At 66.5% G+C, this 53,243-nt stretch carries 38 protein-coding genes and 1 pseudogene; 21 read left to right on the top strand and 18 right to left on the bottom strand.

Going from position 1 to position 53,243, the window contains the following annotated elements; genetic code table 11:
* Window positions 1-1,099: 1,099 nt before the first annotated feature.
* The 9 genes from nrdH (at window position 1,100) to O3656_RS07330 (ending at window position 12,246) form a co-directional block, all read left to right on the top strand.
* Window positions 1,100-1,348 (top strand): glutaredoxin-like protein NrdH, encoded by a 249-nt coding sequence (gene nrdH, locus O3656_RS07370; protein ID WP_009058684.1) that lies wholly within the window; start codon window positions 1,100-1,102, stop codon window positions 1,346-1,348.
* A 496-nt stretch (window positions 1,349-1,844) separates the two neighbouring features.
* Window positions 1,845-2,261 (top strand): class Ib ribonucleoside-diphosphate reductase assembly flavoprotein NrdI, encoded by a 417-nt coding sequence (gene nrdI / locus O3656_RS07365; RefSeq protein ID WP_500063324.1) that lies wholly within the window; start codon window positions 1,845-1,847, stop codon window positions 2,259-2,261.
* Window positions 2,231-4,387: a class 1b ribonucleoside-diphosphate reductase subunit alpha gene (gene nrdE, locus O3656_RS07360; protein ID WP_500063323.1), complete on the top strand. Its 2,157-nt coding sequence runs from the start codon at window positions 2,231-2,233 to the stop codon at window positions 4,385-4,387. Before nrdI ends, nrdE begins: the two co-directional genes overlap by 31 nt.
* A gap of 196 nt (window positions 4,388-4,583) precedes the next feature.
* Window positions 4,584-5,108, top strand: coding sequence for a hypothetical protein (locus tag O3656_RS07355; protein WP_500063322.1), 525 nt, complete (start codon window positions 4,584-4,586; stop codon window positions 5,106-5,108).
* A gap of 158 nt (window positions 5,109-5,266) precedes the next feature.
* Window positions 5,267-5,725 carry a hypothetical protein gene (locus O3656_RS07350; protein WP_500063321.1) on the top strand — a complete coding sequence of 153 codons (459 nt, stop codon included), beginning with the start codon at window positions 5,267-5,269 and terminating at the stop codon, window positions 5,723-5,725.
* A gap of 114 nt (window positions 5,726-5,839) precedes the next feature.
* A complete protein-coding gene (locus tag O3656_RS07345) occupies window positions 5,840-6,472 on the top strand; it encodes a hypothetical protein (RefSeq protein WP_500063320.1) in 633 nt (210 codons plus the stop codon).
* Between the two features lie 101 nt (window positions 6,473-6,573).
* Window positions 6,574-8,340: a P-loop domain-containing protein gene (locus O3656_RS07340; RefSeq protein WP_500063319.1), complete on the top strand. Its 1,767-nt coding sequence runs from the start codon at window positions 6,574-6,576 to the stop codon at window positions 8,338-8,340.
* Window positions 8,341-8,917: 577 nt separating this feature from the next.
* Entirely contained in the window at window positions 8,918-9,682 is a 765-nt protein-coding gene (locus tag O3656_RS07335; protein WP_500063318.1) for an ABC transporter ATP-binding protein, read from the top strand.
* Window positions 9,683-9,711: 29 nt separating this feature from the next.
* A complete protein-coding gene (locus O3656_RS07330; protein ID WP_500063317.1) occupies window positions 9,712-12,246 on the top strand; it encodes an FtsX-like permease family protein in 2,535 nt (844 codons plus the stop codon).
* 1,549 nt (window positions 12,247-13,795) lie between these two features.
* On the opposite strand, the gene O3656_RS07325 is transcribed toward O3656_RS07330, so the two are convergent.
* Window positions 13,796-15,535: an L-serine ammonia-lyase, iron-sulfur-dependent, subunit alpha gene (locus O3656_RS07325; RefSeq protein WP_500063316.1), complete on the bottom strand. Its 1,740-nt coding sequence runs from the start codon at window positions 15,533-15,535 to the stop codon at window positions 13,796-13,798.
* Window positions 15,536-16,555: 1,020 nt separating this feature from the next.
* Between O3656_RS07325 and O3656_RS07320 the strand changes: the two genes are divergently transcribed.
* From O3656_RS07320 to O3656_RS07300, 5 genes are all read left to right on the top strand, one after another.
* On the top strand, window positions 16,556-19,624 hold the full coding sequence (locus O3656_RS07320; protein ID WP_500063315.1) for a prealbumin-like fold domain-containing protein: 3,069 nt from the start codon (window positions 16,556-16,558) through the stop codon (window positions 19,622-19,624).
* A gap of 82 nt (window positions 19,625-19,706) precedes the next feature.
* Window positions 19,707-21,317 (top strand): SpaH/EbpB family LPXTG-anchored major pilin, encoded by a 1,611-nt coding sequence (locus O3656_RS07315; protein ID WP_500063314.1) that lies wholly within the window; start codon window positions 19,707-19,709, stop codon window positions 21,315-21,317.
* 139 nt (window positions 21,318-21,456) lie between these two features.
* On the top strand, window positions 21,457-22,659 hold the full coding sequence (locus tag O3656_RS07310) for a class C sortase (RefSeq protein ID WP_500063313.1): 1,203 nt from the start codon (window positions 21,457-21,459) through the stop codon (window positions 22,657-22,659).
* 304 nt (window positions 22,660-22,963) lie between these two features.
* Window positions 22,964-23,707, top strand: a complete 744-nt coding sequence (gene mtnN, locus O3656_RS07305; RefSeq protein ID WP_500063312.1) for a 5'-methylthioadenosine/S-adenosylhomocysteine nucleosidase — start codon at window positions 22,964-22,966, stop codon at window positions 23,705-23,707.
* Between the two features lie 157 nt (window positions 23,708-23,864).
* Window positions 23,865-24,377 (top strand): low molecular weight protein-tyrosine-phosphatase, encoded by a 513-nt coding sequence (locus O3656_RS07300; RefSeq protein ID WP_500063311.1) that lies wholly within the window; start codon window positions 23,865-23,867, stop codon window positions 24,375-24,377.
* A gap of 207 nt (window positions 24,378-24,584) precedes the next feature.
* Here O3656_RS07300 and O3656_RS07295 read toward each other — a convergent pair whose 3' ends face one another.
* A complete protein-coding gene (locus O3656_RS07295) occupies window positions 24,585-25,523 on the bottom strand; it encodes an endonuclease domain-containing protein (RefSeq protein ID WP_500063310.1) in 939 nt (312 codons plus the stop codon).
* Between the two features lie 622 nt (window positions 25,524-26,145).
* On the opposite strand from O3656_RS07295, the gene O3656_RS07290 reads away from it, so the two are divergent.
* On the top strand, window positions 26,146-26,922 hold the full coding sequence (locus tag O3656_RS07290; protein WP_500063309.1) for a hypothetical protein: 777 nt from the start codon (window positions 26,146-26,148) through the stop codon (window positions 26,920-26,922).
* Window positions 26,923-27,268: 346 nt separating this feature from the next.
* On the opposite strand, the gene O3656_RS07285 is transcribed toward O3656_RS07290, so the two are convergent.
* From O3656_RS07285 to O3656_RS07250, 8 genes are all read right to left on the bottom strand, one after another.
* On the bottom strand, window positions 27,269-28,624 hold the full coding sequence (locus O3656_RS07285; protein WP_500063308.1) for a cytochrome c biogenesis protein/redoxin: 1,356 nt from the start codon (window positions 28,622-28,624) through the stop codon (window positions 27,269-27,271).
* Window positions 28,625-28,892: 268 nt separating this feature from the next.
* On the bottom strand, window positions 28,893-29,579 hold the full coding sequence (locus O3656_RS07280; protein ID WP_500063307.1) for an AAA family ATPase: 687 nt from the start codon (window positions 29,577-29,579) through the stop codon (window positions 28,893-28,895).
* Window positions 29,576-30,109 carry a phosphoribosyltransferase gene (locus O3656_RS07275; protein WP_500063306.1) on the bottom strand — a complete coding sequence of 178 codons (534 nt, stop codon included), beginning with the start codon at window positions 30,107-30,109 and terminating at the stop codon, window positions 29,576-29,578. Before O3656_RS07275 ends, O3656_RS07280 begins: the two co-directional genes overlap by 4 nt.
* Before the next feature lie 408 nt (window positions 30,110-30,517).
* Window positions 30,518-31,024, bottom strand: a complete 507-nt coding sequence (locus O3656_RS07270; RefSeq protein ID WP_500063305.1) for a SprT-like domain-containing protein — start codon at window positions 31,022-31,024, stop codon at window positions 30,518-30,520.
* A 97-nt stretch (window positions 31,025-31,121) separates the two neighbouring features.
* On the bottom strand, window positions 31,122-36,380 hold the full coding sequence (locus O3656_RS07265; protein WP_500063304.1) for a DUF3418 domain-containing protein: 5,259 nt from the start codon (window positions 36,378-36,380) through the stop codon (window positions 31,122-31,124).
* 321 nt (window positions 36,381-36,701) lie between these two features.
* Window positions 36,702-37,667 (bottom strand): ADP-ribosylglycohydrolase family protein, encoded by a 966-nt coding sequence (locus O3656_RS07260; protein ID WP_500063303.1) that lies wholly within the window; start codon window positions 37,665-37,667, stop codon window positions 36,702-36,704.
* A gap of 157 nt (window positions 37,668-37,824) precedes the next feature.
* Entirely contained in the window at window positions 37,825-38,967 is a 1,143-nt protein-coding gene (locus O3656_RS07255; RefSeq protein WP_500063302.1) for a VIT1/CCC1 transporter family protein, read from the bottom strand.
* Window positions 38,968-38,972: 5 nt separating this feature from the next.
* Window positions 38,973-39,269 (bottom strand): YtxH domain-containing protein, encoded by a 297-nt coding sequence (locus tag O3656_RS07250; RefSeq protein ID WP_500063301.1) that lies wholly within the window; start codon window positions 39,267-39,269, stop codon window positions 38,973-38,975.
* A gap of 248 nt (window positions 39,270-39,517) precedes the next feature.
* On the opposite strand from O3656_RS07250, the gene O3656_RS07245 reads away from it, so the two are divergent.
* Window positions 39,518-40,360 (top strand): alpha/beta hydrolase, encoded by an 843-nt coding sequence (locus O3656_RS07245; protein ID WP_500063300.1) that lies wholly within the window; start codon window positions 39,518-39,520, stop codon window positions 40,358-40,360.
* A 1,016-nt stretch (window positions 40,361-41,376) separates the two neighbouring features.
* Here the strand turns inward: O3656_RS07245 and O3656_RS07240 are convergent.
* A complete protein-coding gene (locus O3656_RS07240) occupies window positions 41,377-42,474 on the bottom strand; it encodes a PfkB family carbohydrate kinase (RefSeq protein ID WP_500063299.1) in 1,098 nt (365 codons plus the stop codon).
* A 118-nt stretch (window positions 42,475-42,592) separates the two neighbouring features.
* Between O3656_RS07240 and O3656_RS07235 the strand changes: the two genes are divergently transcribed.
* The 4 genes from O3656_RS07235 to O3656_RS07220 all read left to right on the top strand — a co-directional run bounded on the left by O3656_RS07235 (window position 42,593) and on the right by O3656_RS07220 (window position 46,687).
* Window positions 42,593-43,291 carry a trimeric intracellular cation channel family protein gene (locus O3656_RS07235; RefSeq protein ID WP_500063326.1) on the top strand — a complete coding sequence of 233 codons (699 nt, stop codon included), beginning with the start codon at window positions 42,593-42,595 and terminating at the stop codon, window positions 43,289-43,291.
* 9 nt (window positions 43,292-43,300) lie between these two features.
* Complete coding sequence (locus O3656_RS07230) at window positions 43,301-44,803, top strand: amino acid permease (protein ID WP_500063298.1); 1,503 nt, start codon at window positions 43,301-43,303, stop codon at window positions 44,801-44,803.
* Between the two features lie 117 nt (window positions 44,804-44,920).
* Complete coding sequence (locus tag O3656_RS07225; protein ID WP_500063297.1) at window positions 44,921-45,658, top strand: HNH endonuclease family protein; 738 nt, start codon at window positions 44,921-44,923, stop codon at window positions 45,656-45,658.
* 174 nt (window positions 45,659-45,832) lie between these two features.
* Complete coding sequence (locus O3656_RS07220; RefSeq protein WP_500063296.1) at window positions 45,833-46,687, top strand: VanZ family protein; 855 nt, start codon at window positions 45,833-45,835, stop codon at window positions 46,685-46,687.
* On the opposite strand, the gene O3656_RS07215 is transcribed toward O3656_RS07220, so the two are convergent.
* From O3656_RS07215 to O3656_RS07190, 6 genes are all read right to left on the bottom strand, one after another.
* On the bottom strand, window positions 46,674-47,057 hold the full coding sequence (locus O3656_RS07215; protein WP_500063325.1) for a type II toxin-antitoxin system death-on-curing family toxin: 384 nt from the start codon (window positions 47,055-47,057) through the stop codon (window positions 46,674-46,676). The genes O3656_RS07220 and O3656_RS07215 overlap by 14 nt on opposite strands.
* A gap of 4 nt (window positions 47,058-47,061) precedes the next feature.
* Window positions 47,062-47,265 (bottom strand): type II toxin-antitoxin system VapB family antitoxin, encoded by a 204-nt coding sequence (locus tag O3656_RS07210; RefSeq protein WP_500063295.1) that lies wholly within the window; start codon window positions 47,263-47,265, stop codon window positions 47,062-47,064.
* Window positions 47,266-47,333: 68 nt separating this feature from the next.
* The gene (locus O3656_RS07205; protein WP_500063294.1) at window positions 47,334-47,975 is read right to left on the bottom strand and encodes a response regulator transcription factor; all 642 of its coding nucleotides are present in this window, start codon (window positions 47,973-47,975) and stop codon (window positions 47,334-47,336) included.
* 180 nt (window positions 47,976-48,155) lie between these two features.
* Window positions 48,156-49,259 (bottom strand): sensor histidine kinase, encoded by a 1,104-nt coding sequence (locus O3656_RS07200; protein WP_500063293.1) that lies wholly within the window; start codon window positions 49,257-49,259, stop codon window positions 48,156-48,158.
* A 9-nt stretch (window positions 49,260-49,268) separates the two neighbouring features.
* Window positions 49,269-50,057, bottom strand: coding sequence for an ABC transporter permease (locus tag O3656_RS07195; protein WP_016460823.1), 789 nt, complete (start codon window positions 50,055-50,057; stop codon window positions 49,269-49,271).
* Between the two features lie 116 nt (window positions 50,058-50,173).
* Window positions 50,174-50,896 (bottom strand): ABC transporter ATP-binding protein, encoded by a 723-nt coding sequence (locus O3656_RS07190; RefSeq protein ID WP_500063292.1) that lies wholly within the window; start codon window positions 50,894-50,896, stop codon window positions 50,174-50,176.
* A gap of 1,459 nt (window positions 50,897-52,355) precedes the next feature.
* On the opposite strand from O3656_RS07190, the pseudogene O3656_RS07185 reads away from it, so the two are divergent.
* Window positions 52,356-52,505, top strand: a pseudogene (locus O3656_RS07185) (ISL3 family transposase); the annotation flags it as partial.
* A 301-nt stretch (window positions 52,506-52,806) separates the two neighbouring features.
* On the opposite strand, the gene O3656_RS07180 reads toward O3656_RS07185, so the two are convergent.
* Window positions 52,807-53,243 (bottom strand): SHOCT domain-containing protein (locus tag O3656_RS07180; protein ID WP_500063291.1); only part of this gene is annotated, 437 nt, incomplete at its 5' end.

Here is a 53,243-nt window from a genome sequence, read left to right as displayed (position 1 = left end):
CCGGGTGGGCCGCTGGGGTCGCGTGCTGGGAGAGTTTTGTACCGGTGGAGGCGTCGTGGCATGGTGCTAGGGGTCGTTGCGAGTCGACTGTGGGAACCAAGGGGCCTGCAGCCAGGGCTGTAGGCCGCATGGGTGCATCCGTTTCGGTGGTACTCGGCATAACTGGTCGCTGTCCAGCAATTTCGCATGCAATTCCCCGCTAATATCATGCTGGTTTGTATCAGTTCGTGATGTTGCGTCACTTGTATTTTGGAATTTCATGCGAAATTGGGGGAGGGGCACGTTACTGGGGTGAGGTGGCGTGCTGGGCGCGCACCGGCAAAGAGGGCGGGGGTGTGTGTTGGCAAAGGGGATGAGGGCGTGCATTGGCAAAGGGGATGAGGGTGCGCACCAGCAGCGAGAACGGGCGTGCATCGGCCCATATCTCGTGCACTGGTCCATATCGAGGGAGTGTCCCTCCTGGATCTAGGGCGCATATGGGCACCTCTATAAGGGTCCGCATCTAGGGCCCACGCGGGCCCTAGATGTAGGGACCATTGGCCATTGGAGGCGACTTCTTGATGTCCTGTTCGTCTCCCCGCGACCGCCTTTCCGCAGGATTCCGGTCATTTCCCCGAAAACTTCACCAACCCCTACATGTAGGGTCACTTAGTCGCCAATGACCCCTAGATGTGCGGGCGCGACACGCCCAAGACCCCCACTGGCGAGTGTGACGCTCGACATCTTTTAGCTGGTTGGCAGGCGGTTATGCACAGGGTGGTGATGCGCCCGTCCACAGGGTGCACAGGTGGTTGTGTGGGTGTTGGAGACCCCTAGATGTGCCCATAGGTTAGCGACAAACCCCAGTGTTTGCGCGCATCTGCGACCGCCCGTGAATGCGGCGCGACAAACCCTGTCAGCCATACGGAGATCCTGACCGCTCGCTCCGTCCACAGGCCCCTCAGGCATCGTCCACAGTCAGGGCGTCGCACACAACATCTAGGGGTCGCTTGCGTGGGTGGCCCCAAGGTGTAGTGTTGTCGTGTTCGCGGCGAACGAGCCGCTAGAAAGTCAACATAGGATGCCAACGTCCGGCCTTGAGCCGCAAGGAGACACGAACATGTCGATCACCGTTTACTCCAAGCCCCGCTGCCCCCAGTGCGACGCGACCTACCGCGCCCTCGACAAGCAGGGCGTCTCCTACGAGAAGATCGACGTCACCCAGGACGCGGAGTCCCTCGCCTTCATTAAGGGCCTCGGCTACCAGCAGGCCCCAGTCGTCGTCGCCGGCGAGGATCACTGGTCCGGCTTCCGCCCTGACCGCATCAAGGCCGTCGCCGCCGCAGCCCCCCTCGCGCTGCAGGCCTGAGTTTGGCCGATAAGCCCCGGCCGTGAGGCCGGGGCTTTCGTATATCCGGGTGGGGACGAGGCCGGGGCGACTCCCTCGGCAAAGGCTGAGAATTGCTCGGATGGGCGAGAGGTGAGGCCGCCATAAGATCAGGGAAAATTGCTGATCGCCGGTCTGGGGTACGCACCGCCAACCGGCACGCGGGTGGGGACGAGGCCGGGGTGACTCCCTCGGCAAAGGCTGAGAATTGCTCGGATGGGCGAGAGGTGAGGCCGCCACAAGATCGGGGAAAATTGCTGATCGCCGGTCTTGGGTGCGCGCCGCCAACCGGCCCACGCCACACCACAAACCGGCCCACAGTCAAGCAGCCCACACGCCCGCAGCACACGAGCATGCGCACGCGCAGGTCAGGCCGCGTCGATCATCCCACATGGGACACGCGTGCCAGGGGAGCCCGCCCGGGCCTCGTCAGTGAGACACTAGAGATTCAGCATCCCGCCAAGCAGGAAGGATCACCATGGGCAGCGTCGTCTACTTCTCGTCGGCGACGGGCAACACCCGCCGTTTTGTTGAAAAGCTCGGCCTCCCGGCGGCGCGAATCCCGTTGCTCCCCAAGGATGAACCCCTGCGCGTGACCGACGAGTACGTGCTCATCGTGCCCACCTACGGCGGCGGAAATATCAAGGGAGCTGTGCCCAAGCAGGTCATCAGGTTCCTCAATGACCCCGACAATCGGGCCCTGTGCAGGGGCGTCATCTCGTCGGGAAACACTAACTTCGGCAAGGCCTACTGCATCGCGGGCGACATCATCGCGGCCAAGCTGGGGGTCCCCCACATGTATAAGTTCGAGCTCCTCGGTACGCCCGAGGACGTCTCCAGAGTTCGCGAAGGACTGGAACAGTTTTGGCAGAAAACTACACCGACACAGGCGTAGAGGAAGCTCCCTCCCCGGAGCTGGACTACCACGCGCTGAACGCGCAGCTTAACCTGTACGACGCGAACGGACATATTCAGTTCGACGCGGACCGTAAGGCTGCTCGCCAGTACTTCTTGCAGCACGTCAACCAGAACACGGTGTTCTTCCACGACCTGGAAGAGAAGCTGAAGTACCTGGTGGACGAGGGCTACTACGAGAAGCACGTCCTGGATCAGTACGACTTCGCGGACATCAAGGAGCTGTACAAGCAGGCCTACGCCCACAAGTTCCGCTTCCCGACGTTCCTGGGCGCGTTCAAGTACTACACGTCGTACACGCTCAAGACCTTCGACGGTAAGCGCTACCTGGAGCGCTTCGAGGATCGCGTCGCCATGGTCTCCCTGTACCTGGCGCGCGGCGACATCGAGCTGGCGCGCAGCTTCGTCGACGAGATCATGAGCGGCCGCTTCCAGCCGGCCACGCCGACCTTCCTGAACGCGGGTAAGGCGGCGCGCGGCGAGCTGGTCTCCTGCTTCCTGCTGCGCATCGAGGACAACATGGAGTCGATCGCGCGCGGCATCAACTCGGCCCTGCAGCTGTCCAAGCGCGGCGGCGGCGTCGCCCTGCAGCTGACGAACCTGCGCGAGGCGGGCGCCCCGATCAAGAAGATCCAGAACCAGTCCAGCGGCGTCGTGCCCGTCATGAAGCTGCTCGAGGATTCCTTCTCCTACGCGAACCAGCTGGGCGCGCGTCAGGGCGCGGGTGCCGTGTATCTGCATGCGCACCACCCGGACATCATGCAGTTCCTGGACACCAAGCGTGAGAACGCGGACGAGAAGATCCGCATTAAGACGCTGTCCCTGGGCGTCGTCATCCCGGACATTACGTTCGAGCTGGCACGCAAGAACGAGGACATGTACCTGTTCAGCCCCTACGACGTGGAGCGCGTGTACGGCGTGCCCTTCTCCGAGATTTCGGTGACGGAGAAGTACCACGAGATGGTGGATGATGGCCGTATCCACAAGAAGAAGATCAACGCGCGTCGCTTCTTCCAGACGATCGCGGAGATCCAGTTCGAGTCCGGCTACCCCTACATCGTCTTCGAGGACACGGTGAACAAGGCGAACCCGATCAAGGGTCGCATCACCATGTCGAACCTGTGCTCGGAGATCCTGCAGGTGTCCGAGGCCTCGACCTACAACGACGACCTGTCGTACTCGCATGTCGGTAAGGACATCTCCTGCAACCTGGGTTCGCTCAACATCGCGAAGACCATGGATTCCCCGAACTTCTCCAAGACGATCGAGATGGCGATCCGCGGTCTGACGGCCGTCTCCGACCTGTCGGATATCGGCTCGGTGCCGTCGATTGCTCGCGGCAACGCGATGAGCCACGCGATCGGCCTGGGCCAGATGAACCTGCACGGGTACCTGGCGCGCGAGCACGTGCACTACGGGTCCGAGGAGGCGCTGGACTTCACGAATATGTACTTCATGACGGTCCTGTTCGAGGCCATCAAGGCCTCGTGCACGATCGCGCGCGAGCGCGGGGAGACCTTCGAGGGCTTCGAGGACTCCGCGTACGCGTCGGGCGAGTTCTTCCGCAAGTACATTGACGAGGAGTGGGCGCCCACCACGGATAAGTGCCGTGAGCTGCTCGCCGCCTCGTCGATTAAGGTCCCGACCCAGGCGGACTGGGAGGCCCTGGCCGCCGATGTCGCGAAGTACGGCATGTACAACCAGAACCTGCAGGCGGTGCCTCCGACGGGTTCCATCTCGTACATCAATAACTCGACGTCGTCGATTCACCCGATCGTGTCCCGCGTGGAGATCCGCAAGGAAGGCAAGATCGGCCGCGTCTACTACCCGGCGCCGTACATGACGAACGAGAACCTTCAGTACTACCAGGACGCGTACGAGATCGGCCCCGAGAAGATCATCGACACCTACGCGGTGGCCACCCAGCACGTGGATCAGGGCCTGTCGCTCACGCTGTTCTACCCGGACACGGTGACGACGCGCGACCTGAACAAGTCCTACATTTACGCGTGGAGGAAGGGCATTAAGACCCTGTACTACATGCGCCTGCGCCAGATGGCCCTCGAGGGGACCGAGGTCGAAGGCTGCGTGTCCTGCATGCTGTGACGTCACGCCCGTATGTCGGGTGGTGCGGGGGTCGGGAAACCGGCCCCCGCACCGTTTTATGGGGGACGAGGCCGGGGCTGAGTTCCCGGGGGATACGGGCGCTGTGGCGGGTGTGAGCCTCGCCGTTTTTTCGGATTTTGGGAAGGCGCTCGTATGATGTGGGGGTATATCTCCTCACATCTTCTCGGAGTAAGCGATGAGTGATCTGACGAACCCCTACGGCGTCGGTGGCGCGAGCCAAGGCGGCTATGGCCAGCAGGACGCGTACGGTGCTCAGTCGGCATACGGGTCCCAGGCCTCGTATGGGGGACAGCCCCCGTACGGCGCGGGGCAGCCTCCGTACGGTGGAGGGCCGGGCATGCCGGGCTACGGTCAGCCGCAGGGGTACGGTCAGCCCGTGTATGGGAGCTTCGCGTACAGCTTGAACCCCGCCGTTGAGCGTGTGCGGTCGAACGCGTCGATGGTTCGCATCATGGCGTTCATCAGCTTCGCCACCCTCGGGCCGATTCTCTCGATTGGAGCGTGGGTCTGGGGTGGCATGCTCGTGTCCGAGGCGCAGGGACTCAATGCCCCCATGGACGTGATGAATGAGGTGAGTGGCGCTCGAAAGACCGCGATGATCTGCAGCATCGTTGAGATTGTTGGCCTCGTGCTTCTGATCATCCTCGTCATCGTCCTCCCCAATCTGCTGCTCTTCATCGCGGGCGATTCGGGCTACTGATCCGTGTGCGCGATGGAGGCGGGCGTCCTTGGTTGAGTGCTCGCCGTTGCAGGGACGAGCTGTGGCGCGATTCTCTTCCGTCCCGATGGTTATTGACTCAGTCATGCGTGCGCTAGGATGAGCCGCGTAACTAATACCTATTCCATTCGGAGTATCCCATGAGTGATCCCAACAACCAGTACCCCGCCTTCGACCAGTCCCCCTACGGCCAGGCCTCCTACGGTCAGGCCTCCTACGGTCAGGCCCCGCAGGGTGCGTACGGCCAGGCGCAGCCCGGCTACGGCCAGGCCCCCCAGGTCGCGTACGGCCAGGCGTACATGTTGAACCCGGCCCTGGAGAAGATCCGCTCGAACGCCTCGAACGTTCGTCTCTTCTCCTTCCTGAGCTTCGTCCTCGGCGGTATTTTTCTGTCCGGCGGCATGTGGTTCTGGGCGAACAACATGATGTCTGAGGCTCAGAGCCTCGGTGCGCCGCTCGATATTACGACGGATCTGGCGAGTGCACGTAACACCGCGAAGATCTGCTCGATCATCCACATCGTCCTCATCGTGGTGGTCGTGGCGTTCTACGCCATCGCCATCATTTCTGTCATCGCGGCCGGTGGCTCACGCTACTGAGTACTTCGCGTGTGGGGTCCGGATCGCCTCTCGATCCGGACCCCATACGTGTTTGTGCGAGCATCCTGTTAGGATGCCTGTTGTATTGACCGGAAAGAAAAATTGGAGCGTTCCGTGAGCGATCCCCTGAACCCTACCCCTGCGGATTCCGCCACCCAGCCTTATGCTGCCCCTTCGCCGTACGCGCCCGAGGGTACCGGCAGCGCGTCGTACGCTGCGTCGGCCCAGGACCAGCAGCCTCAGTATGGCCAGCCCGGAGCAGACCAGTACGCGCAGTACGGCCAGCCCGGAGCAGACCAGTACGCGCAGTACGGCCAGGGACCCCAGGCCTCGTACGGCCAGCCCCAGCAGGCCTATGGCCAGTCGGCCTATGGCCAGTCGGCCTATGGCCAGTCGGCCTATGGCCAGCCGGCATACGGCCAGCCGGCATACGGCCAGCCGGCATACGGTCAGCCCGTGTACGGCCAGCCGATGTACACCTCGCCCGCATCCACGCAGTTCGACAGTTTGCGTACCCAAGCGATCATCGCGATCGTTCTGTCAGTTATCAGCTGGTTCATCTTTTGGCTCCTCCTGTCGATCCCGTCGGTGATCTGGTCCTTCATCATCGACTCCAACGCCAAGAATCAGGGCGCGCCGCAGAGCATCCTGAGCTTGACGAAGGCCGCGAAGGTCGTCTCGATCGTCATGGTGTCCATCCAGGCCTTCTTCATCATTCTCTGGGTTATCGTCGCTCTCCTCGACTGACGCCACCGTGAGAGTCACTCGACAGTGCTGACTCCTCACACACCGGAGCCTGTAGGAACGGTGATGCCGTTCCCGCAGGCTCCACCTGTATTCTTGAGGGTATGACTCCCCGATACGAAGCACCCTCGCGCTCGACGTCCGGAACCGACGCTGACCTCCTCGACCAGCTGCGATACGCGGACGGACGCCCCTACGGCTTCTACAAGAACGCCCTCGGTGCCTGGGATTACGGGGACTTCACCCTCGCGATCGATCACGTGCAGGCCGACCCCTACGCCCCGCCCTCGTCCCTGCGCGCCTACGCGACCCCCGAGGCGATGGGACTGCCCGAGGCCGCCCTGGCCTCGTCCGACGCGCGCCTGGCCGCCGCGGACTTTATTGCCCGCTCCTTCGACGAGGCCATCCGCGCCCGGGGAGCGCGCGACGTGTCGATCGCCCGCGCCGGCGCCCTCATCCTCCAGCGCTCCTACGCCACCGTCCTGCCCGACCGCGTCGAGGTCCGCTTCCAGGTCAAGCTCCCCGCGCGCGGACGCACGATCCTCGGCAAGAGCGCCGCCCGCCTCTTCGACGTGGACGTGCCCAACATCGTCATGGACTGCTTCGACTTCGTGTCCGAGGACCCGGACACGACCCGCAAGCGCTCCCGCCTCCTCGCCCACGTCGCCGCCTACGAGGACTACCGCGCCCTCCAGGGGATCCTCGAGGAGCGCGGGTGGGTGTCCTTCGTCGCCGACGACGCCCTGCTGGCGCGCCGCTCCGGCATCTCCGAAACGCCGCTGACCGGCGACGGCGTCGTCGCCTTTTCCGCCCCCGAGTCCCTGCGCGCCACCGTCACCCTGCCCCACGCCGGCGAGGTGAGTGGCATGGCGATCCCCCCGGGCCTGACCCTCATCGTCGGCGGCGGCTACCACGGCAAATCCACGCTCCTTGAGGCCATCGCCCAGGGCGTCTACGCGCACATCCCCGGCGACGGCCGCGAGCTCGTCGCCACCGACCCCACCGCCACGAAAGTGCGCGCCGCCGACGGCAGGGCCGTCACCGGCGTCGACATCTCGCCGTTCATCACCCACCTGCCCGGCGGTGCCGACACCACGTCGTTTTCCACCGAGAACGCGTCTGGCTCCACCTCGCAGGCCGCCTCCATCATCGAATCCCTCGAGCTGGGCGCGCGCACGCTCCTCATCGACGAGGACACCTCCGCCACCAACCTCCTCATCCGCGACACCCGCATGCGCGACCTCGTCGCCGCCGAGAAGGAACCCATCACGCCCCTCGTCGACCGCGTCACCTCCCTCACCGAGGCCGGGGTCTCCCTCATCATGGTCGTCGGCGGCTCCGGCGCCTTTCTCGACGCCGCCGACCGAGTCCTCATGATGGACAACTACCGCTGCCTCGACGTCACCTCCCGCGCGCGCGAGGTCGTTGCCGACCTGCCGCGCCCCCGCACCGACGTGCCCACTAGCTGGGAGGCGGCACCCCGCGTGCCAGCCGCGAAGGCCCGCGTGGACCGCCCGCGCACCAAGGCCTCGGGCACTTCCGTGCTGACCGTCGACCGATCGACCATCGACATTTCCGACGTCGCCGGAGTCGTCGACCCCGGGCAGGCCGAGGCCATCGCCTGGTGCGTGCGCGGCGTCCTCGAGGAGATGGCCGGCAAACAGTCCATGCCCGACCTCATGGCCAAGCTCGGCCGACGCCTCGCCTCCGAAGGCCTGGACGCCGTCTGCAAGTTCGGCGCCCGCCCCTACCCGGCGTTCCTGGCGCGCCCGCGCCTCATCGACGTGGGTGCCGCCATCAACCGCTACCGCGGCCTGTCCCTGCGCGAGGTTGTTGCGGGCGAGGCTGCCGGCGAGGTTTCCGAGTCGTAGTCGCTTCAGACCCCACGGGTGTTCCGGGCGCCGGAGGGCCCGGCCGCCCGCGAGGCTAGGCGACCTCACTTCGTTCGGCGCCGCGCCTCGAAGCCCGCCCGTGCCCTCCGGTCCCTCCGGCACCCTCCACACCAGTGGGGCCGGGTCGCTGTTGTCTGGTTCGATGTGTCGTCTCGAAGCCCGGCCAGGCCCTGCCGCCACCCACGGGCACCGCAGCCAGGCCAACGTGGCTATCGTGCACCCAGCAATTTCGCATGCAATTCCCCTGTGACTATTTCAGGATTTGAATTGGCATCGTTGGAATTGCAACGATTCCGAAGGTTGTTGAAAGTTCATGCAATCGAATTGCATGCGAAGTTTCTGGTAGGTGTCTCCGGCGTCACTCAGGGTACTGCAGCCGGGTCCAGAAATCCCCGCAGGCACATCACCGGGAATTACGACGGTCGGGCTCCGAGGAGGACCGCGGTCCCCGAGGAACGGCGCGGAGCGACCCCCGAGACGACCCCGGGTGGTCTCGGGGATGAATCAGGGGAAACCTCCGTAGCGGTGACGCACGCCGCAGGCGCACGATGGATGCATGAACACGAACACAACAATCGCGCAGGCCCCCGCGGCCGCACCGGCCCCGGCCTCGTCCATCGTCCGACTCCAGGGCGTCTCCAAAATCTACGGAAGCGGCGACGCGCAGGTGCGCGCCCTCGACGACGTGAGCGTCGGCTTCGGTGCCGGCGAATTCACCGCCATCATGGGCCCCTCCGGATCCGGCAAGTCCACGATGATGCACATCCTCGCCGGCCTCGACGCCCCCACCTCCGGGCACGTCTTCGTCGAAGACACCGACATCACCGCCCTCAAAGACACCGCGCTGACGAAGCTGCGCCGAGACCGCATCGGCTTCGTGTTCCAGTCCTTCAACCTGGTGCCCACCCTGGACGCGCGCGCCAACATCCTCCTGCCCATGCGCCTGGCCGGGGCCACCCCCGAGAAGGACTGGTTCGACCTCATCGTCACCTCCCTGGGCATCGCGGACCGACTGAGTCACCGCCCCTCCGAGATGTCCGGCGGCCAGCAGCAGCGCGTCGCCGTCGCCCGCGCCCTCATGAGCCGCCCCGCCGTCATCGTCGCGGACGAGCCCACCGGCAACCTCGACTCCCACTCGACCACCGAGGTCATGGACCTGCTGCGCCGCGCCGTCGACGAACTTGGCCAGAGCGTCATCATGGTCACCCACGACACCGCCACCGCCGCCTACGCGGACCGTGTCCTCGTGTGCCGAGACGGACGCATCGTCTCCGACCTGCGCGACGTCACCGCCGACTCCCTCACCGCGGCGCTGCGCTGAACGCGCGCCCACACCCCAAGGCTCATCTCATGTCTGCAACAAACTCCCTCCTGAGCGCCAACCTGCGCTCCCACGGCCGCCGCTACATTTCCACAGGCCTGGCCGTCGCCATCTCCACGGCCTTCATCGTCATCACCCTCATCGTCATGACGGCGATGACCTCGGGCCTGACCTCTAGCGTCTACAGCCAGTACCGAGGCGGCACGATCGTCGTCTCCCAAAACGACGACGCGCCCGAAGGCGCCATTGAGAACGCCGAAAAGGCCCTGAGCGCAACCAGCGGCGTCACCGCCATCAAGCACATGGCCCAGTGGCCCGCCGACGCCCAAACCGACGCGACGCGCGCCGGCCTCTACGTGTCGCCGATGGCCCCCAAGCCCTTCGCCGGCCTCGACCTGAGCGCCGGAACCGCCCCGACCGCCGACGACCAGATCACCATCCCGGAGCACACGGCCTTGACCCTCTCGCTGAAGGTCGGCGATACCGTCCGCGTGCGCGCCGGATTCACCGAGGGCGACTACCGCACCCTCACCGTCGTCGGCACCACCCGCTCGAACACCATCAGCATGGGCGTGCCCGCCAGCTACGTGACCGACGGCGGCTTCTCCGCGATCTTCGGGACGACCGCCTCCGGGAAGTTCATCGTCGCCACCAGCGCAGCGGATACGGACAGCAACGCAAACCCTCCCAGCGCCACCCAGGACGAGTGGGTGGCAACAGCGAACTCCGCGTTGAGTGGCGTCTCGGGCGTGAGCGTGACCAGCGTGCACCAGGCGATCCAGGACGATCTCAACCAGGCGCGCCTGGGAGCATCCGTGACGATGGGCATCATGCTGATCTTCCCGGCGATCGCGGCGCTCGTGGCCTCTATCGTCGTCTCCTCGACATTCCGCGTCGTTCTCACGCAGCGCACCCGCGAACTGGCGCTGCTGCGCACGCTGGGAGCGACCAGGCGACAGGTCCGCTCGCTCGTGACCCGCGAGGCCCTCGCGATCGGAGCGATCTCGTCCGCGATTGGCGTCGCGCTCGGCTGGCTGATTGGCGCGCTCGCGGAGGCAGGAACCGGCCTGGCCTCTAGCGTCGTTGCGGCGCTGGCGGGGGCCTCCGTCTGGCAGCTCGCGCTCACGTGGCTCGGTGCCACTCTGTTCACGACCCTGGTCGGCGTCTTCCCGGCCCGCGCCGCCTCCCGCGTCGCCCCCGTCGCCGCCCTCGCCCCCGTGAACGAGGCCGGGGCCGCCGCCCGCAAGAAGCACACCGTCCGCTTCATCATCGGCGCGCTCATCGCGGTGGCCGGATGCGGGGCTGTGGCCCTCGCATGGCGCTCGGATAGCGGCGGCACGAAATTCCTCGGGGCATTCGGCGGGTCGCTCCTGGCGCTCCTCGGCGCGCTGCTCGTCGCCTCGGTGCTGCTGCCGGCCCTCACTCGCGCGTTTGGCTCGGCCTTCCCGGGCACCCTGTCCGCCATGGCCCGCGAGAACACGATGCGCAACCCCGGCCGCACCTCCGCGACCGGCACCGCGATCATCATCGGCGTGACCCTCGTCGTCACCATCATCGTCGGTGCCGCCTCCGTGCGCACCACCCTCACCAACGCCGTGAACGACGCGCGCCCCTTCGACCTCATGGCGGTGTCCACAGATGGGGCGATCACCGACGACCAGCAGGCCGCCATCGCGGCCACCGACGGCGTCGCCGCCACCGTCGCCCAGTACGCCGCCCCCGGTACCCTGACGACCACCTCGGGCGCGCCCGCCTACGCTTCCGGTGAGGGAACCGGGGCGGAGGACGAGGCCCAGGCCTCGTCGGTCATGATCACCGGAGAACCCGACTACACGGGTGTCACGCACTCGACCGTCACCCAGCTGGGCGATGGCCAGGTGCGCGTCGGCGACGAGGCCCTGGCCGGGCAGACGCTGCGCCTGTGCGCCGAGTCGTGCGTGGACCTGAGCGCCGTGTACGACAAGAACGGCAGCGTCGGGCAGGCCCAGGTCTCCGAGAAGACCCTGCGGTCCATCGCGTCTTCGCTCGAGCGTCAGGCGGTCATCATCAAGATGGCCGACGGGGCCGATGCCGAGACCGTCCAGGCTGCGCTGCTCAAGGACTCGCACCTGAGTGTCAACGGCTCCGCGCTGGAGCGCCAGATGTACACGAAGATCATCGACCGGCTGATGCTCGTCCTCGTCGGACTGCTCGGCGTGTCCGTCCTGGTGTCCCTGGTGGGCGTGGCCAACACGCTGTCGCTGTCGGTCGCCGAACGCACCCGCGAGAACGGGCTGCTGCGGGCGCTCGGCCTGACGCGACGCCAGATGAAGAGCCTCCTCGCCCTCGAGGCGCTGTTCCTGTCGCTGACCGGCGCTCTCATCGGCGTTGGCATGGGCGTTGCCTTCGGGTGGGTCGGCGTCATGAGCCTGCCGGTTGAGGGGGCCACTCCCGTGCTGAGCGTGCCGTGGATGCAGCTCGTCGGCGTGTGCGTCGTCGCCATCGTGTCCGCGCTCATCGCCTCGTGGCTGCCCGGCCGCCGGGCCGCGAAGGTTAGCCCATCGGAGGCGCTGGCCACGGAGTGAGTGCTGGTTGATTGACTGCGGTTGATTAACCGCGGTTGAAAGACCGGGCGTTGAGTGACGGGTGGGGTGCCGCGAGGCACCCCACCCGTTGGCGTGTGTTGCTGTGGGTTGTTGCCTCGTGGTGCCTCTGGTGTTCCAGGTGCCGGGTGCCTGTCGTTTTGGGCCGGGCTGCTTGGGGTGCCTGTGGGCGGCGGCCCGCCCGCGAGCCGTCCGCGCTGCGAGCTTCGCTCGGCGCGTCGACTCGTTGTCCGGCCGGGCCTTGGGTTGCTGCATGTAGCCCAGTTCTGGCTGTCAATCATCAATTTCGCATGCAATTCCCCCGCAGCTTGTTCAAATATTGAATTTGCATCGTTGGAATTGCAACGTTTTCTGGGTTTGTTGAAATTTGGTCCAATCGAATTGCATGCGAAATTTGTCTGGCTGTGGTCTTGCGACCGTCCACCGGCACCGTGGTGGGTTCCTGCGGCTCGAGGCCCGCCCGTGCCCTCCGGACCCTCCGCGCCCTCCGGACCCTCCGCGCCCTCCGGACCCTTCAGATCCCCCGGACCCACCAGTGCCCTCCGCACTAGTGGGGCCCGTGGTGCTGTTGTGTTGGCTCGCTCGATCTCTGCCTCGTGTTCGGTACAAAATTCTCCCCGCTTGGTGTTTTGTTGAGCAAAGCGGTACAAAACTCTCCCTGTGCGGGCAAAACATGCCAAATTGGGCCATCTTGGGCGAGCGGGGAGAGTTTTGTACCGCACATGCGGCGAGAAGGGGTGAGCAGGGAGAGTTTTGTCCCGAAGCGGCAAGGTGTGGTTCTTGTTGGGCGAGTGGTGTTGTGCTCTGGCGTAGTCCTCGTGCCAGTAGGCGGGCTATGGCGGCGCCCTGGCGCTGCTCACGGGCACTGCGGTCGGGCTCTCCGTGCCCCCGGCGTTCTCCACGCCGGTGGCGGTGGGGGTTGTGCGCCATGCGAAGCGCTGCGGGGGCGTGTTGTCGGCGTGTCGCAGCCTTGGATGGCGCAATTCCCCCCGATTGGTGGTGGTGAGATCCCGTTTTCGGTTGGCGTTGCGCCCAAGGTGCAGACCATCTCGGTGAAAAGAACCCAAATACGACAATTTTGGCTGAATGGGTCTGCACTTTGGCGAAATTGGTGCGTGCAGGTGTGGTGGTTGAGTGATTCGGCACTGTATAGTCACGTGCTCGCTGCGGCCCGGGCAGCTGGGCCCCACTGCTGGCAGTGTTAACCCTTCAATGCGCAGCTAAACCCTATTGGTGGCATGGTGGGCAGCCCGCCTAGGCCACCACCTGTCGGGTTAACGTGCGCATGAAAGGGCCCAGACCGCCACTTATCGGGTTAACGTGTGCGATCAGTGATTTCGCATGCAATTCCCCTGAGTGTATTTCAGGTTTTGAAATCAGATTATTGGGATTCGGCGGTTTTTGAGCTTGCGTCGATTGATGCCGCGGGGGAATTGCATGCGACTTTTGTCTGGCACTGGCCCCGCCACCGGCCGCAGCCCGCACCGCGGCTCGGGACTGCGGGGAAGCCCCGCAGCCAGCCCCGCAGGCCTCAGCACTCCACGACGTTGACGGCCAGGCCGCCCTCCGACGTTTCCTTATACTTCGACAGCATGTCGTTGCCGGTCTGGCGCATCGTCTCGATGACGACGTCCAGGCTCACCGTGTGGCGGCCATCGCCCCACAGGGCCATGCGCGCCGCGTTGATCGCCTTGACGGCCGCGATTGCGTTGCGCTCGATGCACGGCACCTGCACGAGGCCCGCCACTGGGTCGCACGTGAGTCCCAGTGAGTGCTCCATCGCGATCTCCGCCGCGTTCTCGACCTGCTGCGGAGTGCCGCCGAGGGCCTGAGCCAGGCCCGCCGCCGCCATCGCCGAGGCCGACCCGACCTCGCCCTGGCAGCCGACCTCCGCGCCAGCGATGGACGCGTTCGTCTTAATAAGGGCGCCGATCGCCGTCGCCGCTAGCAGGAAATCGTGCACGAGGGCGCGGCGGCGGGCCGCGCACGCCTCGCGCGAGGCGGGATCATTCGAGCAAGCCTTGGAGGAGTCCGCCGTCATGCGGATGTGCGCCAGTGGGGTGACCGCGCCGTCCTCGGTCTCAGGCCCCGCCGCCACTCCGGGCGTCGACCCTGTCTCGGGGCAGTGCGTCACCAGGTAGCCGAGGACCGCGGGGATCACGCCGGCCGCGCCGTTCGTCGGCGCGGTGACGACGCGGTGGCCCGCCGCGTTCTCCTCGTTCACGGCCAGGGCAAAGAGGTTCACCCAGTCCATCGCGCGCATCGGGTCGGCAACCGTCGACACCCAGGCGCGAGCAGCAGGGGAGCGCACGCCGTCCGCGGGAGATGCACCCGAGGGGGCCCCGGCCTCGTCCGAGGAAGCGGGGAACCCCGTCAGGCGCTCCGCGAGCTTTCCGGCGAGCGCGCGTGCGCGGCGCGGAACGTCCAAGCCGCCCGGCAGGATGCCCGCCGCCGACGTGCCGGCGTCCACGCAGTCGAACATCGTGTTGGCGATGCGATCCAGGTAGGCGTTGACGGTCTCGTGGGGGCGCACCGCCTCCTCGTTCGCGCGCACGAGGTCCGCGATGCTCAGGCCGGACGCGTCGCACGCGGCGAGCAGCTGCGCGCCCGACGCGAAGGGGTGCGGCGCGGGAACGTCGATGCCGACGCCCGCCTGGCTCGTCGCGAGCGAGGACACCTCCGGGTTGTGCGGGTCGTCATTCGTCTGAATCATGACGAAGCCGCCGCCCACCGAATAGTAGGTGCGCTCCAGGATGGTGGCGCCGTCCTCGTCGGAAGCCGTGATCGTCAGCGCGTTCACGTGATAGGGCAGGACCGTGCGCGGCACGAAACGCACATCCTCGGCGATGTTGAGGGGGACCTGCGTGCCGCTCGGCAGCGTCAGCATGCTCGACGAGGCCAGGGTCGGCAGGATGGACTCCACCGTCTCGATGTCCACCGTCTCCGGGTCGTAGCCCGCCAGGCCGAGGAGGACCGCGCGGTCCGTCGAGTGGCCTCGGCCCGTCGCGCCCAGCGACCCGAATAGGTCAATCGTGATGTGAGAGGGCGGCTTCAGCGTCGTCAGCTCCGTCGTAAACGCCAGGCCCGCGCGCATCGGGCCCACCGTGTGCGACGAGGACGGCCCGATACCAATGCGGAACATGTCGAAGACCGACAGCGGGTGCGGCGCATCATGCGCGGCAACCTCGCCCGAGACAATAGCTGCGGGCGTGGGGCGCGACGGGTCGTACGTCGTGACAGACGTGCCGAGGGTGACGGGGCGAAGATCCATGGGGACTATTGTGCAGTAGCCGCCGTGGGGGCTGCAGTGTGTGAGTGTGGCTGCTCTGTGCGCCTGATCTCCGGCCGCCGCGTGGCCTGCCCGCCCGCTCGCCGTCCGCGCTGCGAGCTTCGCTCGGCGCGTCGTCTCGAAGCCCGGCCAGGCCCCGCAGGCCCCGCGGCGGCCTCTGATCGGGCGTGCGCGTGTGTGCCCTGGCCCTCCGAACCCTCCGGCGCCCTTCACACCGGCGGCGCTGTGTCGCTGACGTGTGGCCGGGCGCGTCGACTCGTTGTCCGGCCAGGCCCTGCAGGCCCCGCGGCGGCCTCCAATCGAGCGGGGCTTGGTGCGTGTGTGCTTGCTCTGGCCTTGCCGGCGCTCTCCACACCGGCGGCGTCTGTGGTTCTGGTGTGAGTGTCCAGGCCCCGCGGTGGCCTCCGGGCGGGGCCTCCCAGGAACCGTGGTGCAGCTCAGCAGTTTCGCATGCAATTCCCCTCGAGCGTCCTGCCTGTTCGTATTAGTTCGCGCTGCTGAGTCACTCCTGTTCGGGAATTGCATGCGACTTTGGCGCGGGCGGGTGATGGGGCATATGGCGCGGGGTGTGGCGCGGGGCATGTGGCGGTGGGGAGAAGTTCGAGGGCGCGCGGATGACAGGGTAAAGGGTTTGCCTTGCGGCACTTGACGCTTGGCGGGTGACACCGGTTCGAGAATAGGACTATCGGTTGATTGTTGAGGATGTGTCAAGTTCAGTCAAGTTCCACATTTTGATTTGTTTCCATCCGTTAAAAAAGCCAAAAATAGGTCACAGGAGGCACTTTCATAGACTGATACCGATAGGTAAAACCGCTTTATCCTGCGGAAATATCGCTTGACTATTTTTCTGTAAGGTAGCCCACTTTGAGAGTTGGACAAATTGGGTTGCATTTTTCAGTAACTGCGTCGTAGTCTGGATGTCGTCAAGGTTGTGGAAAAACCTCTCGGGATGTCCCTCCGAGTGCGACACAGCGAAGCAAGAGTCCTCAAGGAGAACGATTGATGGCAACGAGTCGAGCGCGCGCGGGCCACGCGCGGACCAAGCGAACAGGAGTCGCCTCCCGCGCCCTGGCCGCCCTGGCCGTCGTGGCTACTGCAGCCAGCACGCTGGTCGTCTCCCAGGCTGCCGCCCCCCAGGCCGCACAGGCCGCCCAGGAGCCCGCCGCTACCGGTATCGACGTCGGCGCTGTTCGTGCCAACATGGGCACGGGCATCGTCAACGCTTCTGAGACCGACACAACCACCAGCCTCCCCGACAACTTCATCCGCTACGGCATCGTGCCGGGCATGTCGCCAACACCCTTTTCCAGCACCGGCGTTAATGGCGGCAAACCGATTACGGACAGCAAGCCTGTCGGCACCTTCCTGGGTGGGACTGTCGCCAAGCAGAAGGACCTGTGGACCTACATCGCCCGCGGCGCGCCGTGGAAGTGGGATGACCAAACGAACAATACTGGTCCCGGCGACTCTGAGGACAGTAAGAAGTGGATGGATGCCCACTACAAGCAGTGGCACGATGGCGGAACCGGGAAGATCTGGGTGAACGGCCAGAGCGCCATCGGTTTCAAGCCAAATGATCCGGGTACCGTTCAGCCGGGTCAGACCTTCCTGCTCGGCGCGATCCGCCACAACAACCTGCCGATCCAGGGCGGACCAAATGTTAAGCAATATCTGCACTCGACCCTGCAGCTGACGATCCCGAACCTCACCGGTTCTCAGCCCGAGGCGTATCCCTTCGTCAATTACGAGTCTTACAACACTCTCTCCTCGACGATCATGTACCGCAAGGGTGGTGCCTACGTCAAGGACCCCGGTATTGATGGGACGGGCACCTGCCGCACCGACATCGGCATCAACGGTAAGTCTGCGACAGAACCTGCGCTCCCCGCGTCTGGCGTTCAGTTCCTGCGCGACGCAGTCATGGACCAGGGTATCTACTACGGCACGCCCAAGTGGGTGACCGACCCTGCGACCGGCAAGCAGGTCTTCATAGGCACGGCCTACGAGCCCGAGCTGGCTAACTCGGCCGACCCCTCGCAGGGTTACGTCAACAAGCCTGAGTCTCAGTCGGGACGCTACTACTGCGTCAAGTACGTGGGCGAGGGTAATGGCGACTACGACCTCTACAGCCAGTACTACAACAAGGGCGCGGAGCAGCCGTACAGCCACGTTACCGCTAAGAGGGTGACGCCCATCAATTGGCCTGGCGCCAAGGGTAACGTCAACGAGAACCCCTACGTCTACGACACCGTCAAGCTGGAGAAGACAGCCTCGGACCATACCTTCACGAAGAACGGCCGCAAGTACCGTCTGCACCTGTGGGGCTTCACCCCCGCGAACAATGCGACCAACTTCCTGACCCCGGACAACTTCAACTCCATCCCGACCGCCGACTGTCCCGCGACCCCGCCCGCGGACGCCAAGCGTACCGACACCTTCGTGACGCAGGAGCTCTCGGTCAACTACGGCTGCCTCTACGGTGTCATCACCGAGGAGAGAAGCGTGCGCATCGCGAAGGCCGTCGAGGACCCGGCGGGTGCCAACCCGACGATCCCCGCCGCCACCTTCTCGGTGACTACCGGCGACACGTGGCACGATAATAGGGCTGACACCCCGGCAACCACCGGTACCGTGTCCGTCACGAAGCCCACGGTCTCCTCCGCGCCGGCTCGCACAAGCTACATGTACGGCTCCGATCCGCTGACGAGTCTGACCCCCACCGCTTTCGGTGAGGCCCAGGCGAAGTACGACTCGGTGTTCATCCCCTTCGAGGTCGGTAACTCCGACTTCACCATCACGGAGAAGGACATCTCGACCGGCGGCGAGGACAAGTGGAGCCTCAAGGACATCAAGTGCGTCAACGGCATCGGTGAAGACGTCGCCGTGACCAAGACCGAGCGCGGCGTCAGCTTCAAGAACGTCGGCGGTGCAGCGTCCGACGAGGCAGCCCCCATCACCTGTACCTTCGTGAACGAATACCAGGCTCCCAAGCTGCGCGTCCAGAAGACCATCGAGAACAACGGCGGCGCCGGCGGCGCCACCACCTTCAATGTGGACTACAAGATCGTCGCCACCAACGACGGCTCGCTGGCCGCCAACACCGGCAAGCTCACCGACAAGCCCGACTTCGCGAAGGGCCTGGAGATCAACTCTGCCAAGATCGCCGAGACCCAGGCCGGCCTGAACTCCGCGTCCAACGCGACCGCCACCGGCGGCGTCTACACGCTGACCGACGGCGTCGAGCTGGCCCCCGGCGCCACCAAGGAATACTGGATCCGCTTCTCGGTGACCCGCAACCCCGCGGCCGCCGGATACAACGAGGCCGACCTGGCCTGCTCCGTCAACGGTAACAACGAGCTCGCTCCCGGCAAGGGTCTCTTCAACGAGGTCTTGGCTGAGAACGGCAAGGACAGTGACGGTACGAGCAACAACAAGGCCTGTGGCCCGACCGTCCCCCACGACTTCGTGATCGTGAAGGCCGGCACGCAGAACACGGGCACCACCTTCGCGGATGCCTCGAACCAGTACATCGGTCCGAACAATGCGGCCATGTACCCCCTGAAGGGTGCCGAGTTCGCGATCTACAAGTCCAACCCCAACACGGATGCGAACGCCACCGTGGTCAAGACCCTGACCCAGGGAACCGCGACCGACGGCTACTACTGGAGTGTCAACGACCTGAACCTCGACACCGCCTACTGGCTGGTCGAGACCAAGGCACCCGCGGGACACTCCCTGCTGCCCCAGCCCCTCGAGTTCAAGCTGACCACCGCCCACGCGGACGGCTCCGGCACGACCATTGAGCTCGCGGCCGACCTCACGGACCAGGCCAAGTGGGCCACGAGCGCCGTCCAGGCGTTCGCGTCGGACAGCAGCACGCCGGGCCCCCAGGGCTTCCTGGTCGGCGGCACCCGCAAGGCCACCATCGTTGTCAAGGACACCGAGGTTGGCGAGCTGCCCAAGGCAGGCAGCACCGGAATCTACCCCTACATCGGCGTCGCAGCGGCGCTCATGTCCGGGGCGATGGTGATGACCGTGGTCACCACCAAGAGGCGCAAGGCACTCGCCTGAGCCACCCATGAGGTCCCGTGACCACGGTGACCCACCATCAAGAAAAACTCCCGAAATCACACACACAGGAGAAAGAAAACCCATGAGCACCACGAAGACCCGCCGCAGCCTGAGCCTGCTCGCAGCCTTCGCCGTCGCCGCCGGCGCGCTGGCCCTGCCCGCCGCCACCTCCGCGACGCAGGCTGCCCCCGCCTTCGGCCTGGCCGCCACCGTCACGCGCGCCCCGTCGCTCGTCGACCTCGACACCACCAAGACCGGCTCCATCACCATCCACAAGTACGTGAAGGACGCCACCAACGGCACCACCGAGGGCAACGGCCTTGAGGACAACTCCAATCACGGCGCGCCGCTGGCTAACGCCAAGTTCTCCGTCGAGCGCCTGACCAACATCGACCTCACCACGCAGGCCGGCTGGGAGAAGCTCGCGAGCTACGACGGCAACGTTGCTGCTGCGAAGAACGACGGCGTTGACGCTGCCGTCGCGAAGAAGACCGATGCCGACGGCCTGGCTAAGTTCGACGGCCTCACCCTCGGCGCCTACGTCGTGACCGAGACCGAGACCCCCGCGGGCTACGTCGGCTCCAAGCCCTTCATCATCACGGTGCCCATGACGCACCCGACCGACCTCAACAAGTGGGTCTACGACGTCCACGCCTACCCGAAGAACTCCAAGGCTGGCATCGACAAGACGGTCAAGGACGATACCACCCCGGCCATCGGCTCCGCGATCTCCTACACCATCAAGTCCGACGTGCCCGCCGCTGAGGCCCTCGACTACTACGACGTCGTCGACCAGTACGACAAGCGCGTCGAGCTGCCCGAGGCGAACGTCGCCCTGAAGATCATCGACGGCAAGACCGGCGAGGTCGCCCTCGTCAAGGACACCGACTACAAGCTGATCTCCGCCACCGGCACCGACGGCAAGACCAAGTTCTGGACCGCCGAGTTCACCGCTGCGGGCCGCCAGAAGCTGCTCGAGAACCGCAAGGACGACACCACCAAGGTCCAGATGGACCTGTCCGGCACCGTCAAGGACAAGGTGGAGGCCGACGGCCTGTTCAAGAACAAGGCCATCCTGCTCCCCAACGCCCCCTCCAACGGCTGGAAGCCCGGCTCCGGTGAGGTTCCCCCGCCGGACTACCCGAACTCCGAGGTCGTCTCCAAGTTCGGCAAGGTGAAGATCACGAAGGTCTCCTCCGTGGACGCCACCGCCAAGCTGAAGGGCGCCCAGTTCGAGGTCTACAAGTGCACGCCTCAGTCCACCCCGACCGCGAACTTCGAGTCCGTCGACGCGATCCTCGATGAGAAGCTGAGCCCCGCTGGCAAGGAAACCTACGAGACCGACACTGACGGTGTGGTCACCATCGACGGCCTGCGCAACAACGACTGGGAGAACAACGAGGCCGTCGCCAACCCCGGCTACTACTGCCTCGTCGAGGTCAAGGCCCCCGACGGCTTCGAGCTCCAGACCCGCCCGATCGCCTTCCAGGTCCTGCAGACCAACTCCACCGAGGATAACACCTACACCCTCGCGACGACCGTCAAGGACGTCCCGCACAACGGTGGCTTCAACCTGCCGCTGACCGGTGCTGCCGGCATCGGCGTGCTGATCGGCGCTGGCGCCCTCCTCGTGGGCGGCTCCGGTGCGATCGCGCTGGCCAACAAGCGCCGCAAGGAGCAGGCCGACGCCTGATCCTCGCTAGCTAGCGACACACAGGGGGGGTGTGGACCCGCGGGTCCACACCCCCCTCACGTTGCCCGCAACCACCCCCAAGCGGTACTACCCTGTAACCAGACAAACTTCCACGGCCTCGGCAATGAACGGAGAAAGCGTGAGCACCCAAGCGCCCGACAAGAAGAAGACACCCCTCAAGTGGCGTCTCCTCACCATCGCGCCCCCGATCCTGCTGCTCGCCGGCATCCTTGTCCTCCTCTACCCCGTCCTAGCGACCCAGTACAACAACCAACGCCAAGAACGCATCGCCTCCGAATTCAGCGCCGTCGCCGACCAGGCCGGCCCCGACGCCGTCGCCGAGTCCCTGCGCCGCGCCGACGAATACAACCTCAAAGCCTCCGAGTCCCCCATCCTCGACCCCTGGCTGGACGCCCAGCGCCCCGGCACCGCGCAATACCAGGACTACCTGAGCCAGCTCAACCTCAACGACGTCATGGCGACCATCAAAATCCCGTCGATCGACGTCAACCTGCCGATCTACCACGGCACCGAAAACGCCACCCTCGACAAGGGCATCGGCCACCTCTTCGGCACCGCCCTGCCCGTCGGCGGCGAGTCCACGCACACCGTCCTCACCGGCCACACCGGCCTGGGTAACGCCACCATGTTCGACCAGCTCACTTCTGTGAAGATGGGCGACGTCTTCTACATCGAGACCGCCGGCCGCCACCTGAAATACCAGGTCACCGACATTCGCGTCGTCCTGCCCACCGAAACCGAATCCCTCAACAAGGTCGAGGGCAAGGACCTGGCCACCCTCATCACCTGCACCCCCTACGGCATCAACACGCACCGCCTCCTCGTGACCGGCGAGCGCGTCCCCATGGACGACGACGCCGTCGCCGCCGAAGCCGCGCAGGTCAAGGGCGCCGTCATGAAGCCGTGGATGATCGCGGTCCTCGCGTCCGTCGTCGTCATCCTGGCCATCGCCGGCGCCATCTGGCTGCGCTCGCGCAAGCGCAAGGACGAGGAGCCGCAGGCGGTTGAGAGTGGAGCCGCCGCTGCTGGCGCGTTGGCTACCGCTGCGTCCGGGGACGAGGCCGGGGCTGAGTCCGGCGCTGCGGCTGTGCGCGGCGCGCCTGCTTCCGCCGAGCTCGTGGCCACCGAGCCCGCTGCGCCTGCTTCCACTGATCCTGCGTCCGCCGCTCCTGCTGACGCCGGCCCTGCTGGTGCTGGCGCTGGCGCTGCGCACGCCACCCCCGACCTGCTGGCCTCCGCCGAGCAGATCTCCGACGAGGAGATCGATGCGGGCCGGACCGCCGCCCTCAAGAAGATGCTCGAGGAGCGCGGCAGGCAGTAAGCGGGCGGGGCGAGGCCCCGACCCGGCCCGACCCCGGCCTCGTCCCGGCCCCGTCCCGGCCCGGCCCCGTCCCGGCCCGGCCCTGTGGTTCCTCAACAATGTCGCACGTAATTCCCCTGTGCGTATTTCAGACTTTGAAATTGCATCGTTGGAATTGCAACGTTTGTGGGCTATGTCCAAAAATGACCGTGTTAAATTACGTGCGACTTTAGGGGGACCCAGGAAAAGGGGACGTGTACATACGACGCGGCCCCGCGCGGGGCGAGCGCGACCCGACCCGGCCTCGTCCCCTACGATGGGACCTATGAACCTCAGCTTCCCCGAGCGCATCCGCGTCGACGCCATCATCCAAGCCGCCATGGACATGGAGGCCGCGCCCCTCCTGCACGCGCTCACCCCCATCGGCGGCGACGAGACGCCCCAGGCCATCCTCGCGGGCACCCACAAGACTCAGCGCTTCGTGCTCGGCATCCTCGACGGCCGCACCGTCCTGGTCGTCACCTCCGGAATCGGCCTGGCGAACGCCGCGTCCGCGACCGCACGCGCCCTCACCCTCGTCGAAGCCCCAATCGTCATCGCCGCCGGCACCACCGGCGGGCTCGCCCGCGACATCAACGTCGGCGACATCGCCGCCGGCACCCGCGCCATCTACGGGCAGGCCGACGCGACCGCCTTCGGCTACGCCATGGGCCAGGTCCCCCAGATGCCCGTCGACTACACCACCTCCGAAGCCGCCGAAGAACGCCTGCCCATCCTGCGCGGCCTCATCGAGCACCGCGTACGCCGCGGGCGCATCGTCTCCTCCGACTCCTTCTGCACCGAGGCCAACGTCGGCCCCATGCGGACGCGATTCCCCGACGCCATCGGCACCGACATGGAAACCTGCGCAATGGCCCAGGTCTGCTGGTCCTCCGACGTCGACTGGATCTCGCTGCGAGCCGTCTCCGACCTGTGCGGCCCCACCGCCGACCAGGCCTTCCACATGGACGGCGCCCGCGCCGCCGCCCACAGCGCCCAGGCCGTGCGCGCCTACCTGACGCTGCTCTGAGGCTCGCGCGCTCCTGGGTTCTGCGCGCTTGCGTGCGTGTGTGCGCGTGCGCGCGGACCGGCCTGCTGTCTGACCCTGCGCCCGCCGGAGCCTGCCCCGGCCTCGTACCCGCCCCGGCCGCGTACCCGCTCCCGCCCCCGAACGAACGGAAACGATCATGACCCGCCCCGCACGCGTCCTGATGGTGTGCACCGGCAACATCTGCCGATCCACGATGGCCCACGCGATCCTCGAACAGGCCGCCGCGCGCGCCGGCGTGGACGTCGTCGTCGATAGCGCAGGCGTCTCCGACGAGGAGGAGGGCAACCCGATCGACCGCCGCGCCGCCCGCGTGCTGCGCGACGCCGGGTACGCCGTGCCCGAACACCGCGCGCGCCAGATCCGCGCCGGCGAGCTGGGGGAGTGGGACCTCGTGCTGGCCATGACCTCGCGGCACCTGAGTGTGCTGGAGCGCCTCGCCGATCGCGCGGGTATCGAGCATGAGGGCGCGCCTGTGTCCGCCGCTGATCTGCTTTCCGGCGATGCCCCGCGCGTCTGCCTGTACCGCGACCTCGACCCCGAGGGCAGCGGCGACGTGCCCGACCCGTGGTACGGCGGCCACCAGGACTTCCTCGACACCCTCGAGGTCATTGAGCGGGTCACCCCGCAGATCCTGCAGCTTCTCAGCTGACGGGCACGGCGCGCTGACAGGCACGGCGCGTCGGCACGTTCCGCGCGCTGACTGGCGTCTTGCAGTCGAGGCCGTCTGGGCGCCTGCCACTTCTAAATTTCGCATGCAATTCCCCTGAGGGTCCTTTGAGGCATCCCTAGAAAACCGCATGATTTCAACGATCTAATTTCAAATGTTGAAAGAGGCGCGGGGGAATTGCATGCGAAATTAGTGTTGAGGGTGATAGCTAGGCAGGTATCCGCTCAGGATGTCAAGGAAGGCGGCGTTCTTCACTGCGGCCTGCGGGTCTTCCGTTCCGGTGTCGGGGACGAGGCGATGGAGGGCTGCCACCGATACCGGGACCTCGCGCGCGAAATCTCCATTCATGACGTCGTCATAGGTGAAACGAAGGACGACGTATCCGCGCCGTAGAAGTTCTCGATCCCGCTTGAGGTCCTTCTCGCGCTGCTCCTTCGATGAGTGGAAGGCCCAGCCATCCACCTCGATGATGATGAAGCCGAGGATGATCATGTCGACCTCGCCGACTCCTTCAATCCAGACCCCGACCTGCGGTGTCAGTCCCATATCAATGAGCTGCAAACGTGCAACTGTTTCGAGGATTGAGCGGGCTCGGTCCGATGAGAGGGAGAGAGCTTCTCTGAGGTGAGGTAGTCGGCTGCCGGTTGAAGGCATCGCGAGCGTTGAAATGTCGTAGAGGCCGCGATTGCGTGCGGCATCGAGCATTGGCAGAGACACCTTCAGTGGCATGCAAACGAGTACCCGCTCCAAGACTGTCCCGATGCTGGCGACGTGTGTACGCCTTTCTTCGTCGCTCATGATCTGTTCCCTATGGATGCATACATCGTCGAAGCGGCGTAGCTTCGATGGGTGCATTCCATGGTTATACGCAACTGACAGGTGGGTCTTTTGTGGGCGTTCCTCCATGAGAATCGGAAGCTCGTATATTTGCGCAGCACTCACGCACGAGAGGCAAGCGTTGTACACGAAGGCGCGTACCTGATCGAGAGTGAAGCTGTTCTTGTCATAGATCCAGCCTCGGTAGTGTCCGATGGACTGGGGGAGCATTGTGGGAGCGAGCTCTGCGTGGCGCAGGCTCGATAGTTTGGTGATTCCGTGCCGTTTACGTAGCTCTTCGTTGAGGTCCATGTATAGATCATGCTACTTTGTGACGCTTTATGTGAGGTGTTTGAAAAATCTGTGGATAACTCAGAATTTTCGCACGTAATTCCCTGTCGGGGTCTTTTTAAGACCTCGTGAAAACCGCATGATTTCAACGATCTGATTTCAAATCTTGAAAGAGGTCTGGGGGAATTACGTGCGACATTGTTGGGTAACTGAGGGTGTGGGGTGCGTTCGCAAGGTCTGGGGTGGGGTGCGTTCGCAAGGTCTGGGGTGGGGTGCGTTCGCAAGGTCTGGGGTGGGGTGCGTTCGCAAGGTCTGGGGTGGGGTGCGAGGCCTGGGTCGGGTTATGAGGCTCGGGCTAGGTTACGAGGTCTGGGTAGGGGTGTGAGGTTGGGGTGCGCGAGGCCGGGGTGCGAGGCCGGGGTGCGAGGCCCGGATGGGCAAGGCTAGGGGCGGGCAGGGCTGTGGGTTACGAGGCTGACGCGTTGTCAAACGTGTCTTGCCTACGGAACGAGGTTGTATGTTGCTCGTGTCACGAATTACGGTGAAATCGCTGGCACGTTGGTCAGTAGCTGCATGATCTGCGGTGAGCGCCTTGCGCAACAGGCGATTGCGCGCGCATACACAACACAAACTAAGGATGCATATGAACGCACTGAAAAAAGTCGCACGTGGTGAGCGGACGACAATCATCGTCATTGCACTGGTCGCAGCCGTCGCCCTCGTCCTGGGCGTCGGTGGCTTCTTCATGGCACGCACGTTCCTGACGAGCATGGACTCTGGAACCACGGCCTCGAAGGCGAGCTCCGATTCAAACGGAGGGATGAGTGGTGCCTCGTCCGGCGAGGCTTCACAGGTGCCCGACACCGCACCGCAGTCCGAGGCAGCTGCTCCCACCCCGGAGGCCACGGCCTCGAGCATGCCCCCGTGTGAGGACGGCACCTCTGCACCCGATGGAACCTGCCTGCACCCAGCATCGGTTCAGTGGCTCGACGACCTCCTGCCCGACCCGTCCACCGTTGATCGCAAGGATGCTGACGCGGTGTGTTCCGCCTACGTCATCACCAATCAAACGTGGGACGCGTCGCGCGACGTCACGGACGCGTTCGCGTCCATCCGCGCGAGCGTCTACGAGACGCCTGAGCTGCAGCGTAAACACACGCCGACCCCTGAGCTGGAGAGAGGGCAGGGTGAGTTCCTGCCGCTGGTGCCGAACCACTCCCACACGACTGTCACGATTGAGAACATCGGCGTCGAAGGCAGGGAACCGCCCCGCCGCGAAGGTAATGAGTGGGTGAGGCTCGTCAGCTTCACGCGCTCCTACGCGGACGACTCGCACGAGCCGGTCCGCGAGCTCGTGTTCCTGACCCTTATCGAGCAGGAGGACGGCACCTGGGCTGTCGGTAACGCCGAGTGGCACTGATCGGCGCTGATTGGCGCGAGGTGCGTTGACTGGTGCGTTGTGCCGCGTTGGCTGATTCTGGGTAGCCTCTTCAATTTCGCATGCAATTCCTTTCCGGGGTCTTTGGTGACCCCTGTAAAAACCGCGTGATTTCAACGATCTGATTTCAAATCTTGAAAGAGGGGTGGGGGAATTGCATGCGACATTTTTGGGTAACTAGTGATCGGGGCGGAAGGGCGGGACGGAAGGGCGAGGCGGAAGACCGTGTGGAGGGACGACGAACGAGGCCGGTGTGAGTGCGACGAGCTACCCCGCGGTGGCCGCCCGCGTGCCGTCGCGAGGCCTCGGCCGCCTCAGCTCGGCCGGCTCAGTCGGGCAGGGTCGCTCCCGCCTGGGTGAGGAGGGTGCGGATCTGCTCCTCGACGCCCTTCGTGCCGCGGCCCACCGCGACCAGCTGGCCGTCCGCGCCGGCAATGTAGTGCGTCGGCCACGCGGTCGCGCCGTAGGCCTTGAAAGCCTCGAGGTCGGGGTCCAGGGCGACCGGGTAGGTGATGCCCAGCTTGTCGATCGACGCGTTCACGACCGCAGGGTCGCGCTCGTAGGCCTGCTGGGGCGAGTGCACGCCCACCACGACCAGGCCGTAGTCCTTGTACTTCTCGTAGATGGCCTCAAGCTCGGGGATCTCGCGCTGGCAGTTCGTGCACGAGCTCGACCAGAAGTCCACCAGCGTCACCGTGCCGGACGGCTGGCCCAGGGAATTCAGCCACTCCGAGGCCTGAATCGTCGGCATGACGCCGCAGTCCTTCGCGCCGCCGCGCGCGCACTGCGCGAAGTCGGTGCTGGCCTCGACGTCCTTCTCGGGCTCGCACGCGCCGTCCTCGCAGGCGCCCTCGGTGCCCGCCTCGAGCGAGGCCGTGTAGTCGGGGATCATGCGCTGCAAGGCCATCGGAGCGTCCGTCGCGATACCCAGCGCGAGCGCGATCATGGCGACGCCCGCTGCAATGCGCAGGGGGCGCTGGCGGGTCTTCAGGAAGCGCGCGGCCACCCCCGACCCGGCGATCGCCACGATCATCAGCGGGATCGACACGCCAATCGCGAAGGAGACGGCCAGGCCGATGATGTGCCACGTGATCTGCCCGGAACTCGAGGCCACGATGATCGAGGTCAGCACCGGACCCGCGCACGGCACGAACGCCGCGCCCAGGACGAGGCCGAGGCCAAAGCCTGCGCTGTCGCCCGTCGTGCGAGGTGTCAGGCGTGCGAAGGGACGCTCCAGCACTTCCATGATCTTTGGGACGATCATGCCGATGCCGACGGCCAGCAGTAGGACGATGCCCGTCCAACGGATCAGCGCCTGCGGCAGGTTCAGCAGACTCAGTAGCGCCGAACCCGCGACCGTGATCAGCATGAACGAGGTGACCAGGCCCAGGACGATGAGCACCGGGCGGCGCGTCACCGACTCGCCGCTCTGTGCTGCGACAGCTGCCTTCTTGGGCGCCTCCCCGCCCAGGTTCACGCCCGGAGCGAGACGGAAGAGCGACGGATCCACGCCCGCCTTCGCTTCGTCAGAGGATGTGGAGGAGCGGGCGGCCCCGGCCTCGTTCGATGAGGACGCGGAGTCGCGCCCGCCCGCGGCGCCGAGGAAGAGCGCGGGCAGGACGGGAAGGATGCACGGGGAGATGCCCGTGATGAAGCCGCCAAGAAGGCCGAGTAAGAGGAACATAGGTTCACCTTACTTGGAAGTGGTTGAAAATGCGCGCTACTTATCGACGGCAAGCATGGCAACCGTTTGGCATGGCCGTCCCCTGAAAAGTCGCACGTAATTCGCTCCCTGGCATTTCAAACGTTGAAATCGGATCGTTGAAATCATGCGGTTTTCGGCCGTGCTCTAAAACTGACCGTGGGAAATTACGTGCGAAATTATGGGGGTGTGGGCGCAGTGACGAGGCTGTGGCGCGTCGGTCCGACTCGCCTACAGCGACAGGACGCGCCTACAGCGACAGGACCAGGTCCGCGCGCTCCTTCGTGCGCTCGACGAGAGCCATGTTCGCGGCGTCCACCGTGCGCACCCAGTGCGCCGCGTCCGCGCGGTCGCGCCCAAAGCTCATGTGTCGGTCGATGAGGCGCGATGCGAGCTCGTCAAAAGGCGTGTCAATAAAGACGAGCAGGTCGATGAGGCCACGCACGTCCGCCCAGCCGGGCAGCTCGAGGCCCAGGTAGTTGCCCTCCGTAATGGCGACACCGTCGATCTCGATGGGGAGCGAGGCAGCGACGGGTTCATGCAGGTCGCGCCGGTAGTCGGGGGCCAGCACTACCGCGTCCCCGCGGCGCACGCGCCCCAGGAGAGCGACGTACCCGCCCACGTCGAAGGTGTCGGGTGCACCCTTGTGGTCGGCGATCCCCCGCGCGGCCAGCACCGCGTTGGACATGTGGAAGCCATCCATGGGGGCCAGGCCCGCGACGGGGATGCCGGCCTCGGGCAGGGCGCGAGCCAGCTCGGCGGCGATCGTCGTCTTGCCGGTCCCGGGAGGACCGGTCAGGCCCAGCACGCGCACCGGGTCACCGAGGCGGGCGCGCTCGGCCACGGCCTCGACGATGCGCCGGGTGATCGACGAGGCCTGGGCGCGCCCGGGAGAGGCGGCCGCCTGCCGTCCTGAGCCCGCCAGAGAGGAAGTCACGGCTTGATGACGGGCAGCGTCGACCAGGGGAAGTTGATCCACTTGTCGGTGTGCGCCCACACGTAGTCGGGATCGATGATGGACACGGGCTTCTTGTAGATGACCGCGCTGCGCGCCTCGACGCGCACGGAGGAGGAGCCGTCGAGGGACAGGCCGTGCTCGTCGATGAGGTCCATGACCATCTTGAGGGTCTTGCCGGAGTCGGCGACGTCGTCGACGACGAGGACGCGCTTGCCGTTCATCGCGGAGACATCCATGAGCGGGGGCAGCAGGATGGGTTCGGCGAGGGTCTCGCCGATGCCGGAGTAGAACTCGACGTTCATGGTGCCGATGGCCTTGACGTCCATCGCGTAGGCGATGGCGCCGGCCGGGATGAGGCCGCCGCGGGCGATGGCGACGATCAGGTCCGGGATCCAGCCGGAGTCGATGATCTGCTGGGTGAGCTCACGGGACGCGTCGCCGAAGCCCTGCCAGGTGAGGACTTCGCGGTCGGGAGCGGTCGTGGCGTCGGGGCTGGCGGTGGTACCCATGGCTTCCTTCTCTCGGGGGTGTTGGGATCAAGGGTATCGCCGTCGGGTGGGTGTGTGCTCGCCTTTGGCTGTGTTCGGCCCTGTGACGTGGGCAGACGCACGCCGCGGGCAGCGTTTTGGGTCTCCAAGGTCAGGGGCGAGGAAGGGGCGAGGAAGGGCCTGAGAAGTTTCTCCCCGAATATCGCAGGTAATTTAACTCGGTCATTTTTTGGGTATGGCTTAAAACGTTGCAATTCCAACGGTCTGATTTCAAAGTTTGAAAGAGTGAAAGGGGAATTGCATGCGACATTTTTGGGTAAGTGATCGTGTGTGGGATCGGCCGGTGGCGGCGGAACGCTAATGGCGGCGGAACGCTAATGGCGGCGGCGGAACGCTAACGGTGGCGGAACGCTAACGGCGGTGGTAACGCTAACGGCGGCGGATCGAGGCGAGCTCTCGCTCGTAGGCGCGCCCGGGCGAGGCCGCCTTCCCCCGGTGCTCCCACGTGAGGATCAGCGCGGGGTCGAAAGCACGCGAGCACACCCCGCACGAGGAGACGCGCCGCGGCGCCCGGTAGAGGCGACGCTTGGCCCCGCAGCGCGGGCACGTGCCCACCCAGGGCGCGTCCGGGGAGGGCAGGGACGAGGGCAGCCGCGCGGAATCCGGGGTGCCGAGGGCTCGGGCTGCCCGCTTCCACGCGGCGTCGTGCCCGTGAGCGGGGCCGACGAGGGCGTGGGCGATCTCGTGCAAGATCACGCCCCGGATCGTGCCTTCGTCGTACAGGTCGGTGAGCGGTCCGGACAGGCTGATCGTGCGCGTGGAGTGCGTGCATGCCCCCGCCCGGCGCTTGGCGTGGTCGAAGCGGAAACGCCAGTCGGCCAACCCCGCCGCGTCCATGAGGGAGTGGGCGAGGACGCGCGCCTCCTCCCGCTTCATCGCGCCCCCGCGAGCACGCCGAGCACGCCGAGCGGGCACCTCGTCGCGGGTCCGCCCAGGAGTGGGGTGAACAAGGAGACGCGACGCTTGTCCCGCTTCATCGCGCCCCCGCGAGCACGCCGAGCAGGCGCTTCATGGAGACCTTATTGGGCGTGCCCAGGGTCTGGGCGAACATGGACACGCGCAGCTCCTCGGCCATCCACCGCGCCTGGGTGAGCGCGGCGTCCCGTCGGGCGTCGTAGGGGCGGCGCTCCAGGGCCTGCCGCGTGGCGGCGATGTCGGCCTCGGCCTGGTGGATGCGATCCATGTCCTCCAGGTCACGCCTGAGCGCCCCCGGCGAGGACGCGGCGCGCTCGATGCGCACGGCCCCGGCGCGCAGGTAGCGCCCCAGGTGCGGCAGCGCGAAGGCGGGCGTAGCTGACACGAAGCCCCCGTAGAGCAGGGTTTTGCCGTGCCGTGCGACGTCGCGCGTCGTCTCCCCCAGCGAGGCCTGGGGGTGGGAGCGCACGGCGGCGTCGGCCTCGGCGCTGGCCTCCAGCGCCCGCACGACGTGGGAGAGGATCTGGTAGACGCGGTCCTCGTGGGCGTCGCGCGCGGCCGCCACGAGGGTCTCGAAGGCCTCTGGGTCGCGCACGTCGGCGGGGGTGCTGAGCTCGTCGACGAGGGAGCGGGCCGAGGCCAGCTGCGCGTCCGCGACCAGGGCCGCCGTGTCCGCGTAGGGGGAGGCCGCCAGCATGAGGGCCTCGCGGCCCGTCCACCGCGTGGTCACGCGGTTCGTCGCCAGGGCGACGCGGGTGAGCAGCAGGCGGGCGAGGCCGGCGCGGTGCTCGCGGTCGGCCTCGGCGGCGCTGGCCATGACGCGCACGCCCGCAGCCGGGGCCGCGGCGCTGCCCTGGGGGACCAGCGCGGGGAAGGCCCGCAGGGTCATCGAGCCCGAGGTCTGGGTGATCGAGCGAGGCAGCGTCGGCATCTCGGCGATGGCGTCCGCGTGGAAGGTGGGGTCCGGGGACGAGGCCTGGGCTGCGTCGCGGGATCCGGTGCCCGTCGCGGTCGCGCCGTGAGTCGGGGTGGGGGAATTCTCCCCACGGCGCGATCCCGTGGGGGTGTCGTTGGGGGAGGGCGCTCCACTCGCGGCGTCGTGCGCGCCGGTGGCAGCGTTTTTCCCCGACCCCCCGCGTCCGCGCTTGTTCCTGCGCGCTTGCTTCTCGCCGGCCTCCTCGAGGGCCGCCCGCACGGCTGTGCGCACCGCCTTGTTCGCGTCGCTGGCCAGGGATCGCTGCAGGTAGGCCAGGTCCTTGCCCGCGCCCAGCTCGCGCCCCGAGGCGTCGGTGACGACGAAGGTCATGCGCAGGTGGTCGGGCAGGTGGGCGCGCGCGTGGTCGAGGTCGGCCTCGCTCAGGTCCACGCCGCGCAGGACGCGCACCGCGTGGGCGAGGGCGTCCAGGACGGGGCCGTCGGTGAGCGTGCGGCGCGTGGGGGCAGCAGTGCCGGAGGCGCTGGCCGGCGTGGCCGCGCTGGCCGCGCCCGATGCGACGGCTCCCGCGTGACTCCCAGTGCCGACGATCGCGCCGGCCGCGGGACTCGTGCCCGGCTGCGCCGCTGCGCCCGTCGCGCCCGCGCCGGTCGCCTCGCCCGCGCTCGCTCCCGCCGAGGCCTGCTTCTCGGGGGCCTTCTGCGCGCCCTTCTTGGAGGCCTTTGCGGGAGAATTGCGCGTCGAGAGACGGCCCGAGGTCGCGCCCCACGCCGCCAGGCGGCCCATCGCGGCGTCCAGACTCAGGGGGTCCGGCTCGTCGGTCTGTGCGGCGTCCTTCTGGCCGCCGCGCTTTGCGGCACCGGTACCGGAACCTGCGTTGCCGTCCGCCCGCGCACCCGTCCCGGCCTCACCCGCGTGCGCATCCGCGGACTCAGCGACGGCCTCGACTGGCTCGTCGCCGGCCTGCTCGATCCAGCGAGCCACCGACGCGGCCACGTCCGGTGCGGGGGCCAGCAGCCGCCGCACGCCCTTGGGTAGAGCGCGGATCGCCTCGGTCAGCAGGTCCTCGCGCATGCCGGGCACCAGCCAGTCCGTGCCCGCATCGCTGACGCGCTCGAGCACCTCGATCGGAATGTGCATCGACACGCCGTCGCGCGGGCTGCCCGGCGCGAACTCATAGCTGAGCGCCAGCGACAGCTCGCCGCACTGCCAACGATCCGGGAAGCCCTCGCCGGAGGTCGCCTCGCGTGGCATCAGCAGGGACGCCGGGTAAATCAGCAGGTCCGGGTGAGAGCGACGCTCGTCCTTCCACCAGCGGTTGAACGCCGCCGCGCTGGTCACGTGCTCGGGGATCAGGTCGTCGAAGAAACGGAAGCGAGCCTGCTCGTCCGCGACGAGGCCGTGGGTGCGGCTACGGCGCTCAACCTCGCGAGCCTGCTCCACCAGGGCCTCGTTTCGGCGCTGGAAACCGTGCCTCTCCCTCCACTGGCCATCCACCAGGGCGTTGCGAATGAACATCTCGCGGGCCAGCTCGCGCGCCGTCGTCCCCTCGCGCGAGGCCGCCAGCTCCTCGAAATGACGCGGCTCAAAGGACCCAGACGACAGCGGATCCTTCGACGCCGACACCAAGCCAGCCGCCAGCGCCTCCAACGATCCTGCGCGTGGAGCGTGAGAGCGCGAGGCGGCCACGGCCTCGTCGATGACGAGGTCACCCAAACGACCCAGCAACACCTCGCGGTCCGCCGCCAGCGTCAGACCGTAGAGGGTCACGCGCTCGCGGACCATCGCCGCGCCCTTGCCGACCGACCAGAACGGCTCCGAATACGAGCGCTTGAGCAGGCCGCGCGCCGCCGGCTCCACCCACTCCGGGCGGATGCGGGCCACCGTGCGCGCAAACAGGCGCGAGGTCTCCACCAGCTCCGCGGTCATCACCCAAGCGGGGTGACCGCTCACGCCCGAACCCGGCCAGATCGTGAAGTGCGTGCCGCGCGCGCCCTCGTAGTCGCGCTTCGTCTCATCCCATGAGCCCAGGTAGGACAGCAGGCCGACCAACAGCGAGCGGTGCACCTGGTCCGCGTCCACGGAAGCCGGCCCCTGCCCGTAGGCCAGGACCGCGCGCACGGCCGCGTCCTGCGCGCCGCCGAACTGGGCGGCCTCCACAACGTCGCCCGTCGACGGCTCGCCCACCGGCCCCGCGCCGATCCCCAGCGCGCGGGCCATCTGGCGCAGCTGGCCGACGACGTCGCGCCACTCGCGCCACCGCAGGTAGTGGAAGAACTCCGCGCGGCACATGCGCCGGAACGCCGAGCCCGACAGGTCGCGGGCCTGGACCGCCAGGTAGCGCCACAGGTTCAGGTAGGTGATGAAGTCCGAATGGGGGTCCGCCAGGCGCGCGTGCGACGCGTCCGCCGCCCCCTGGTGCTCGGCCGGGCGCTCGCGCACGTCCTGGATCGACAGCGCCGCCACGATGACGAGGACCTCCGAGGCGCAGCCCAAGCGCTCGGCCTCCAGCAGCATGCGCCCCAGGCGCGGGTCGATCGGCAGGCGCGCCAGGTCCCGGCCGATGCCGGTGAGCCTGTACTGGGACGAGGCCGGGGCCGCGTCCGCGGTCTCGCGATCCTGCGCGAGCGCTCCGATCTCCACGAGGAGGGCCACGCCGTCGCGCACCGCGCGCCGATCCGGGGCGTCCAGGAACGGGAAGTCCTCGACCGCGCCCAGGCCGAGGGACGCCATCTGCAAGATGACGCTGGCCAGCGACGTGCGCAGGATTTCCGGCTCCGTGAAGCGCGGACGCGAGAGGTAGTCGGCCTGGGAGAACAGGCGGATCGCCACGCCCTCCGCGACTCGGCCGCATCGGCCCGCGCGCTGGTTCGCGCTGGCCTGGCTGACCGGCTCGATCGGCAGGCGCTGCACCTTCGTCTTGTTGGAATAGCGGGAAATACGCGCCAAACCCGGGTCGATGACGTAGCGGATGCCCGGCACCGTCAGCGACGTCTCCGCGACGTTCGTCGCCAGGACCACGCGGCGCAGGCGATGCGGCTCGAAGACGCGATGCTGCTCGGCCGCCGTCAGCCGCGCGTACAGGGGCAGGATCTCGATGTCTCCCGGGCGTGCGCCCTTGTCGTCTCCCGCGCGCCGGCCTCGTCCCTTCAGGTGATCGAGGAGGGCCGCCTCCGTGTCGCGGATGTCGCGCTCGCCGGGCAGGAAGACCAGGATGTCGCCGTCGCCCTCCGCGCTCAGCTCGTCCACCGCGTGACAGATCGCGGTCTCCACGTCGATGTCCTCGCCCATGCCGTAGCCCAGCGTCGCCAGCTCGTCGTCCGGGTCCTCGAGGACCAGCTGCATGGGGCCGGACTCGGTGAGGTCGGTGATCTCGAGGGTCTCGATGGGCTTCTCCGCCTGCTTTGACGAGGCCTCGGACGTGTACGACGAAGGCGTCGTCGGGCCGAGGGGACGGTAGCGGATCTCCACAGGGTACGTGCGGCCCGACACCTCGATAACCGGCGCCGGCTCGATCAGGCGGCCCGAGCCGGGCGTGCCCTCCCACGTGCCGAAATGGCGCGCGAAACGATCCGAATCGATCGTCGCCGACGTGATGATGACCTTCAGGTCCGGGCGCGCGGGCAGCAGGCGCGCGACGTAGCCCAGGATGAAGTCGATGTTCAGGCTGCGTTCGTGGGCCTCGTCGATGATGAGCGTGTCGTAGCGGCGCAGCATCGGATCCGACTGAATCTCCGCCAGCAAGATGCCGTCCGTCATCAGCTTGACGAGGGTCGTGGGGCCGACCTCGTCCGTGAAACGCACCTGGTAGCCCACCACCTGGCCGCGCTCGCGGCCCACCGTCTGCCCCAGCTCGTGGGCGATGCGGTCCGCGACGGAGCGCGCCGCGAGCCTGCGCGGCTGGGTGTGCCCGATCATGCCGGCGACGCCGCGGCCCAGCTGCATGCAGATTTTCGGCAGCTGCGTCGTCTTGCCCGAACCGGTCTCGCCCGACACGATGACCACCTGGTGGTCGCGGATAGCGCTCGCGATCTCGTCGCGGCGCTCGCTCACCGGCAGGTCCGGGAAGGAGATGACGGGGATTGCCGCGGCGCGCTCGGCTAGCTGCTCCGGGGTGAAGGGCTTGAAGGGGCGCGCGTGCTCGCGTTGGGGGCGGCGGCCCTCATGGTTGCGGTTCTCTCGGCCCTGGCCCCGGCCTGCCTGGCCTTGGCGTCCCTGTCCCTGGCGTTCTCGGCCCTGGCCGTTCTGGCGTTCCTGGCCCCGGCCTCGGCCGCTCTGCCGTCGCCGCGCGCCGTCGCGCCCGTCGGAGGGGCGACCCGCGTTGCGAGAACGGGGGCCGCGCGCGTTGGGCTCGGACGGGGGAGTGGAGCGAGAGTCAGGCATGATAGCGCCAGTCTAGTCGCAGGCCAGAGTGGGCCGCCCGGCACCCGGCGGCGTGGCCGCCCGGCACGACCGCCCGGCACCCGGCGGCGTGGCCGCACTGGAGGGGGCTCAGACCTCAAAAGTCGCATGCAATTCCCTTGGGTCAGTTTTTGAGTACGGCTCAAATCCGCATGATTTCAACGGTCTGATTTCAAACATTGAAATAGGTGCGAGGGAATTGCATGCGACATTTTGGGGTAACTATTGGGTGTGGGTGTGGGTGTGGGTGTGGGTGTGGGTGCGGGGGCGCGTGTGGGTGTGGGTGTGACGAGTCTCGGGCCGTCAGGCGGAGGCCTCGCGCAGGTCCTCGTCGAATCGAGTCACGGGAGGCTCCAGACGCAGCTCCACGAGGTCACGCGCCAGCTGGTCGATCTCCTCGCCCTGATACAACGTCGACCTCCACGAGGCCGGGATGGCCTCGACCCCATAAAACGCGCCGCCCAGCTGGCCGTAGATCGCAGCGTTCGTGTCCGTGTCGCCGCCCATGTTCGCGATCGCCAGGGTTGCATCCTTGAAGGACGGGAAATCCAGGAGGCCATGCACCGCCAGGCGCAGGCCGTTCACGATGTAGCCGCTGGTCTCCGCCTCCCACGAGGCGCGCACCTGCGGATCCGAGCTGATCACCCGAGAGGCCATCTCGTCGAAAGCCGCGCCCGTCGACGCCCACGACACGTCCATGATCTGCTCCGGCGACCAACCCAGCAGCGCGCCCACCAGCAGGGCGGCGAACACCTCGGTGGCGGCCTCGGCCTCGACCGAGAAGTGTGTCTCGCGCGCGCTCAGACGCGCGGTGGCAACGACCTCGCGCGGGGAACGCGAGCGGAAACCCGCGATCACCATGGGCGCCAGGCGCATAATCGCGCCGTTACCGGCGCTGTTCGAGCGCTCGGCGGTCACCGGCACGCGGCGCTCGTGCTCGTAATCGAACAGCGCGGCACGCACCTGGCCACCGATATCGAAACACCTGTCCGTCGACGAACGGTAACCCTCCGAAAACCACCGCTGGTAGCGGTCCATCACGTCAAACGAGTCGTAGCGGCCCTGCGCCAGCAGAGAATCCGCGATGCACAGAGCCATCGACGTGTCATCCGTCCACTGACCCGGCTTCAGCAGGAACGGGCCGCCACCCACCATGTCCGTAATCGGCTCGAAAGTCCCCGCCCACTTGAACTCATTCGTGGTGCCCACCGCGTCGCCGACCGCCAGGCCCACCAGGGCGCCGCGCGCCCGAGAAAGAAAAGTCGTCATGTCCCCAGTGTGCCACAGGCCGCACCTGCCGGGATCCACGCCTGCGCCCCACACCTACCCGAGGCCAGGGGACGCGGGAGGCAGCCCCGGCCTCGTCCCCCGAGACCACCCCGGCCTCGTCCCCCGAGACCACCCCGGCCTCGTCCCGCCAGAGACGTCAGGAAACCGAGGTGCCGAACAGCAGGCCGAGCAGGTAGGTGACGCCCGCCGCGCCGTAACCCACGACGAGCTGGCGCAGCGCGCGAGGCGTCGGTGCCTGACCCGAGAGGATACCGACCACGCCGCCCGTAAACAGCAGGGCGACGCCGACGATCGCGGCTGCGACGGCGATCGCGGCCACGCCCGTCAGGCCCAGAATGTAGGGGATCAACGGGAAGAACGCGCCCGTCGCAAAGAAACAGAACGAGGACAGGGCCGCCTTCGTGGGCGTGCCCACCTGATCGCCCGCGCCGTCCGACTCGGGGGTGCCGCCCAGGGCTGCGCGCAGCGCGATCGCGCCGGACTCGCCGGTCGCCGGCTTGGCGAGGCGAGCAAAAACCTGCTTCGCGTGCCGCTCGGCCTCCTCCTCGCTCTCGCCGCGCGCGCGGAACACGAGGGCCAGCTCGTTCGCGTCCACATCCAGGTCCGTCACGGCCTGGTGCGCGTCCGGATCGGGGATCGAGGCGTCAAGGAGCTCACGCTGACTGCGCACACTCACCCACTCGCCGGCGCCCATCGACAGGGCGCCCGCGAGCAAGCCCGACACGCCTGTCAGCAGGACGACGTGCGGCTCCATGCCCGAGGCCGCCACACCCAGCACGAGGGCCAAGTTCGACACGAGGCCATCGTTCGCCCCGAAGACCGCGGCGCGGAACGTGCCCGCCAGCGTCTCGCGGGACTTCGCCGCCAGGGAGCGGATGACCTCGGCGTGGATCTGTTCGTCGGCCTGCATGTGCGCCGGCACATCATCATCCACGTCGCGCGCGGAACGCTGCTCCGCGCGCTGAGCCATCGCCAGAATGAAAATCGTGCCAAAAAGATGCGCGAGGACCGATGCGGCGCGCGTGCGCAGCGGCGGCTTGGGGGCTGGCAGGGCGTGCTCACCCAGACGCGCCAGCCAATACTCCTCGTGGCGGCGCTCCGCCTCCTCGAGCTGCAGGAGGACCGCGCGCTCCTCGCCCGTCCGGCGCTCCGAAAGATCGCGGTAGGTACGAGCCTCCATGCGCTCTTCCGCCAGGTGCTTGCGCCAGCGCTTAATCTGCGCGCGCGACGGCTCCTGGCCGCTGGTCCGCTGGTCTGCGCTCACGGCCTCGTGACTCATCGCGCTCAACGCTGCGTCGCGGAGGACGTGGCCTGCGCGTCGACCGTCGTCGGCTGTGTGGCGGGTGCGCCAAAGAGGCGTTCCTTCACGGCGTCGGCGACCTTATCGGTCACCTGCTCGCCGCCCGCACGCACGAGGTCGGACATCTTCTGCCCCGCCGCGTCCAAGGGACGAGCAACGACCGGGAAACGGCGCAGCTTCGAGGCATTCGCGCGGATCTGCTCGTAGCGCTCGCGGCCCGCGCGCGTGCCCAGGACGTATCCGATGCCGAGTCCGATGAGGATTCCGGTCTTGGTTCCCATGATTGTCCTTCTCTCGCTGCAAGTTGTGGGCGTCGCGTGAGCGCGGGCGGTCGCTGATCCTCGTGGGCGCGCTCCTCACCGGCGCATATGCGCCCTATCTTAATGGCGGTGCCACCCCCAGCGCATGATCCTCGACCTGAATGGGGATTTTTCTCGGCTCTTTCTCGCGCGGTGTGTCGTCTTGTCACATTCGTGCACAGTGTGGGCGCCCCTTCACGCCGAGGGTTTGAAAGCGCTATGTTTGATACGTGAGCCAGATAACGATTGAGACGCCCCGGGGAGTATCCCTCTCCGGTACATTCACGCGTCCCGTGGACTGTCGCGATGCCGCGGTGATCTTTTCTCACACCTTTTTTTCGGATCGTCACGTATCGGGCATGTTCGATTCGCTCGGTCGTGCACTGCGTCGCGCCGGCTATGCGACGCTCGCGTTCGACTACTCCGGCCACGGCGCCTCGGGAGACGAGATCATCACCTTCGATCCGCTCATCGAAGACTTCCGCTCCGCCTCCGGATGGCTCGCCGACCAGGGGTTTGCGCGCCAAATCTGCATCGGGCACGAGTTCGGTGCCACCATCGCGCTGCGTTCCCGCCCGCCCGCCGTGTTGACGTACGTGCTGGTCTCCCCGGTCCTCGGCCCGCTGTCCTACGACTGGGACCTCGTGTTCTCCGACGTGCAGCTCTCCGACCTCGAGCGCCACGGGGTCACCACCGTCCCCGACGACTCCGCGTCAGTGCGTCAACAGTTCACCATCTCCAAGCGCACCCTCGCCGACATGTCCATGGTCTCCGGCGAAAACGCGCTGCGTGGCATCACCGCTCCGGTGCTCATCACCCACGACTCCTTCGACGAGGAGACTGGCCTGCTCGACCGCACGCGCGAAGTCTTCCACCTGCTGCCCGACGGCTCCCACGTCGAGATGACCGCCTTGCCTGACGGTGTTGCAGGCGAATACACGCCGGTCGACGGGGTGCCCGTCGCCGACGAGGCAGTGGACCGCGCCCTGGCCGCCTCCGGTGCCGCGCACCTGCCTGCGCTGACGGACGTGGCCGCCAAGTGGGCGCGTCGCTGGGTGCCTGTGAGCCGCTGATCGCCTGATTTCTGGCGTTGTTACTACCCCGCCTGATCTCCGGCCGCCGCGTGGCCTGCCCGCCCGCTCGCCGTCCGCGCCGCGAGCTTCGCTCGGCGCGTCGACTCGTTGTCCGGCCAGGCCCCGCAGGCCCCGCGGCGGCCTCCAATCGGGCGGGGCATGGGGCGCGTGTGCTCTCTGGCCCCGCCGCCGCCCACGGGCACCGCAGCCAGGCCCACCAATCCCTCCGGCACCCTCCACGCCGGCGGCACTTGTGTCGCTTGGACTAGCCCGGCCAGGCCCCGCAGCCGCCCATCGCCCACCGGCACCGCGGTCAAGCCCGGCTGCCAGGCTCACTTCATCCCGGGCCGTCGCACGGTCATTGCTGAGACCGCAACCAATTTCGCATGCAATTCCCCTCGGAGTATTTCAAGAGTTGAAATGTGATCGTTGGAATTGCAACGTTTCTGGATGTTGTTGAAATTTCATGCAATCGAATTGCATGCGGAATTGGGGGAGGGTGCGTTGGTGGGGTGAGACGGGGTGCCGGTGCGTGACTTTCTTCTCCCTGCTCGGCTTGTTGGTGGTGGAAGCGGTATAAAACTCTCCCTGCGTGCGGAAAGTGGGCCGAAATCGGCGCTTTGGGGCATGCGGGGAGAGTTTTGTACCGGTTGAGCGCGTGAGGCCCGTATGCCGGGAGAGTTTTGTACCGGCACAGGCTCCGAATGCGGTACAAAGGTCGCCCTGCGTGGTCTGTTTGCAGCCCGAGCGTGAAAAAGTTCTCCCTGCTCTGGTAAAACGCGCCGAAAAGGGCTATTTCGGGCGAGCGGGGAGAGTTTTGTACCGGCACAGGCTCCGAATGCGGTACAAAGGTCGCCCTGCGTGGTCTGTTTGCAGCCCGAGCGTGAAAAAGTTCTCCCTGCTCGGGTAAAACGCGCCGAAAAGGGCTATTTCGGGCATGCGGGGAGAGTTTTGTACCGGGGCCTGCCTGGGGTGCCCAGCACCCCCGCAACCTGGCTGACAACCAGCCCCGCAACCTACCAGCCGCGCACCAGCTCCAGGAGAGAAGGGGAAGCTAGCCACTGCCTGGTGCCGAAGGAAGACACCGACACTGCGGCCACGGCCGATGCGAAGCGGATGAGGCCCTCCGGATCCGAGTCCCCGCCTCGCTCGATCGCCCACGTGAAAGCCCCGTGGAAGGCGTCGCCCGCCCCCAGCGTTGATGCCTCCGGGACGGCTTCAACGGGAACCTCTCCGGTCGCGCCATCCCACCAGTACTGCACGGAGCGATCCCCGCGCGTGCGAACCGTGCGCGTGATGCCGAAGCCTCGCAGGAACTCGGCGACCTGCGCCCCATCCGGGCGCGCCATCAGCGGCGGCGCGAAATCCTCCGAAACGACCGCAATGTCGACGAAGCCCAGCAGGGGAGTGAGCCAGTCCTTCCACGATCCGCCGTCCAGGATGCGCGGGTGGGGTGGGCGCGCCTCGAGCGGCGCGAACGGGTCCTCCCCGTCGACGTCGGGCACGCCCAGCGTGAGGGCCGCCTGCGCGAGCGCTGGGTTGTGCCCGTCGATGAGGACCGCGCCGACGCGCTCGGGCAGGTGGGCCGCGACGCGCCCCGCATCCGCGTCAAGCCGCGCGTTCGTGGACGCCACCATGCGTCCGCTCGGGTGCTCAATGATCGAGGATACGGCGGGCTCTCGCCCCGCGGGGGACGAGGCGGGGGACGAGGCGGGGGCTGCGTCGCGCTGCTCGGGTGTGGCCGGGTGATCGTCGGCCTCAGTAGATTCAGTCGACGGGGCAGCAAGTGCCGTCGCGTCCAGCACGCGCACGCCCGAAGCCGCGAGGTCGGCGGCGAGGAAGGCCGACACTGGGCCTTCGCCGAGGGCAGTCAACAGCATCGGCGCCTCCCCGGAGGAAACGAGAGGGCCCGAGGTGGCCCCGGCCTCGTCATCAGAATCAGAGAGAACGCGCGAGGCGGTGTTCAGCGCCGCGTACGTGACCGCTGCGTTCGTCGCGGGGCCACCGGCGGCCATCGTGAAGTCCGTCGACGTGACCTTGAGGAGAGGGTCCGGCACGTGGTCGAGGCGATGCAGGACGTCCAGGGTCGTGAGTCCGGCGAAGAGTGCAGTCATGGGGACATTGTTGCACCCGGTGGGCAGCGTCAGGAAGCGCGGTCGCGGCGCTCGCTGACAGGCGCGCGCACCCTGTAACATAGTGAACAACGACACTCATCGACTCCTTCGGATCGCCATGCACCTGCTCGACGCGCTGAATAACTCCCTGCCCGAGGTCTTCCGAGCCATCGACCTCATGGGCGTGCTCCTCAATGGCATCCTCGGCGGCAAGGTCGCCCGAGAACGCAACTTCGATGCTGTTGGCTTTTGTATTCTCGCGATCATGACGGCGCTCGCGGGCGGCATGATTCGCGACCTGCTCCTGACCACGCGCACCGGCGCGCCCGTGGCCATCACCGACCCCTACTACCTGTGGTTCGCGATCATCGGTGCGCTCGTGGCGATGGCTTTCCGCATGGATTCGCGCGCGTGGTCGGTCCTCCTAGTTATCGCCGACGGCATGGTGTTGGGCTGTTGGAGCGCGACGGGCGCGATCAAGACCCTCGACGCGGGGTTCGCGATCATGCCGGCGATCCTGCTGGGCATCATGACGGCGATCGGCGGCGGCATGGTCCGCGATATTTCGGCCGGCCTGGTCCCGCGCGTCTTCGGCGGCAACAACCTCTACGCGACCCCCGCGTTCGCGTGCTCGCTGGTGACGGTCGTGTTCTGGTACATGGGCCAGCCGGTCCTCGGCATGGGCGCGTCGATCATCGTGGGCCTCGTCTTTACGGGGATGGCGCACTGGCGTCGCTGGAGGCTCCCGCAGACCCGCGAGTGGACCATCACTCTCACATACTCTCAGTTGAAGGCTCTGCGTCGGGGCAGGCGTTAGTATGGCGGTGTGACTCCCCAATCAACACCCCTTTCTTCTACTCCCGCCGAGTCGGCACCCGCCTCGGGGCGTAAGCGTTTCAAGACGTGGCACCTGTCCATGATGGCCCTGGGCCTCGCGATTGGTGCTGGCTTCTTTCTGGGCACGGGTTCCGCGATCCACCAGGCCGGGCCCGCCGTCATCGTGTCCTATACGGTGGCCGCATTCATCGTCGTCTCGGTCATGCTGGCCCTCGCGGAGTTGGCCTCGTCCCTGCCGACGACGGGTTCTTTTTCTTCATACGCGGAGGCTGGGATCGGCCGCTGGGCAGGCTTCACGATCGGGTGGCTGTATTGGGTCATGCTCATCATGGTGTCGGGCCTGGAGGTGACGGGTGCGGCGACGTTCTTCGTCGGCTGGTTCCCGGCGGTCCCGCAGTGGGTGGTGGCCCTCGTTATTGTCGTCGTTATTGGCGGCATTAATCTGCTGGCCGCCGGTCAGTATGGCGAGATCGAGGCCTGGCTGTCGATGGTGAAGATCGTCGCGATCATTGCGTTCCTGTGCGTGGGCGTGTACCTGGTCGCGCGCACGGTGATCGTCGGTCCCCTGCCCGGCCACGAGGGAGTGTGGCAGAACATCTCGGGACATAACGGGTTTATGCCCAATGGCCTGTCGGGCATCGCGGTCGCGCTCCTGGCCGTCATCACGTCTTTCGGCGGCCTGGAGATCGTGACGATCGCCGCAGCCGAAGCCGAGGACCCGCGCGCAGCGATGAGCAGCGCGATCCGTTCGGTTGTCACCCGTATCCTCGTGTTCTATGTCGGCTCGGTCATCCTGCTGATCGCGCTGCTGCCGTGGGACAGCGATTCGATGAAGACGAACGCTTTCGCAGCCGTCCTCGAGATGGCTGGGATCCCTGCGGTTGGCACGCTCATGAACGTCATTATCTTCATGGCGCTGATCTCGGCGTTCTCCGCGAATATCTACGCCTCCTCGCGCATGGCCTACTCGCTGTCGGCGCGCGATATGGGTCCGCGCTGGCTGCTGGGTGCTTCGGCGTCCAACGAGGCTCACGCGCGCTCGGTTGTCGCGGCCGCCCTCGAGGACGATGAGGCGGTCCTGGCCTCCGAGATGGAGGGCGACATCGAGGCGGGGCGGACGCCGAAGCGCGCGGTCGGTCTCGTCGTGGTTCTGGCACTGCTGGCGGTCCTGGGCAACTGGTACCTGCCCGGCTCGATCCTGACGATGCTCATCAACGCGATCGGCATGGTCCTGCTGATCGTGTGGACGTTCATCATCATTTCGCTGATGCGCCTGCATCCGTCGCTGGAGCGCTCGGGCTCTCTCGTGATTCGTATGCCCGGGTGGCCGTGGCTGCCGTGGCTGGTGCTCGTTGGCTTGGGTGGGATCGGTGTCCTCATGCTCATGAGCGACGAGGGCCGGGCTCAGCTGGTCTCCATGGGCGCGCTGACGCTCATCATCGTGGCCGTCTACTTCGTGCGCCAGCTGCTGGGCGCGCGCACCAAAGCCTAGTTATCCACAGGCGCCGCCCGCCGGGACGCAGATGCCGGCGGGTGGGTGCATCATGAGGGCACCCCGGGTTGGTCGGGGTGCCCTCATTGTGTGGGCGTGAGAGAAGGGATCGGGCGCATGGCACGCAGGCGGCGTAGGAGCCTCGGGGACACGGTTGTCCTGCTGGCGATTCTCGCTGCCCTCGTGTGGGCGTTCGCCCCCGGAGTGGGGTGGGACCTGCTGGGCCTGCGCTCGCGCCTGGGGTGGCCTCCGCTGCGCAGCGGGCAGGCGCTGTCCTCCCTGCCGGATAGCGAGGCAGCCCGTCAGCTCCGCGAGCTCACGGTTCGAGAGTCGGTGAATGACCCCGACGCTCCCGCCTATGACCGCAGCGCCTATGGGCAGCGGTGGGCGGATACCGACCATAACGGCTGCGACACTCGCAACGACATTCTTGCCCGCGACTTGGCGCGCCCCACCTTCAAGCCGGGCACGCGCGACTGTGTGGTCCTGTCGGGCACGCTCGCCGAGCCCTACACGGGGGCCACGATTGAGTTCCAGAAGGGAGAGAAGACCTCGTCCCTCGTGCAGATCGACCACGTTGTGGCTCTCGCGGACGCGTGGCGTTCGGGCGCCTGGCGGTGGGACGCACAGCGCCGGCAGGAGTTCGCCAATGATCCGCAGAACCTGCTCGCGGTGGACGGGGCGGCCAACGAGGACAAGTCTGCGTCCTCCGCGGACCAGTGGCTGCCACCGAATAGGGCCTTCCGATGCGACTACGTGAAGCGGCAGATCGCCGTCAAGAGCGCATACGGGCTGAGCGTGACCCGCGATGAGCAGGATGCGATGGCTGAGCAGCTGTCAATCTGTTCAGAGTAAGGAGAGGGGAGGGGCCCTGCGTGCTTCACAAGTGCAGCGCGCAATTCTGACCAACACATTCCAGATGATTCCCAGCCGTTTTCTCACAATGTGTCCATCTCGTGTGGAACTGGGCGCACGTGCGGAACATTGCCCGATAACGCCGGTAATCTTCCCTTCAAGGGGAGGGGTGACATGTACACGGCAATCAACTGGGCGCTTGACCTGGGACTTTACGCTGCGGTCTGCGCGATCACGTGTGCGCTGTGGTGGCTGCATGGCCGTCGCAGGGATTCCGCTCGTCCCTCCTCAGCCGGTGACGCTTCCTCGGAGGAAACTCGGGCATCCGGGCGGGGCGGTCGCGCACATCTGACCGTCGTGCGGGCGCTCCCGCTCATCTACCGGCGCTCGAAGCGCACGGGTGCCCTCCTGCCGCGCGAGGAGAACCCCGACACCCCGATGACGGCGGAGATTCCCGTGATCGTGGCCCCTGCCTCGTCGATGTGGAGGCTTCCGCGCGCCCTTCCGCTCGCCTGGTTCCTCTACGTCGCCGGCCTGCTGATTTTCACGCTGCTGCCGCTGCCTTCCGACCCGGTGGCCGCATGCGCGGCGATCATCCACTGGGACAACTACGTGCCCTTCGGTTCCTTCGCGGCGGTCGTCGAGCAGTTCCGTGACGGCGAGAACCTGCGCGGGGCCCTGTATGGCCTGTCGATCCTGCTCAACATCGCCTTGTTCGTGCCCTTTGGTGCGCTCGCGGAGACCACGTGGCGTATTCGGCGTATGCGCCGCGCGCCGGATGGTGTGCCCGCCGACGGGTCCCGCTTGGCGCGCTCGATCCCGCACCGCCGCGTGATTGCGTGGGTGGTGATCGGCTGCGCACTCTCCTGCCTCATCGAGCTGACCCAGTACACGGGCCTGTTCGGCGTCGTGCCCTGCACCTACCGGGTCGTCGACATCGACGACGTCATCATGAACACGCTGGGTACCTACGCGGGCGTGCGCCTGCTGCCTTTCATGGCGCGCAACTCGCGCTTCATGGGCGCGTAGCCGTCCATTCCGAGAGCGTCGCGCAGACTTGCTCCATCGTTATCTGAGAGGAAGCGACGGCGATAACAAGCTCGTATACGTCATCGTTGGAAACCGTGTCCCGGATCGGCAGTGCATTGAGAGACAGGAAAACAGAACAAGCGGCCCATCCAAGGCGCTTGTTTCCGTCAATGAGCGCGTGGTTTTTCGTGAGCGATTCGAGCAGGGCTGCGGCCTTGGCGGTGGTGGACGGGTAGGCGTCCTGGCCCATCAGCGTTGTTTGGGGGCGTAGCGCTGCCGCATTGAGGAGGCCGAGATCCCGGACAGGACCGATTTTTAGCGCGGATACGATGTCCAGCAGGTCCTCAAGCGAGAGAAACTCGCACGGCATGATGTTACTGGCCGAGTCGCTCAAGTGCGTCCCCCCAGCGCTCAACGGTGTGGTTGAGCGCGTCGGTGACACGCTGACGGTGGGTCATGCGGTTGAACTCCTCGTCGATGGCGCGCAGCACTGCATCGTGTTTGGACGTACCGGCGCGCTGGGCGAGCTCGTCGAGCTTGCGTGCGTGTTCCTCGTCGAGTCGGAGTGTCATAGCCATATCGTCATGGTATCACTCTGATACCACTCTTGTGGTGGTGCCCCTCCTGCAGCCAGCCGGCGACCTGCCTACAGCCAGCCGGCCGCACGCGCCAGGGACGCGGCCTCGGCGCGGGTGCGCGCATCCATCTTCAGCATCGACGAGGACACGTGGTTGCGCACCGTCCCCTGGCTGAGTCCCAGCGAACGGGCGATGTCCGCGATGGTGCCGCCGCCCTCGACCTCGCGCAAAACGTCGGCCTCGCGCTCCGTCAGCGGCGAGGACCCAGCCGACAGTGCCTCAAGAGCCAGGCTCTGATCAATCGCGCGGCCACCCGCCGCCACCGTGCGCACGCCGTCGGCCAGGGTTTCGACCGGCGCGTCCTTCACCATGAAGCCCGTCGCCCCCGCGTCGAGTGCGCGTTGCAGGTAACCCGGGCGCCCGAACGTCGTCACGATGAGCACGCGCACGCCCGGGAAACGGGAACGAATCGCCTGGGTGGCCGTGATGCCATCCATGCGGGGCATCTCAATGTCGATAATCGCAACGTCGATGGGTGCGCTCGCGTGGGCAGGGCCGTCCGCTGATGCCAGGCGCGCCAGCTCATCGAGGGCCTGCGTGCCGTCGGCTGCCTGTGCGACGACCTCGATGTCGCGCTCCAGGTCCAGCAACCCAGCCAACGCCCCGCGAATCATCGCCTGGTCGTCAGCCACGAGTACCCGAATCGTCACGTCACCCTCCTGTCTGCGCTTGGGGTACCAGGCTAGCGCAGGTGAGGGGATCGTTCCTTGTGGTCGCCACCCCTCAGGACGAGGCAGGCTCGCCCACCCGGGAATCGCGCGAGATCGGGGACCGCGCGGGAACCGAGAAGGGGCCATGGCCTCGTCGATGAGGGACGCGGCCCCGGACAATCAGGACGAGCGGGTGTCGGCTTCCGCATCGAAGGACAGTGCGAGTGTCCACGTGGAACCCGACGCGCCCCAGGTGAGCGTGCCCTCGTCGCCGACCAGCTCGGACAGGCCAGCGAGCCCCGACCCGGATCCCGCGCTCGACGCGGCGTAGGAGGCCGTATAGCCGTCGTTCGTGACCGTCACGCCATCGGGGGACAGGCGGACCCGCACCCACGATGGGCGCGCGTGCAGGATCGCGTTCGTGACGCCCTCGCGGATCACGTGGGCGGCGGCTGCTGAACGAGGCCCCGACGGCGGCTCTCCCTCATTCGTGATCTCGGCGTCGATGCGCGCGACCTCCAGAAGCGACCGCGCCTCCTCGAGCTCCTCTCCCGGGGACAAGGCCCGCGTGGCCGCGACGATGCGGCGAACGTCAGCCAAGGCCTCGTTCGACTGGGCGGTGACCGCGCGCAGCTGCTCGCGCGCCTCCTCCACGCGACCCGCATCCAGGAGGCGACCCGCCAGCTCGGATATCATCGTGATCCCCGTCAGCGAGTGCCCGAGGATGTCGTGCAGATCTGTGCTTAGGCGCGCACGCTCGGCGGCCTTCGCGCGCTGGATCGCGTCCTGGCGGCGCAGGTGCTCGCGGGCCGAACGCTCCATGCGCCAGCGCGCCACCCCCACGAAGACACACAGCAACACCAGGTACCAGCCCATCCACAGGGGCTCACCCTGCGCGTAGGCCGCCACCCCCGCGATAGCGGTCACCGGCACGAGGCCCGCGGCAATGAACCTGCCCGGCGCCTGAAACACCCACGCGACCAGCAGATACGACGTCAGCATGAACGCGTGAGGGGTGTCGACGGACACCGCGTACACGAGGTAGGCGACCGTCGCCGCCGCCAACGTCGCGTGGGAGAGGATGAACGGCCTCGTGAAGGAGTTGCGCGCGGGTAGGGGATTGGCCAGCCACGTCGCCGAATTCACGACCGCGACGAGGGCGCACAACCCGATGAGACCCGCGCGCTGGGCAGGATCCGGCAGCCGCAAGGCGTAGGCGAGGGGGAACCCCATGAACAGCATCCACGGGGCCGCCCACGCCAGGGAGATCAAGCGCTCCTTCATGACACCAGCCTAGCGAGCCGTGTCGTGGGACGCGCCCCACCAGGCGATGCCCGCCGTGATAACTACCCACCCGACGATGTTGAGCCACGCCGCCGTCGGCATCGGGACGGTACCGGCGACCGCGTAGATCGCCTGGACGGCGCCGTACAGGGGCGTGAAGGGCGCGACGTGGGAGACGAAGGGCGGCATCTGCTCCAGCGGGATGAACATGCCGGACACGAACGCGCCGAACACCATGACGAACGCCGAGGCGCTGTAGGCGTTCTCGCCCTTAATCGTGTAGCCGCAGGCCAGGCCGATGAGCGCGCCCAGGGCCGACAGCGCGATGACCACCGCGGCGCTGGCCGCCCACGCGCCCGCCGTCATCTGCGAGCCGGTGGCCAGACCAACGCTGAAGCAGATGAGCGCGATGAACGCGCTCAGCGCCACGAGGGCCGTCAGGCGCACGAGGAGGATCACCCACGGCTGGATGGGGGTCAGCGCGTACATGCGCGAGATGCCGGTCGTGCGCTCGACGGACAGCGTCGCGCCGAGGGAGCCGCCCACCAGGATGACGCCGTAGGTGGTCATCATGACGACCATCGCGGCGGCCACGTTGCCGCGCCCAGTCTGCGTGGTGCGCGCGGCCTCGGTCATCCCGAACATCGCGTACATAAACAGGGGCAGGAGCAGGGCAAACGCCATGTTCCACGGGTTAAGGATGTGCGACAGGAACGTCGCGCGCCACAGCTTCCCGGCCCCTGTGAAGGGGGAGGGGATCGGTCGGTCGGTGGTACGCGCGGGTGCGTGGGTGGTCATGATTCCTTCTTCGTGTGTCGTATCTGCGTTCGTGGGGAGGGGGCCTCGGCGTCGGCCTCGGTATCGGCCTTGGGACGAGGCTGGGGCCGGCTCATCGGGGTGGGCGTTCGTCGCCCTCACTCGGCGTCTGCGTGGGAGGTGATGCGCTCGAAGACGTCTTCGAGGTCCTCGTTGTCGGCGACGACCTGCTCGGTCGGCGCGTCCAGGAGGACCTTCCCGGCGTCGATGATGACGATGCGATCGGCCTCCTTGCGGGCCTCGGTCAAGTAGTGCGTGGCGAAGAGGAGCGTGCGGCCCTCCGCGGCCTCGGCGTGCATCGTGTCCCAGAATGCGCGCCGCGCCAGGGCGTCCATGCCGGCCGTGGCCTCGTCGAGGATCAGGAAGTCCGGGTTGCCGGACAGGGCGAGGGCGAGGCGCACGCGCTGCACCTCGCCGCCGGAGAGCTTGTTGAGCGGGCGCTTGGCGAGCTTCGTCAGGTTCGTGCGCTCGAGGAGCTCGTCGGTGGGGATCGGGTTGGCGTGCATGGCGGCGACCAGGTCGATCGTGTTGCGGACCTTTCCGTCGCGCGGAAGGGCCCCGGACTGGAGCATGGCACCCACGAGCGAGCGGCGCACGGCCTCGCGCGGGTTCATGCCGTAGACGCTGATGTCGCCCTGCGTGGGGGTGGCCAGGCCGAGGACGATGTCCAGGAAGGTGCTCTTGCCGGCGCCGTTGACGCCGAGGAGCGCCACGATCTCGCCGGGCATGAGGGTCAGGCTGACGCCGCGCAGTGCGTCGACGTGGCCGAAAGACTGGTGGATGTTCGTCGCCTGGAGGGCGGGCGTTGTTTCTGCGTTCATGGCACCCAGTCTGCGCTCGTATATGAGGGGCCGGAAGTGTCCTTTGATGCAGGTGGTGCCATGACAAATGTCAGGGGTGGCGGCCCCCGGAAGTCGCACATAATGCCCTACGGTCACTTTTTAAGATCATCCAAAACGTTGCAATTCCAATGATCTGTGTTCATGGCTTGTATCGCTCTCCCGGGAATTGCATGCGAAATTGCTTTGGTTCGTCGCTGTCGTCACCTGCGCGCCTGTCACTGCGCACGTGGGCCTCACTGCGCACGTGGCCCGATGACGTGCACATGGGCCCTTTCACCCGCACGTGGGCCCGATGAGATGCGCGTGGGCGGCTCTGCCCACGCACATGTTGAGGGGTTGACGTGCGTCTCGAGGGGTGAACGTGCAGGTCAGCGGGTGAACGTGCGATCTATCGGGTAGGCACTCGGAATAATGGGCTCACCTGCGAGCACATGCACCGTGCCAGACACCTGTGTGCCCAAAACGTAGACCGCCTCGCCCACGACAGCCCGTTGTCGGCGCTTTTCGCCGAGGTGGTCTGCACTGTGGGCACTACACCGCCTCGAGGCGCGGCCTCACCGCCGCCAATCGGGGGGAATTGCACCATTAGAAGGACGACACGCCGATGACACGCCGCCAGAGGGCTCCTAATGGTGCAAAACCCCCACCGGTGCCGGTGCGGTGAGTGCCGGAGGGACTGGACGGCCTGGCTGCGGTGCGCGTGGGTGGAGGGAGATCGACAACTGGTGACATGGGCGGTGTCGAGGTGAGGCAACACTCGCCACCAAGGACCGCGCCGTGCCGCTGCCGGTATCAAACTCGCCCGGCAGACCCCTTCTCACCGCGTGTGCGGTACAAAATTCGCCCAGCACGCTCCGCCCCACAGCATTTCCGCGAAAAAACTCGCCCAGCACGCCTGAAAACAGCGTTTTTCGCCCGTTTTGGGCTTGCAGAGCGAACTTTTTCGCGCTCGCACCCACACCAGGCCGTGCAGGGCGAAATAGTTCGCGCGCAGGACGCAGAAACATGGAGACGATGAAACCGACGACACCTCTGCTCGCCCTCAACAAGGCACCACTGAAACCGGCATCACCTCTGCGCCCGAAAACTGCACCAAAATAGCCCATTTCTCACCCGCAAAGGCGATGGCAGTTTCAATCCCACACCGACACAAGCGAGCAAAGGCGATCACGGTTTCAGCCCACCGGACCACCTCACCTGCAGCACCCACACGGCGCCCGTGGGCGGGCCAGGCTGCGGCGCCCGTAGGCGGCGACGACACCGCCGCTAGGCATATTTCGCACGTAATTTATCGTGGTCATTGTTCGAGACGTTCCAGAAACGGGCTCTTCAGAGTTGATTGTGGATGACCGGGTGTTGGTCGGGGGTTGCGGGTAGAGGTCGAGGTCCTTGATGATGAGCGGACTTCAACCCCCGCTGTCGTCAAGGACCTTGGGCGGTGTCTCACCCTACCTGCTGCTCTGTGTCGCTTGATCGTTGTGATCGGTGTGATCTGCTCGTTGACTTGGAGTATTTCCATCTGATGAGCGTGGCTCGCACCCCAGATGCTCTGGTGCTCGATGTTGAGTCGTGCAACCAGCTGGTTGGGCTGGGGTTCCTGTGCGGATCTGGAGCCAGCAACGCACCCCACCGAAGCCATCAACGGACACTATCGAACCAAGCAGAGAAACCACCAGAGGCTACCGCAACCCCACCAACTACCAACTCCGAATGCTCCTCATCGCCAGAGGCCCAGATGCCTCCACCCGCACTCAACTCTGAAGAGCCCCAAATGCATGTCAGCAGTCCCCGTGACTGGACGGCGCAGATTAATTCAAAATGCTCACATACAACGGAGCCGCTACATGTTCGTAACGGCTCCGGAGTACAGGTTCCTCTCGACTCGAGAGCTACAGACCGAGGAGCTCCTTCTTCTTAAGGTCGAACTCATCTTGGGTCAGGATGCCCATATCAACGAGTTCCTTCAGCTTCTTCAACGTCTCAATCTTCTCGTCCGCAGACATCTCGGGAGCGGAAGATTTCGCGGGCTGCCCCTGTGGACCGATGGCTTGCGCCATATTCATGCCGAATAGCATGCCGCCACCTTCGCCAAGACCATTGTCCCGGATACCTTGCGCAATTTTCTGCTGGGCGGCCATGTTGCCAGCTCGCTCGGAGGTGTCCTCGTAAGCCCTCACGTTCATTCGGTTGGAAGAGAACTGGTTGACGAGCTGACGAGAATGGTCGGATAGCTCGATATTCTCGATTGCAACCTTCGTGATCTGCATGCCGAAGCGCTCTGGCCATGAACCCGCGTTGTACGTGTCCTCAGAGATGCGCTTCGCAA

Source organism: Pauljensenia sp. 27098_8_83, assembly GCF_041432695.1.
Classification (GTDB): Bacteria; Actinomycetota; Actinomycetes; order Actinomycetales; family Actinomycetaceae; genus Pauljensenia.
Note: the sequence above shows the minus strand (reverse complement) of the source record. Positions and strands in the feature narration are given on the sequence as shown.

Excerpts from the sequence above, each read along its gene's own strand:
- nrdH (WP_009058684.1), top strand. The coding sequence starts at position 1,100 with ATGTCGATCACCGTTTACTCCAAGCCCCGCTGCCCCCAGTGCGACGCG.
- nrdI (WP_500063324.1), top strand. The coding sequence starts at position 1,845 with ATGGGCAGCGTCGTCTACTTCTCGTCGGCGACGGGCAACACCCGCCGT.
- O3656_RS07355 (WP_500063322.1), top strand. The coding sequence starts at position 4,584 with ATGAGTGATCTGACGAACCCCTACGGCGTCGGTGGCGCGAGCCAAGGC.
- O3656_RS07350 (WP_500063321.1), top strand. The coding sequence starts at position 5,267 with ATGAGTGATCCCAACAACCAGTACCCCGCCTTCGACCAGTCCCCCTAC.
- O3656_RS07340 (WP_500063319.1), top strand. The coding sequence starts at position 6,574 with ATGACTCCCCGATACGAAGCACCCTCGCGCTCGACGTCCGGAACCGAC.
- O3656_RS07335 (WP_500063318.1), top strand. The coding sequence starts at position 8,918 with ATGAACACGAACACAACAATCGCGCAGGCCCCCGCGGCCGCACCGGCC.
- O3656_RS07330 (WP_500063317.1), top strand. The coding sequence starts at position 9,712 with ATGTCTGCAACAAACTCCCTCCTGAGCGCCAACCTGCGCTCCCACGGC.
- O3656_RS07325 (WP_500063316.1), bottom strand. The coding sequence starts at position 15,535 with ATGGATCTTCGCCCCGTCACCCTCGGCACGTCTGTCACGACGTACGAC.
- O3656_RS07320 (WP_500063315.1), top strand. The coding sequence starts at position 16,556 with ATGGCAACGAGTCGAGCGCGCGCGGGCCACGCGCGGACCAAGCGAACA.
- O3656_RS07315 (WP_500063314.1), top strand. The coding sequence starts at position 19,707 with ATGAGCACCACGAAGACCCGCCGCAGCCTGAGCCTGCTCGCAGCCTTC.
- mtnN (WP_500063312.1), top strand. The coding sequence starts at position 22,964 with ATGAACCTCAGCTTCCCCGAGCGCATCCGCGTCGACGCCATCATCCAA.
- O3656_RS07300 (WP_500063311.1), top strand. The coding sequence starts at position 23,865 with ATGACCCGCCCCGCACGCGTCCTGATGGTGTGCACCGGCAACATCTGC.
- O3656_RS07295 (WP_500063310.1), bottom strand. The coding sequence starts at position 25,523 with ATGGACCTCAACGAAGAGCTACGTAAACGGCACGGAATCACCAAACTA.
- O3656_RS07290 (WP_500063309.1), top strand. The coding sequence starts at position 26,146 with ATGAACGCACTGAAAAAAGTCGCACGTGGTGAGCGGACGACAATCATC.
- O3656_RS07285 (WP_500063308.1), bottom strand. The coding sequence starts at position 28,624 with ATGTTCCTCTTACTCGGCCTTCTTGGCGGCTTCATCACGGGCATCTCC.
- O3656_RS07275 (WP_500063306.1), bottom strand. The coding sequence starts at position 30,109 with ATGGGTACCACCGCCAGCCCCGACGCCACGACCGCTCCCGACCGCGAA.
- O3656_RS07270 (WP_500063305.1), bottom strand. The coding sequence starts at position 31,024 with ATGAAGCGGGAGGAGGCGCGCGTCCTCGCCCACTCCCTCATGGACGCG.
- O3656_RS07265 (WP_500063304.1), bottom strand. The coding sequence starts at position 36,380 with ATGCCTGACTCTCGCTCCACTCCCCCGTCCGAGCCCAACGCGCGCGGC.
- O3656_RS07260 (WP_500063303.1), bottom strand. The coding sequence starts at position 37,667 with ATGACGACTTTTCTTTCTCGGGCGCGCGGCGCCCTGGTGGGCCTGGCG.
- O3656_RS07255 (WP_500063302.1), bottom strand. The coding sequence starts at position 38,967 with ATGAGTCACGAGGCCGTGAGCGCAGACCAGCGGACCAGCGGCCAGGAG.
- O3656_RS07250 (WP_500063301.1), bottom strand. The coding sequence starts at position 39,269 with ATGGGAACCAAGACCGGAATCCTCATCGGACTCGGCATCGGATACGTC.
- O3656_RS07240 (WP_500063299.1), bottom strand. The coding sequence starts at position 42,474 with ATGACTGCACTCTTCGCCGGACTCACGACCCTGGACGTCCTGCATCGC.
- O3656_RS07235 (WP_500063326.1), top strand. The coding sequence starts at position 42,593 with ATGCACCTGCTCGACGCGCTGAATAACTCCCTGCCCGAGGTCTTCCGA.
- O3656_RS07225 (WP_500063297.1), top strand. The coding sequence starts at position 44,921 with ATGGCACGCAGGCGGCGTAGGAGCCTCGGGGACACGGTTGTCCTGCTG.
- O3656_RS07220 (WP_500063296.1), top strand. The coding sequence starts at position 45,833 with ATGTACACGGCAATCAACTGGGCGCTTGACCTGGGACTTTACGCTGCG.
- O3656_RS07215 (WP_500063325.1), bottom strand. The coding sequence starts at position 47,057 with ATGCCGTGCGAGTTTCTCTCGCTTGAGGACCTGCTGGACATCGTATCC.
- O3656_RS07210 (WP_500063295.1), bottom strand. The coding sequence starts at position 47,265 with ATGGCTATGACACTCCGACTCGACGAGGAACACGCACGCAAGCTCGAC.
- O3656_RS07200 (WP_500063293.1), bottom strand. The coding sequence starts at position 49,259 with ATGAAGGAGCGCTTGATCTCCCTGGCGTGGGCGGCCCCGTGGATGCTG.
- O3656_RS07195 (WP_016460823.1), bottom strand. The coding sequence starts at position 50,057 with ATGACCACCCACGCACCCGCGCGTACCACCGACCGACCGATCCCCTCC.
- O3656_RS07190 (WP_500063292.1), bottom strand. The coding sequence starts at position 50,896 with ATGAACGCAGAAACAACGCCCGCCCTCCAGGCGACGAACATCCACCAG.